We start from the raw sequence: 57,671 nt of genomic DNA, 5'->3' as shown, positions 1-57,671 counted from the left end.
ATGGCACAGGATCCCGTCGGACCGCACCTTTCGGAGCGCGAAATCGAGGTTCTCAGGGAATGGCTACTGAGTGATTCGAAGTCACGCGTTGCTCAAAACCTCTACATCAGCGTGGGAACGGTGGGGACCCACCTGTCGCGGATTCGCGAGAAGTATGCCGACGTTGGAAGGAACGCACCGACGAAATGCGAATTACTCGTGCGAGCGATACAAGATCAGATAGTGACGATCGACGAACTCTGATCGACAGAGTTGCTTTCGACAAAACAGCCAGTGCTTCTGACGAAATTCTGAGGCTCTTCGGCCGTTTCATCGGCGCCGGCTATGTCTGCTATCTGATATTGCTTGCCCCTGCGATTGCAGAAGCCACCACGATGTCTGCGTCGTGGTGGACTCCACTGGCGGTGGTCGCGACTTTCGGTAGTGGGCTGGCGCTGGGAGCATCGACGTTCCACGCCGACACCCGATGGGTGAAACGAACTGCGAGCGCAAATGCGGTTCTCTACGTCGTGGTCATCCTCCTGTGGTGGCCGGCGTGGAATGGTGACCACGTCACAGATTTCACCTTGTGGATTTCCAATTTCCCCGGCGTCGCCAGCCTTGCTGCCGCTGCAGCTTGGCGACCGGCCGCTGCCGTCGTGCACCTTTTCGTAGTGGCAGCACTCGCACAGTTGACCAATCACATAATCCGGACGAGTCCCACGACGCACCTGTTGGTTCCCGACCTCGCCTTCGCCTGGACATTCTGCGCGGTTTTCGTAGCAGCGGCCGTCATGGCCTTGCGAACCGGACGAGTACTGGATGCGACCATCGCCACCACTCATGCCGCTGCCGCCGGCGCCGCCGCGGCCGACGCCAAATCCGTCGAACGCGAGAGATTCGACGCACTCATCCACGACACCGTGATGTCGACTCTGCTCGCTGCTTCGAGAAACGATGCCGATCCCTCGGTCGTCGCTCAGGCGCGAAGGACGGTGGCAAGACTCGACGAACTGCGCTCCGGAACCGACCACGAGACGAGTTTCGACTTCGACGGAATCCTCGCTCAGTTACGTTCAGCCGCTTCGGAAGTGGACGAAAACATCACGTTCGAGACCGCCCTCTCCGACGGGTCTGATCCGAGCGGATACGCACCCGACTCGATTCGTGCGATGGCCGGTGCGATGGCCGAGGCACTGCGCAACAGCGTCAAACACGCCGGAAGCAGTACACGGCGTTCGGTCACGGTCACGGCAACCGCCACCCACCTCGAAGTAGTCGTCACCGACGACGGCGTCGGCTTCGATCCGAGCTCCGTCGAGACGCATCGCCTCGGAATCACTGTCAGCATCCGCGGCAGAATGCGTCAACTCGACGGCGGATCGGCAACCATTCGATCGTCACCCGGCCGCGGCACTTCGGTGACTCTGACGTTGAGCTTGCCCGTAGCGGTGATGACATGACCAGGCCGGACGGACGAGATGTCCGCGATCTTCTCGGCATGCACAGCCGTGCTGCTCGATTCATGGCTGCATGCTTCGCGCTCACCTGCGTGATCTCGGTCGCCTACACATCCTCCGACGTCCGCGCAGTCTGGCCGATGATCTTGGCAATTATCGTGTGCTCGACTGCGGCTTTCACACTCGTACTGAGCAGAGGCGACCCGATGCCGCTGGGGCAGAGCGTTCTGGTGTCTCTGACCGGCGCCGTCACGAGCGGCCTGGTGTTGTCAGTGGTTCCAGTCCCCGTCAACGACATGACTCAACTCTGGATGTTCGGGATGTCGACGGCAGTCTTCACCTTCATGTGCGTTCGTGGGCGTACAGCACTCGCGTGGCTCGGGCTTGGACTCATGGTGTTGGTGACCGCCATCTGGTCCTCCACCACCGGCCAGGGGGCCATGTACGGAGTGTCGTTGACGGTCATCAACGCGGGCCCTGTTCTGATGTCGACCTTCTTCGCATACACCATCCGTCCTCAAGCCAGGGTTATCTACGAACTTCGTGAGCAGTCCACCCAACGAATTGCCTCCGCATCCGCCAGTGCTGCGATTCTCGAGGAACGCGACGCGCAACTCGACAGGCTCGATGTCCTTGCACGCCCGCTCCTCGAACGGGTCGCTTCCGGGGTTCCACTGACAACCACCGAGCGGCAAGAATGCGAACTCCTCGAGGCGCAACTCCGAGATTCGCTGAGGGCGACAGGCTTACAACAAACAGATGTCATCGATGCTGTGCGTGCCGCTCGAAACCGCGGCGTCGAAGTGGTCCTGCTCGACGACCATGGAATGGATGGCGCGAACCCCGACGTGCGCGACCGAATCCACTCGAGCATCGTCCGGGAACTCACCGCGATCACGCGAGGAAAAGTGACCATACGGATCCTTCCACCTCGGCGTACCGCTATGGCCACGATGCTGGTCGACACTGAAGACGTTCGACGAATCGAGTTCGATCACAACGGAATGCAGCTGCTACGGCAGGGGGACCGGGGAGAGCTCGGCACCTCGTCCATGTCCGTCGATTCGACTACAGACAGCGCCGCCGAACCCGAATAGCTTTCGAGGAGAGTGAGATTCACCGGGTCGATCACCAGGAGAAATGAATGATCTTCGAACTTCGTCCAGCGCATGTCGCGCGTGCCCTCGCCGCACTGTGTGCCCTTCCGATTCTGTGGACCTTCGCAGTAGAGGGAATCACCACGACAACGGAATACGACTACAGCACGGGCGAAGTGTCCTCGTCGAGCGACCTGGGCTCTCAGATCGGAAGCGTCGCGATCTGGATCGTCCTCGCGATCGCATTTGCCGCCGGTGCATGGTATCTGGAGAAGCAGCGCATCGGTTGGCCGGCCGCGGCGCACGAGCAGCTGGTCAAACTGCAGCTGGCATCACCCAACCGAGAAGAGTAAAGGTCCCTACCGCTTCCGATCGCCGGCGCGGAGAAGATTACTGGGAACCGTATGGCCCACTATCTCCTCTGCAACGGCAGCGGCACGAATGCTCGCATCCAGGTCGATACCTGTCGCGATGCCCATGTCTTCGAGCATGTAGACCAGTTCCTCCGTCGCGATATTGCCACTGGCACCGGGAGCGAACGGACAACCACCGAGACCTCCGGTGGACGCGTCGAGGTTTCGAACACCGTGCTGCACAGCCGCAAACGCGCACGCAAGACCAGCGCCACGCGTGTTGTGGAAGTGCGCACCCAAGCCGAAGTCACCTACTCTTTCGCCCACAGCGTCGATCAATCGTACGACACGTCCCGGCGTGGCAGTGCCGATGGTATCTGCGATCGAGAACTGATCAGCACCGAACTCCTTGGCCTGCTCCGCAATCCGCAGAACACGATCCGGGTCGGTTGGACCGTCGAACGGACAGTCCCAGGCTGTGGCCACGATGACCTCCACCCGTCCTCCGGCGTCGTGGACGATCCGGACGACCTCTCCGATACGTTCGGTCGCTTGCTCCGTCGTCGACCGAGTGTTGGCCTCGCTGTGGCCATTCGATGCCGACACAACATATTCGACGGTTTTCATTCCTGAGGCGACGGCCCGTTTCGCTCCACCGATTCCGGCGACCAATGCCGAGAACTCGATGCCGGGCCACTGGTGCAGTTCTGCGGCCAACAATTCCGCGTCGGCCAACGCCGGCACAGCGCGCGGTGAGACGAACGACGTCGCCTCGATACGCGAAACACCCGTCGCAGCCAGAGCGTCGACAAGACGAAGTTTCTCGGCCAGCGACACCGGGTCTTCGATCTGCAACCCGTCCCGTGGTCCGACTTCACGAATACTGACTGCTGGAATACCCACGCCAGGTACCGACATGTCAGATCACGCCCTTCATCTTCAGTTCTGCCTGCTCGTCGTCCGAGAGTCCGAGGAGCCCGCCCCACACCGAGGAGTTGTCGTGACCCGGCGCCGACGCTCCCGCGTTGCGCACGGATCCGGGTGTCTCACTGAAGGTAGGCACGACGCCCAGGCCGAGGACGTTTTCACCTATCCGCTCGTCGTAGTGGTCGACGAGCATCCCACGCTCGATCAGCTGCGGGTCCTTGACGACATCTTCAACCGTATTGATCGGCCCGGCAACAACTCCCACTTCGGTGAGGCGTTCCACCAGGCTGGTGGGGTCTTGGAGCGCGACCCAGGCACTGATCAGTTCGTCGAGCTCGTCCTGATGTTTGCCACGCGCAACATGATTGGAGAAGCGGTCGTCATGCGCTAGTTCCGGTCGCCCCATGATGGTGCACAGACGCACGAAGAGCGTGTCCTGATTGGCTGCGATCACCACCCAGTTTCCTTCAGAGGTCTGATAGATGTTGGACGGCGCAATACCCTCCAATCTCGTTCCCGAGGGCTGCCGGATGATCCCGCCCCGATCGTAATCCGGGATCGTGGATTCCTGCACCGCCAGACAGGATTCCGTGAGGGCAACGTCGACCACCTGACCACGGCCGGTCCGCTCTCGTGAGAGCAACGCCGCCAGCACTCCCTGAACGGCGAACATCCCGCCGAGAGAATCTCCGAGCGAAAGGGCAATACGCGGAGGCGCCTGCCCTGGATAACCGTTCAGATGCCGAAATCCGCTGACCGCTTCGGCAACCGAGGCGTAGCCGGCGCTCTTGGCTTGCGGTCCACTCTGCCCGTAGCCGGATACCCTGGCCAACACCAACTTCGGATTGCGCGCACTGAGAACGTCGAATCCCAGGCCCCACTTCTCGAGGGTGCCCGGCCGGAAGTTCTCGACTACCACATCGGCATGTTCGATCAGATTCAGAAACAGGTCTCGTCCCGCGTCGACGCGAAGGTCCAACGTCACACACCGCTTGTTGCGGGCGTGAACCGTCCAGAAGAATCGATGACCGTCCTGCTCGGCCTGACCCCAGGTACGAAGCGGGTCCGGGCGGTCCGCCGATTCGATCTTGATCACGTCGGCGCCCATGTCGCCGAGCAGTTTCCCGGCGAAGGGCCCGGCGATCAAGGTTCCGAGTTCAATCACCCGATATCCGTCCAGGGGCCCGGTGGGCGCACCTTCCGACACAGCTGCCTCCTCTGGGAACTTTTCTCCCCTTGAAGGCTACGTCACCACCCGATATCGCAACATCATGTCGTGGTCTTCGTGATCGAGCATGTGGCAGTGCCAGACGTACCCCTGAAGGTCCCCCATGCCGACTTCTCCGTGTGCCGAGTGATCTGCCATGGAACCTCTCGCGAAAGTTGCATCCGGATCGAAGCCCAACTCGTCGGCCGTCGGAAAGCGCACGATCACGCGGGTAATCGAGTTGGCATCCACGATGACAGTGTCCTTCTCCCCCGTTTCCCACACTTCGGGAGGCCGCAGCGGGGAGGTCACGAATTCCTCGGCCGACGGCGTCCACCGGACTCCCAGGTCAGGTACCGGATACCGCTGCATGAGCGCTGCAGTGTCGATGTTCTGGCGCCCCACAACGCGGAACGCCACCAAGTGCAGATGAATCGGATGCGGTTCTGTGGTGATGTTGATCAAATTCCATTGCTCGATGGTTCCCTGACGCGGCAGTTCGATATCTGAATCAGTGAACCGCAAATTATTGAGCGACATGGTGATCGACGGGTAATCCGAGGGACGCGACAGCTGCATGATCGTGAGATTTCGCACCACATCCGGGGACGCCGGTTCGGCAGCAACGGAATTCAGCTGCTGCGGGATCGAGCCGGTGAATCCCTTTGCGCTGCCCACGTCGAACCGACAGAAGACCGGCATCACCTGCGTGCCGCGTTGCGCCACCGCAAGGGGTACCGGTTCGTCGTTGCGCAATTCCACCGTCGTGCCCGGCTCGAGCATACTGAAGTCGACAAGCAGATCAGCGCGTTCACCCGGACTCAGCCGGACGTGATCCGTCGGCGCAGGAGCGACCAAAAATCCTCCTTCGGAACCGATCACCCAGAACCGCATACGATTTGCGAAGTGCAGATTCCACACCGAATAGGTTGCGGCATTGAGCAGTCGCAATCGGTACAGTCCGCGAGCCACCTCCACTTTCGGCCATACGACGCCGTTCACTACACCCACGTCACCGGGAGTCGCCGGATCCCAGGAACCCTGCGGAGTGAGCCACGTGGAACGGACACTCTGTTGACCGTCGGAGGTGAAGACCTTGTCCTGCAGAATCATCGGAAGCTCGAATTCGCCGGACGGCAAGCCGAGAGAATTCCCGGTGGTGCCTGTATCTGCGTCGTCACGGAGAAAATACATCCCGACCAGCCCGGCGTAGACGTTGAGGCGCGTCATTCCCATGGCGTGATCGTGATACCAAAGATTGCCGGCTGCACGACCATTCGTGTACTCGTGAACCAAACCTTCGCCCGGACGCTGGATCAGCTCCGGATGCCCGTCGAACTTCGGTGCAGTAACTCCTCCGTGCAGGTGAAGCGAGGTGGGGACCTGTGTGCGGTCGAGGTCGCTGACGCCGTGCAGACCCGGATCGACATCCGCGGCAAGCGGATACGCAGAAATGTCATTGGCATATCGGACTGTGACGAGCTGATCGACGTGAGCTTCGATGGTGGGGCCCAGATAATCCATTCCGCCGTAACCCAGCGACGGCGACGACGGTAGGTCCGGATGGAATCGGTGCATCGACGATGCCGCACGAAGCTCCAGGTTTCCACCCGAAATGCCCGGCAGGACAGGAAGGGTCTCCCGAAACGGTTCCAGACGGGGCGACGGAAGTTGGAACGGGCGCAGTGGATCGACATCAGGTGGTCGAGCCGTCGCTGATCCAGCGGACAACGCGCTCAGACCGGCCAGCAGGCCAAGCCCTTGAACAAACGATCGGCGACGGATCTTGTGTGACTCGTCCACTCACGGCCCCCTCACGCTGACGGCATCCGGAGCGGGTTACCCGTGTGCCCGCACGGTCAAACACCGACCACCTTCTCCAACCAAAGCTCGAAAATCGGCGACCTTACCCCACCGCACCGGTCGCCGTACTCGACGACCTCCTCCGTCCCGACGAAACACGTTTGCGGACAACGGATGCACTCTTGCAGCTTTGCGAGAAGCCGAAGATTCGAAAACGCTCTTGACTCGAACGCATGTTCGAGTATAATTTGGGGAGGGGATCGGGGGATTCAATGAGTGTCTTGTTGTCGGACGTGGTGTCTGGTTCTGCGGTGGGGTCCCGTGGACGTCTGTGGCGGTTGACTGCTGCAGAGTTGCGCGCTGCTGCTGTCGAGGCGAGCGCGGAGATTCTGCGCCTGGAAGCCGTTCGAGTGGCGGTGGTGGACGAGTTGTCGTTGCGCCCGGATGATCAGGTGATCGCGAGCCGCGGTGTGGGTGCGTGATTGGCGGGCAACACGATGCTGCAGGTTCGGGACGGGAAGAAGATCGCCGCGTTGGGTGCGGCTTTGCGGCCGTGTCCGGCGGTGGCGGCTCGGTTCGATGGCGGGGATTGCTCGTTCGATCATGCTGTGTTGATCGTGGCGTTCTGTGAGTCACCGCCGAAGGGGATGCCGGAGGAGGCGCTACCGAAGTGCATCGATTTGTTGTTGGCGGCTGCGTCGGGTGTGGAAGCGACGACGACGAAAGTGCGGAACGTGATCGCGACCTTGGAACGGTTGTTCGAATCGGATGAGATCCCGCCCGCCGAGGATGTCGATCTCAACGAGTTGCGGATCGCCTCGACATTGAACGGCCGGGTGGTGGTGCGCGGCGATTTCGACGCCCTCACCGGCGAAATGCTGCTCTCGGCCCTGTCGAATCTGACGATGCCGACCCCGGCACCGGATGGGACGCCGGATGCTCGGTCGGCGGCGAAGCGGACCGCGGACGGGTTCACCGAACTGATCCGCCGCTATCTCGACTGCGCCAAAACAGGCACAGACGGTGGCCAACGCCCGCACGTGAACGTTCACATCAACGCTCGCGATCTGGCGGAGCATCGGGACTGCGCCGCAACACCCTCCATGGCTGATGGTGAAGAGTCTCTGTCGGATCTTGATGTCGGCCACATGCCCTGGCTCGGACCGCTGTCGGTGTCGCAGACCCGACTCCTCGGATGCGACTGCTTCCTCTCCACCGTCCTGCTCGACAGTCACGGCGCGCCCTTGGATGCGCAACCAGGGAAGAGGTTGGTCACCGCCGAACAACGCGTCGCCCTCATCGCCCGAGACAAAGGCTGCGCCTTCCCGGGCTGCACATGCGTACCCGCCTGGACCGATGCGCACCATATCCGGCACTGGGCCAACGGTGGCCCGACGGAGATGAACAACCTGGTCCTGCTGTGCCGTTCACACCACCGACTGATGCACCGAAAATCAGGGTTCGTCGGGAAATGGGAAATCCGAATAGGAGTCGACAACAAACCCTGGTTCATCCCGCCGCCCTCGATCGACCCCGGGCAGCAACCGCGCCCGGCGAACACCACATTCAAAACCTGAGAACGAACCTCAGGCACAACAGAACACGGCCGAGCACCGCATCGAAGGGATCCCCCCGATGCGGTGCCAACAGGCCGTGGCGAACCCGTCAGACGGCCTGCGCAACCTTGGCGGCTCGCGGGAATCGCTCCCGAATCTCCGCTGGCGTGACAACTCTCGGGTCCAGGGGTTGCTCGTCACGCAGGTGGCGCTCCAACACCTTGCCCGTCATCGGCGCAATGACTTTCAGAGCAGTGGTCATGTTCTTCGGTGAACTACCCAACCGGACTGCCGTTCGCACCGCGGGCGCAATTGCTCTGTCCAACAACGCTGGCTGATCGAACCCACCCATCGTTCGCATCCAGCCGGGCAAAGTCGCGATAGTGGCCGGCGCGACCAATCGGCTGAATGTCGCGAACTTCGTCTTCCCCTGCGCTCTCGGTGTTCTCAACAAGTAGTGCATCGCCCGGTTGGCACGCTCGGAGGTACACAATCTGGGCCTGACTTCAGCGAAGTACTCACGTACCTCTTCTCGGGAGCGTGGAACGTCGGAGGTCTTGCATGTCTGTAGTTCGGCAGCGATCACGCATTCTTCCCAGTACCGCTGCTCTTCGACAGCTGAAAGCGGGCCCGGCCCATACATCTCGTAGCACTTGAGCACCGAATGCCAACCCGTCACGTGGATCCAGAGTTGTGACGCCGGATTGTTTGCGCTGTAACGAGTTCCGGTGATCGGTTCAATGCCCGTGGCCTGAGCATGAACTGTCATGAGGTGGTCGGACAAGGCCAATGCCGTCCGCCCGTCGGCAGTGGCGACGGTCAGGAAGTACGCCAAGGTTCGGTCGAGTCGCCCGGCCGGATCGCTGTAAATCCCGCTCATGTCTGCCACTGCGGCAGCCAAGAAGGGGTCGAAGTGCTCGAGCACCACCGACCGCTGGAACCCGATCAGCGCTGTCGGCGCGGCCCAGATCTTCCAACTGGGTGATCCTGGGCCGAAGAAGCCGTAATCCTCACGCGGTCGATTCATCGTCAGTTCAGACATTTCATTCCTCCCCGTTCGTTGACCCTGCACCGTTCATTTCGTAGGCACCAGACAAGGCGACTACTTGCTGCCAGACGTACTCGAATCGCTCCGCCGCGAACGTGGGGCGCCGAATAGATGCGAGTGCCAACCGTTGCTGATCTTCACTGGCGCTGGGTTTTCCGTACAACTCCACCGCTGCAGCACTGAAGTCGCGGACCAGGACATCGAAGATCTGATCCAGCACCCCACCGTTCCGCTGCTCCTCGTCCAATCCCAAGATCTCGGCTTGTTCGAGGATCAACTGGCCGTAGACGACGAGGGTGAAGAGTTCGGTGATCGCAAGGCCGAAGTCCAAGTCGACCTGCTGCGCCGCATCCGGTGCAGCTTCGACTAGAAGGGTCACGAGCGCTTCTGCCTGCTCCACGAACAGTGCAACGTTGGGAACATCCGCAAACTTCGCGTACACCGCTCGCCAGTCGTCGAATCGAACTTTCGACAACCCCCGTGCCGGACCCTGACGGAACAGGAACTCATCGTCGGCTGCGTCGTTGCGCGTCGGAATCGCCGGAAATGACTCGGGGGCAAAGAGGTACGCCGGCATGAACTTGGCGATCAGGGCGAGATTGACGGCGACGGTCCCCTCGAGCTTGGGCAGCCCGTCGACATCCATCTTGGCCACCGCGAGGTAGCTGTCCTTCTCGAAGCCCTTTGCCGCAGCGATGTCGGAGAGCAGTCCGATCACCTTCTGTGCCTCGGTTGTCACCTTCATCTTGGTGACGGGATTGAACAAGAGGTAGCGGCGGTCCTCGGGCGATGCGGTGCGGAAGTAGTCCACCGCACGATCCGAGAAGAGCCTCATCGCCAGCAGGCGCGCGTACGCGTCGACGAATTCACGTCGTACGTGTGGGAACGCCGTGACGGGATTGCCGAACAGGATTCGATTGTGCGCGTGGGTAATCGTCTCGTACAAGGCATGAGTCGACATACCGATTCCGCCGAAGCACAGGTTGAATTTTCCGATGTTCACGGTGTTGAGTGCGGCACTGAATGCTGCCTCGCCGGTATGCAGGATATCCTCTGCCGCAACGGGATAGTCGACGAGTGAGAACTCCGCTACGTACATCTGGGCCGGAACGATGTTCTTCACCACGGTGAATGCCGGATGGTCCGAGTCGGCGTAAAAGAAGACGTACTGATCAGTGCCCTCCACTCCGTCGACACGGCCGAAGACAGAGACCGTGTTGGCGCAGTTGCCATTTCCGATGTAGTACTTCGAACCGCTGGCCAGGTACCCGCCGCTGCCGTTGGACGTCAAGACCATGTCCGTGGAGTAGACGTCCGCGCCATGCTCTTTCTCGGACAGTCCGAATGCCGCAACGCCTCCGGAAGCCAAAGCGGAAGCTGCCCGCGCCCTTGCCGTCTCGTTGTCGCTCTGCCACACCGGCCCGAGACCGAGGATGGTCACCTGCCACGGGTACCAGTAGTTGAGTCCGTAGAAGCCGAGGATCTCGGACAGCGCGGCGATACGACTGGTATCCCAGCGCTTGTCGGAGTCGCCACCACTGTCGCGGGCGGGCGTCAGAAATGTGGCGAACAGGCCTTCCTTTGCCGCGAAGTCGAGGAAGTCGGAGTAGAAGATCTTGTCGTGATAGTCGGCCAGAAGTCGATTCTTTCCACGCGCCTCGAACCAGTCGACGGTCGCGCCCAGCAGTCTCCGCGTGGTCGCGTCGAACTCCGGCCGATCGTACGTGGAGGGATGGAGCAACAGATCATTCGGCACTAAAGAGGTCGACGCTGTCATAGCGGTTGTTCTCCTCGAGATCTCGGCAGAGGCGCCTCACTGAGCACCATTCGAATACAACGCCACCGTAACAATTACAGACGTTGAATACAACGGTTGCGTATTATTCACGAAGAAGTGGCAGGCAGATTAGGGTGAGAGCGGAGGTGATGCACACGATGACCAGGTCACAAGCTGACGCAACGGATACACCGCGGCGCAAGTACGCCCCTCGCATGGCGCCCGAGCAACGTCGCGAGCAGCTCCTCGACGCAGCATTCGAGGTCACCGGCCGCGTTGGCCTGCACAACCTCAGCATGGAATCCGTCGCTGCCGAAGCCGGTGTCGGCAAGCCCGTCCTCTACACGATTTTCGATACCAGGACCGATCTCGTCGCTGCACTGCTGCGCCGCGAGCACGAGCGAGCCATCGCTCAGGTGCTCGAAACCATGCCGACAGATCTGAGCGAACTCGGCCCAGCGGCGTCGTACACCGGGACCGTCGGCGCCTTCGTCGACGCCGTACTGGAGAACCCGACGCGCTGGCGCCTGATTCTGACGTCTGTCGAGAACGCCCCCAGCGAGTATCACGGCTTGTTGAAGCTCTCTCGCGGAGCTGTCTTCGCCCGCGCCGAAGAACTGGCCCGCGCCGGGATTGCCCTCGAGTCGAAGCTCGAAGGCCTTGATCCGGTTCTCCTCGCACACACCATGATGTCGTTCGCCGAAATGCTCGGACGACTGGCCGTCAGTGATCCCGAAACCTATACCCGAGAACGACTTTCCAGTTTTGCCGTGGCTCTCGCACAATCGGTCGGGCGTTAGCGGCCGACTGAAACCTGTCGGTCGGATCTGCTTCAATACACGCATGACATCACCATCGATCGAACCGCTACAGCTTTTCGAAACGTCTCCGGGCAACTGGTCACTGATGCTCACCGACCAGCATTTCGGCAAGGTGGCATCGATATTCGAGCAGGTAGAGGGTTTCGAAGGCTCCGGTTACGACTGGGCGTCGGTCGCCCACGCAGTGGTAGGCCGCGATGCACCGCATCTGGAGGGCCGCTTCGGCACCGATCCCGAAGCGGGCATGTTTGTTGCGTACGGCAGCGACAACGGAGCTCTCGGTGAGCTCGGAGCGCTACTCGCCAAAGCGTATTCGGATGCCGAGTACCTCGGTGGCCTGGTCGCCATTTCCGAACTCGACTAGAGCGCCTGTCGAAACGACACCGGCCCCACACCTAGGTGCGGGGCCGGTACCGAACGAAAGATCTAGCCGACCAACAGCTCGGCAATCTGAATCGTGTTGAGCGCGGCACCCTTACGCAGGTTGTCGCCCGAAACGAAGAGCGCGAGTCCGCGTCCCTCCGGGACACCCGGATCCTGACGGATACGACCGACCAGCGACGCGTTGCCACCGGCAGCGGCCAGCGGCGTCGGAACCTCGACCAGCTCGACGCCCGGAGCGTCGGCGAGGATCTCCTTGGCGCGAGCAACCGAGAGCGGGTTGGCGAACTCTGCGTTGATCGCGAGCGAGTGCCCGGTCACGACGGGAACGCGCACGCAGGTGCCCGAAACCAACAGATCGGGAAGTCCGAGGATCTTGCGGCTCTCGTTGCGGAGCTTCTGATCCTCGTCGGTCTCGCCGCTTCCGTCGTCGACCAGCGAACCTGCGAGAGGCAGGACGTTGAACGCGATGGGGGCGACGTAGTTGTTCGGGGCCGGGAAGTCGACGGCACTGCCGTCGTGAACCAGCTTCTCCGCGTCGCCGACTACGGCGCGCACCTGGCCGAGGAGTTCCTCGACGCCGGCGATGCCGCTACCGGACACGGCCTGGTAGCTGGAGACGATCAGACGCTGCAGACCGGCTTCGTCGTGCAGAACCTTCAGCACCGGCATCGCTGCCATGGTGGTGCAGTTGGGGTTCGCGATAATGCCCTTGACCAGGTTCTTCGTGTCCTGCGGGTTGACCTCGCTGACCACGAGGGGAACCTCGGGATCCTTGCGCCATGCCGAAGAGTTGTCGACAACGGTCGCGCCGGCAGCAGCGAAGCGAGGAGCCTGGGCGCGCGAGAGCGTCGCACCGGCTGAGAACAGGGCGATGTCGATGCCCTTCAGGTCCTCATCCGATGTGGCGGCCGCATCCTCGACGATGATCTCTTCGCCGCGGAAGGGCAGCTTCTTACCGGCGGAGCGTGCAGATGCGAAGAACCGCACCTTGTCCGCGGGGAAGTTCCGCTCTTCGAGCAAAGTGCGCATGACGATGCCGACCTGACCGGTCGCACCGACAACAGCGATAGTCGTCATGAGAAATTACCGTCCCGTTCCAGCGTGTACTACTGCTTCTTCTTCGCCACCGAGCCCGAAAGCGTCGTGGATGACACGTACAGCGTCGTCCAATTCGGTGTCCTTGACCAGCACTGAGATGCGGATCTCAGAGGTCGAGATGAGGTCGATGTTGATGTCTGCCTTGGCCAGCGCCTCGCAGAACGTGGCGGTGACGCCCGGGTGGCTCCGCATTCCGGCGCCGACCAGGGAAACCTTGCCGATGTGGTCGTCGAACAAGATCTGCGTGAAGCCGATGTCTTCCTGACGCTTGGTCAGGATCTCGACGGCGCGGGGGCCGTCGGCCGTCGGAAGCGTGAAGGTGATGTCCGTCTTGTTTGTCTCCACCTTGGAGATGTTCTGCAGCACCATGTCGATGTTGATCTCGGCATCGGAGACTGCGCGGAACACCTTGGCAGCGTGTCCCGGTGTGTCCGGCAATCCGACAACGGTGATCTTGGCTTCGCCGCGATCGTGCGCGACTCCGGTGATCAGGGCCTCTTCCACAGGAATGTCCTCCATCGATCCGGACACGATTGTTCCGGGCTTGGTGGTGTATGACGAACGGACGTGCACAGGCACGTTGTAACGACGGGCGTACTCGACGCACCGGAGCATGAGCACCTTCGCACCACACGCTGCGAGTTCGAGCATTTCCTCGAAGGAAACCGTCTCGAGGCGGTGAGCGTCGGGGACGATGCGCGGATCGGCGGAGAAAACGCCGTCGACGTCGGTGTAGATCTCGCAGACGTCAGCGTTGAGTGCAGCTGCCAACGCCACGGCAGTGGTGTCCGAGCCACCGCGTCCGAGCGTCGTGATGTCCTTGCTGTCCTGGCTGACGCCTTGGAATCCGGCGACCAGAACGATCGAGCCTTCGTCCAGCGCAGTGCGAACACGGCCCGGCGTGACGTCGATGATCTTGGCGTTTCCGTGGCTGCCGGTCGTGATGACTCCGGCTTGTGAGCCCGAGAACGAACGAGCTTCGGCGCCGAGGGAGTGAATTGCCATCGCTACCAAGGAGTTGGAGATGCGCTCACCCGAGGTCAGCAGCATGTCCATTTCACGGGCCGGCGGGGAAGGGCACACCTGCTGAGCCAGATCGAGCAGCTCATCGGTGGTATCGCCCATCGCTGACACCACGACGACGACATCATTGCCGGCCTTCTTGGTCTCGACGATCCGTTCAGCGACTCGTCGGATGCGCTCGGCGGTTGCCACCGAGGATCCGCCGTACTTCTGGACGACGAGAGCCACGCGTTTCTACCTCCAGGTCGAAATTGTTTACAGATACCAGAGGTCGAGCTTACCGAGGTGGTCCTGGGACTTCCCGATGCGTACTGCTGTTCGCCTCAGATCCGCGCGGGATCAGTTGCGAGATCCGCGATCGCATCAACGTCGCAGAACGCGAGCCACCGGCAACGTAACCGACCACCGTGACGGCAACTCCGCAGGCGAGAAGCACGCGGATACTGCTGACCAGCGAAACTGCCAGCGCGTCGTACACCGCGACTGCCGCCTCAGATGACGGTATGTCTGAATTCTGTAAATAGACCCGCCGCACGACGGCCAGCGCCACCAACAGGGCGATCATCGCCACCGCCGTCGCCAGCCCGACCAGGGACAGTGCGCGCATTCTCCTCGGCGCAACTGCGACGGCCGCGATCGCACAGGCCAGCGACACCCACGGCAGCCAGGCCGCTGCCCGGTCGAGAGTGTTCGAGAGGTCCTGGGCCCGCACCAGCTCGTCGGATTGCAGGATCTCGAACTGCGGATCGAACGTCGGAAGACGATCGACGACGGTGAATCCGCGATCGCGGAGGTTCGTCCGCAGTTCTGTCATGATCGGCTCGAGGGACAAGGTGACTGTTCCGCTGTCGTCGGACCGAACGATGCCGTCGGTGGCTCTGCCGGTCACCATCGCAGCAAGTTGCGCGTGCGCCTGACGGTTGGCCGCGGTCCAGAGCGTCGCGAACTGGTCGCTGGAGACCAACGACTGAGCCGCCTCCCGAACAAGTTTCTCGGCTTGTCTCGTCACCACCTGCGGAAACCGGTCCAACCGCTGCGTCAGTTCCTCGGTCAGCCGATCAACGACAGCCGCTTGGACAGCAGGTTCGGAAGCCAACGGGGCAACCGTCTCGACGTAACTGTCGGTGTCGTTCACCTGGGTGTGGACGAACAGCGCGAGCACCGAGCCGGCAGCACCGAGACCAGCGAGAACGATCAGCAGTGAACAGACGATCCAGCGGATCGAGCGCATCACGTGTGCTTGGCGCGCGCCGGTCGAATCTTCGCGGTGATGTGGTGAATGCGGTGATCGTCAGCGGGTATCCGGAAGGTCTCGGTAACCCGAACGGTCATCAGGTTCCGCCCGAACAACCCGGCGTCGAGGAGGTAGTCAGCCGTCAGGTCGTCCCCGTCGACCGTCCACTCCACCTCACGAATGTCGCGGATCACGCGATACTGAGGACCTCCGGAAAGGCTGCGCCGCAAATGATTCCCCGAAAATCCGGTCTTGAGCCCGACCTCGTGGCGTACCGCGTCCGGAGCCAGCGGTACGGAACTGCCATCGTGACTGCGGAGCGCGTCGAGGTACGTGCTCGCCACGGCGATTCGGGGATCCATGGACGACAGTCCACCATTTTCGGGGCCGAAACGGCAGCACAATTCGGCGACAAATTGGACATGAGGGCGAACCCCACCGATTTCTCGCGAAATCCAGGAGTAGAGTGCTGTGCATGCAGCGCGCACTCCTTCTTGGTTGCCGCGACGGGGTCTGATCCAGACTGGCCTCCCGCCGCGGGGTTTTTGTGCGCCGGTCGACCAAGCCTTCCGGACTCATGGTCTTGACCAACAGGTCAACAGGCCGGGTCCACAATCCTGGAGATCACACCCATGTCCCCCGCTGACGCATTCACCACCGGCACTCGCACCATCACCCCGCCCACGAAGCCGGCACCGTCCGACCAGCCTGCGTGGAACACGCAGAAGAACTCGTCGATGCCGACGTTCCGCTACCGCCCGTTCGCCGAAGAGGTCGAGACGGTCACGCTGCCCGACCGCACCTGGCCGGACAAGATCATCGACCGAGCACCCCAGTGGTGTGCCGTTGACCTGCGCGACGGCAACCAGGCGCTGATCGATCCGATGAGCCCGGCGCGCAAGCGTCGTATGTTCGATCTCCTGGTTCGTATGGGCTACAAGGAGATCGAGGTCGGCTTCCCGTCCGCGAGCCAGACGGACTTCGATTTCGTTCGCGAGATCATCGAGGACGGCGCCATCCCGTCCGACGTCACCATCCAGGTGCTGACGCAGTCGCGTCCCGAGCTGATCAAGCGCACGTTCGAGGCCTGTGAAGGTGCCGAGAACGCGATCGTGCACTTCTACAACTCCACCTCGATTCTGCAGCGCCGCGTCGTGTTCCGCGCCGACAAGGACACGATCAAGAAGATCGCCACCGACGCCGCCGAACTGGTCCTCGCCGAGTCGAAGAAGTACCCGGACACGAACTGGCGCTGGGAATACTCGCCCGAGTCCTACACCGGCACCGAGCTCGAGTACGCCAAGGAAGTATGTGACGCCGTCACCGAAACCCTGGGTGCGACGCCGGCCAACCCGGTCATCCTGAACCTGCCCGCCACCGTCGAGATGGCGACACCCAACGTGTATGCCGACTCCATCGAGTGGATGCACCGCAACCTGGCCCGCCGCGATTCGGTCATCCTGTCGCTGCACCCCCACAACGACCGCGGCACGGGTGTCGCTGCAGCCGAGCTGGGCTACCAGGCCGGCGCGGACCGCATCGAAGGCTGCCTGTTCGGCAACGGTGAGCGCACCGGCAACGTCTGCCTGGTCACTCTCGCTCTGAACATGTTCACGCGCGGCGTCGACCCGCAGATCGATTTCTCGAACATCGACGAGATCCGTCGCACGGTCGAGTACTGCAACCAGCTGCCCGTCCACGAGCGTCATCCGTACGGCGGCGACCTGGTCTACACCGCGTTCTCCGGCAGCCACCAGGACGCGATCAACAAGGGCCTCGACGCCATGAAGGTCGACGCCGACAGCCAGAACTCCGACGTCGACGACATTCTCTGGCAGGTCCCCTACCTGCCGATCGACCCGAAGGACGTCGGCCGCAGCTACGAGGCCGTCATCCGTGTGAACTCGCAGTCCGGCAAGGGCGGCGTCGCATACATCATGAAGGCCGATCACGGTCTGGTGCTGCCGCGTCGTCTGCAGGTCGAGTTCTCGCAGTCGGTCCAGAAGATCACCGACGGCGAGGGCGGCGAGGTCTCGCCGAAGGAAATGTGGGATGTCTTCCACGAGGAGTACCTCGCTCCCATCACCCCGCTCGAGCGCATGAAGCAGAAGGTCACCGCGTCCGAGGAGGACGGCGGCACCGATGCGATCACCGCGATCGTCAAGGTGAACGGCAAGGAGCAGGAGATCTCGGGAACCGGCAACGGCCCGCTCGCTGCCTTCGTCGACGCGCTGGGAAGCATCAACTTCGACGTTCGTGTCCTCGACTACTCCGAGCACGCGATGTCCGCCGGTGACGACGCCCAGGCCGCGGCCTACGTCGAGTGCGCCGTGACGGGCCCGGAGGGTCAGAGCACCGTCGTCTGGGGTGTGGGTATCGCCACGTCGATCACGACGGCCTCGCTGCGCGCTGTGGTCTCGGCAGTAAACCGCGCCAGCTGACACTCAGCTCCTGACTCGTGAACAATCCCTGGTCTCACCCGATTTTCGGGTGGGGCCAGGGTCGTTTTCAGAGCACTGAAGATTTTCGGTCGATGTTTTCGATTCGGCATGACATTGGTCCCGAAAGAGTCGGTTAGCGAAGTTAACAAAAAGAATTCACCCATCGAGGATGATGCAGACGCCACGTGCGCGTGAGATAGTCAGCTCAGACAAATCCGACTTGTGAAATGGAGCTCGACAATGGATTCCTTTTGGGACTTCCTCTGGCTGATCATCATCAGCTTCGCGTTCATCGCGTACTTGATCCTGCTCTTCTCGATCATCACCGACCTGTTCCGCGATCACAAGACCTCCGGCTGGGTGAAGGCAATCTGGATCGTCTTCCTGTTCTTCATTCCGCTGCTCACCTCGCTCGTCTACCTGATCGTTCGCAGTGACGGAATGGCACAGCGGTCCCTCGAGGCTGCACAGCAGGTCAAGAACGCACAGGACAGCTACATCCGTGAGGTTGCCGGAAAGTCCCCGGCCGAATCCATCGCAGATGCAAAGGCACTTCTCGACGCCGGCACCATCAGTGAAGAAGAATTCGCAGCACTGAAGGCCAAGGCTCTCGCCTGATACCGGCCCTCACTAAGCGACCCTCACTAAACCGTGAGGATTGCACTACCGAAACGGGAGCGACACTAATCGTGTCGCTCCCGTTTGTGTTCATTCACCAACAGCTGCCCATTCACCGACAGCCGTTCATTCACCAACGGCCCTTCATTCACCAACGGCCCTTCATTCACCGACGGCCTTCATTCACCGACAGCACGCGCGACGTCACGAAAGGCGTCGAGCACGACTCCGATAGCCGGACTGCGGTTGGCGTGTAACCGAGTTGCCAATTCATAAACTCGTGCAGCGCGCACTCCCGCCACCGGTTTCCTCGACACTCCGGGATGCGTGATCGCGTATCGCGGCATCAAAGCCACGCCGTGGCCCGCCGCCACCAGTTCTTCGATGACGCGGAAATCGTTTATCCGATGAGCGACGCGAGGCTGGACGCCGGTTACCGATGCAACCGACAGCAGAACGTCGTCGACCGGAAACCCGCCGCGCACGCTTATCCAGTTCTCGTCGGCCAATTGTTCCAGCCGGACCGAATCCTGCTCGGCGAGTGGATGATCAGGCCGCAGCACCAGATCGATCGGTTCACGCATCAGCGGTTGCACGCTGACCCGGGGAAACGACGTCTCGGCTCCGCGTTCGTCACGGTGGGTGAGGATCACATCGTGATCGGCCAACAGTCCAGGGACGGCGGACGCCGGTTTGTCGACGTCGTAGGCGTCGATGTCCACGTCCGAGTTCTTCAGCGCCGTCAGGACACCGGGCAGCAGGAGCGCCGCGCCGGAGGGAAAGAACGCGACTCGCACCTTTCCCCGCGGCGAGCCTCGGTACGACGCCATCTCGTCCGCCGCCCGGTCTAGCGCCGCCACCACGTCGTCGGCGCGAAGCACCAGCGCTCGACCCGCGTCGGTGAGGCGCAGCGTGCGCCCGTCCGGTTCGAGGAGCGAGACCCCCGCTTCTCGTCCGAGGATCTTGAGTTGTTGCGAGACGGCGGAAGGCGTCATCGAGAGGGCGAGAGCAGTAGCGCCGACGGTTCCTCGGTCGGCGAGCTCGCGGAGGATTCGCAAGCGCGTGGCATCCATACGGTGACGAATATCCATGTAGCAAAACTACATGGATAGTGCATCTATATTCGCTTGTTCTGATGCTTCGTAAGGCTCACGATTAACGCATGACTCCCCGCGACCGTCTCCTCGGCCTGACCGTGATCGTCTTGTGGGGTCTGAACTTCCTGGCCATTCGCGTCGGCCTGGATCATTTCCCGCCGTTCTTCTTCGCAGCGCTGCGGTTTCTGATCATCGCGATTCCGGTGGTCATCTTCGTGCCGCGTCCACAGGTGCCGCTCCGCTGGCTGCTGCTCTACGGATTCGGTTTCGGATTCGGCCAGTTCGTCTTCCTCTTCTGGGCGATGCATTCGGGGATGCCGACGGGCCTTGCATCACTTGTCCTGCAGTCGTCAGCACCGTTCACCGTCCTACTCGGCGCTTTCCTGCTCCGCGAGAAGCTCAGCGTCTGGCAGGTCTCCGGTATCGCCGTCGCCGTTGGCGGGATGTCCTTGATCGGCTGGGACCGCTCGCACCACGCGGCACTGCTGCCCGTCGTCCTCACACTCCTCGGCGGCCTGTCCTGGGCGTTCGGCAATCTCGGCAGCCGCTTGGCTGCGGCAAACACCGTCGGCGAGCCTGCACCGATGCGCTTGATGTTGTGGATGTGTGTCATCCCGCCGTTACCGATGCTCGCTCTGTCAGCCGTGGTCGAAGGCCCCACAGTCGGCTGGCACGCACTCGGCACCGCATTCAGCGCCGACGCCTGGCCGTCGCTGGTCGGGCTGGCCTACATCATTCTGCTCGGCACCATCGCCGGATCCGGGCTCTGGACGATGCTCATGGGCCGCTATCCCGCCGGCATGGTGGCGCCGCTCTCCTTGCTGGTGCCAGTCGTGGGAATCGGCGCGTCCTGGCTGTTCCTGCACGAGGATCCGAGCCCGTTGTCACTGGTCGGGGCGGTCATCGTGATCGCCGGAGCGAGCGCCGCACAGATGAGACGTAAGCCCGCGAACACTGTTTTCTCGGACACACCTGCAGCCTCACCACCGGCGCGACTCGGCGTCTGACGACGCCCTGTGCCAAACTCGGGCCGTGGGAACTGGACTATCGATCACAGCGCGCGGAAAGCTCGCCATGCGAGCTGCCGCAGCAGCATCTTGGGCATCGCAGAAGGCCGGTCGCGGCAAGGGTTCGATGATCGGCGGGCTGATCGCCCTCAAGATCGACCCGACGCTCATGACTCAGCTCGGACGCGGCAAGCGCACCGTCGTGGTCACCGGCACCAACGGCAAGTCGACGACCACACGTATGACCGCCGCAGCGCTCGCGACACTCGGTGACGTCGCCACGCAGGCCGACGGCGCCAACATGGATGCCGGGATCGTGGCCGCCCTGGCCGCGCGTACCGATGCGACGCTGGCGGCACTCGAGGTCGACGAACTGCACGTCCCCCACGTAGCCGACGCCGTGAACCCGGAAGTGATCGTGCTGCTCAACCTCAGCCGCGATCAGCTCGACCGGGTCGGCGAGATCAACATGATCGAGCGGAAGCTGCGCGCCTGCGTCAATGCTCATCCAAATGCGGTGATCGTCGCCAACTGCGACGACGTACTGGTCACCTCCGTGGCATACGACGCCACCAACGTCGTGTGGGTTGCTGCCGGCGGCGGTTGGGCCGGCGATTCCGTCAGCTGCCCGCGCACCGGCGAACCCATCGTGTGGGAGGGAAAGCACTGGCGCAGTACCGGTTCCGACTTCGCGCGGCCCGAGCCGACCTGGTGGCTCGACGACGACAATCTCTACGGCCCCGACGGCCTGAAGATTCCGATGACGTTGACCCTCCCCGGAAAAGCCAACCGCGGCAACGCAGCTCAGGCCGTAGCGGCTGCAGCGGCTTTGGGTGCAGATCCGGTCGGGGCAGTTGCTGCCGCGTCGACGGTTCAAGAAGTCGCGGGTCGATACAGCACCGTCGAGGTCGGACCGCACTCCGTTCACATGCTGCTCGCGAAGAATCCCGCCGGCTGGCAGGAAGCGCTGTCGATGATCGATCCCACGGTGGACGGTCTGGTCATCGCGGTGAACGGTCAGGTGCCGGACGGCGAGGACCTCTCCTGGCTGTGGGACGTGAAGTTCGAGCACTTCGAAGGTGTCAAGGTAGTGGCCGCCGGTGAACGCGGAACAGATCTGGCAGTTCGCCTCACGTACGCGGGCGTCGAGCACACTCTCGACCCGGACCCGTTGCGCGCCATCGCTTCCTGCCCTCCCGGACGTGTGGAGGTACTGGCGAACTACACAGCCTTCCGTGACCTCAACACTGCCATCGCGAAGGAGTCTCGCAATGTCTGACTCGACAGTTCACATCGGTCTGGTACTCCCCGACGTCATGGGCACCTACGGCGACGGCGGCAATGCCCTGATCCTGCGTCAGCGTCTGCGGATGCGCGGCTACGACGCCGAAATCGTGGACATCACCCTCAGCGATCCGGTCCCCGATTCGCTCGACGTGTACACGTTGGGTGGCGCCGAGGATTCCGCTCAGCGCCTCGCCACGCGTCACCTCGCGAAATACCCTGGTCTGCAACGCGCCGCCGAGCGTGGCGCACCGGTTCTGGCGATCTGCGCTGCCATTCAGGTGCTCGGCAACTGGTACGAAACCTCCAGCGGCGAACGCGTCGACGGTGTCTCGATGCTCGACGTCACAACCTCGCCGCAGGAGAAGCGTTCCATCGGCGAAGTCATCACGAAGCCGCTGATCGACGGACTCACCGCGCCCCTCTCAGGTTTCGAGAATCACCGCGGCGGAACAACTCTGGGTAGCTCAGCCTCTGGATTCGCACGTGTCACCCATGGTGTCGGAAACGGCGTCGGCGACGGATTCGAAGGCGTCGTGCAGGGTTCGGTGATCGGGACGTACATGCACGGACCCGCTCTGGCTCGCAACCCCGAACTCGCGGACCTCCTGCTCATGCGCGCCTTGGGTGTGAACGAGCTTGAACCCCTGCATCTGCCCGAGGTCGACAAGCTCCGCAAGGAGCGACTCGCGATTCGCTGAGCCGGTGTCGTCCGTTCGGACGACTGTTGGCCGGCCACGTCAGCTCGTAGCCTCGTTCCATGCGTCTTCGTGTGGCGATCTGTATTGCGGCGACTGCGATCATTGCCGTCGGGTGTTCGACGCAGGGCAGTGGCGGGCCCGAAGAAGCAGGCGGGACCCAGCAGGTAAGTGTCACTGCTGATCCAGCTTCAGAAGTGAGCGCAACGGCGCCTACCGTCATCGTGCTGGATGCCTCGGGGTCGATGAAGCAGGACGACGCTCCCGGTCCTCGAATCGATGCCGCCAAGAACGCGATTCACACTCTCGTCAGTGGCCTCCCAGACGATGCTGCGCTCGGTCTGATCGCGTACGACACCGCCACGGGTAGCAGCGACGCCGAGAAGGTCGCGGGTTGCCGCGACATCAAGACCGTCGTGCCACTCGGACCACTCGATCGAAATGCATTCGCAGCGGGAATCGACGGGTTGTCCGCGTCGGGATACACGCCGATCATGGCTGCGCTTCAACAAGCCGCCGCCGCACTCCCCGCCGATGGTGAGCGCACGATCATCCTCGTCTCCGACGGGGAGGACACCTGCTCGACCGAACCTCCGTGTGAGTCCACCGAAGCGATGCCCCACGATCCTGACCTGACCATCCACACCATCGGATTCAAGCTCGACGCCGCTGCGTCCGCCCAGCTGAAGTGCATCGCCGACGCAACCGGGGGCATGGCGATCGACGCTGCCAACGCGGCGCAACTCACCGCACGGCTGGCGGTTGCCTCGGATCCCGAATCCGCACGGGAGCGACTCTCCACCAGCGGCTTCCGCAACCTTCGGATCGGCATGACGGAGGAGGAAACGCGGAAAGCCGCCGGCGACCTTGCGCCGGTATCGAAGACCGGAACAGTGGTCGTCCAGTGGCAGGACTGCGAATTGACCTTCACCGACGGCGTTCTCGTCGAAATCGCGCCCCGGACCGGCGCTGCCACACTGGACGGACTGACCGTCGGCCAGAAGATGCAGCGTGCCGCCGAACTTTACGGTCCCTTCACTGCCACAACCAATTCCGACGGGGAATCGGTCGCAGTCTTTCCGGCCGACACCGAAGCGGGAACCGGCTATCGCATCACCTTCACACCCGAAGGCAAGAAGGCGGATGAGGGAACGATCACCCGCATAGTCCTCTGCCGATGCTTGCCTGCGACTGCGGGATCATCGGCAGGCGGTACCCCGACCGAGATCGTGAATCTTGTTGCCGTCGACGGTTCCGGCAAACCCAAATCCGGTTGGAGCGTCCAAACGCCGGCCATGAAGATCAGCGAGTGCTACGCAGCATCACAGTCGGCTGTCACGCCGGGAGTCATCACCTGCGGAAGCACCGCAGACGGGGCGGACGCGTGTTGGCCCGGTCCGGAGCCCGATTCGATTCTCTGCCTGCAATTTCCCTGGGGAACAGAACTGATCACCGCTCGGGGTGTCGACGGCGTCGAGGCCTATCCGCCGCCCGCCGACCCGACTCCCTTCGGGCTCGAACTCGAGAACGGTCTTCTCTGCCGCGTCCGACACGGCGGTTCGTGGCCATCTACCGAATCCGACCCCCGTCTGGCGGGCGCCTACTCCTGCCGAGGGCAAGGGGCGGATACCCCCATCGTGTGGGCCGAAAACACCTATCCGATCGATCGTTCCGAAGATCGGTGGACCGTGCTGGTCGGACCGTCGAAGGGACCACTGGAAACCGTCGCCGTCACCAAGGCGATATTCCTTGCCGCCGAATGAGCGCTCAGACGGTTTCGGATTTGCCCTCGGTCAGAATCAGTTCCACGGCCAACAGCGCGGCGCAGGCCAGTCCCGCGACCAGTTCGGGCACCGCGGTGTAGGTACCACCGAGCACGACGACTATCGCGACCGAGAACGGCACGAGGGTGCGTACCGAGGAGTCGTGTAGTCGAATGTGGATGAACCACAAGGCGGCAAGGATGACCGCGACCGGAACGGTGACGGCAGCACCCGTCACCAACGCGCTGCCGTCACCGTGATGAGTCCAGAAGTCGACGCGCGAGGCCAACCCCGCACCGATGGCGGCAGCGGCGGCGAAGATGAAGTAGTGACCGAACCCCCAGACGAAGGGTGAGACGTTGTCACCGCCGATCACTTCGCCTGCATTGCGTTGGAAGTACAACCACCACAGGCTGAAGACAATCAGAATGCCGCCGATCACGACGTAGGTGACCTGCGCTGCCGGATGCTCACCGTCCACGGCGTCCTGAATCGCGATGGTGGTCGAAAGGATCGTCTCGCCCAGAACGATGATGAAGAACAACGAGTACCGCTCCGCGATGTGATGCGGGTGCCACGGCGTCATGCCCGGCTTCTCCGACCAGATCGGTACCGCGAATTCGCACAGAACCAACACCAGGAACGTCGGGACGTAAACGGCGGACGGCACGAAGTAGAAACCGATCCAACCGATCTGGACCAACACGATTCCGAGAGCGTATCGACGCGCCGTGAGCGCATGCTCGGGGTCGTTCCGCGAGACCCTGAGCCATTGGATGACCAGTGCTATTCGCATGATGACGTAGCCGACGATGATCAGCAGGGCGTCGTCGTTGAAGAAGCGGACGATGCCGGCTGCAAGGACCAGCGATCCGAGGATCTGGAATATGGTCAGCAGCCTGGCGATTCCGTCGTCGTTGTCGTACGCCGAGGTGAACCACGTGAAATTCAGCCACGTCCACCAGATCGCGAAGAAAGCCATCGCGAAGTGCCCGACGCCCGAAGCCGCATGCCCTTCGCTGATCGCGTGGTGCAGACCGGTGGCCGCTTGAGCGACCGCCACGACGAAGCAGAGGTCGGTGAGCAGTTCGAGCGGCGTCGCCACCCGGTGCGGCTCGTGCGGGTCCCGCGGAACCAACGGCCTGATGAACGAACTAGTGCGATTCACGAAGGGCAGAGTAGCGCGATGATTGCCGACGCGCTGCCCGTGACTGGAACCTGTCGTCTCAGATATTCACGCCGACGCCCCGATCTGGGCTCGGATCTCCAACTGATCGGCGAGTTCGGCGCCTATCGCCCCCGCGCTCCCCAAAGTGAAGGCGATCTGCCGTCCCCACAGGAAATAGCGGTGAATCGGATAGTCGACATCCGCGCCGATTCCGCCGTGCATGTGCTGGGTCGCGTGCACCACGCGCAAACCGCCGCGCGACGCCCACCATTTGGCGACCAGCGCAGCCGCTTCCGCTTCACTCTCGACTCCGCTGTCCATCAGCCAGGCAGCGCGGTGGGTGGTCAATCTTGTGCTCTCGGTGTCGAGGTACGCGTCGGCGGCCCGGACGGCAACTGCCTGGTTGGTCGAGAGTGGACGTCCGAATTGCACTCGCTCGGAGGTGTATTTCGCCGTCATCGCCAGCGCTTCCTCGCAGACGCCGGTAGCCAGGGCCGCCAGAGCGACCCGCGCACGTCGTAACGTCCAGTCTCGAACCACCGCGCCGTCCGCGGGAAGTGCGTCAGCTGCAGTAACCGCAACCCCGTCGAACTGCACAGCGCTGTTGCTCTCGCGGTTCGTCACCGCAAGCGGTGTACGCACCAGCGCGTCCCGGTCCGTCGGCACGATCATCACGGTGACACTGCCGTCCGGCATCGTCACCGGAACCACCAGTGCGGCAGCGAACTCGGCGGCCGGTACGGAGTCGACGTGGCCCGACAGAACCCAGCCGTCAGGAGCCGGCTCGGCGCGAACTGCCGTCTCGGCGTTGTAGCCGGTGTCGAAGGCGCCGGTGACGATCACCGAGCCGTCGAGCAGTCCCGGAAGCCACGACGCTTTCTGCTCCTTACTGCCGAACTCGGCAATCGGCAGCGCTGCCGTCGAAATCACCGACCAGAGCGGCACCTGGGCGACCCGGCGGCCCTGTTGTTCGAGCACCGCTGCCAGGCCTAGCATTCCGAGTCCCGCTCCCCCGACCTCCTCTGGCAGAGGAATTCCCAGAACGTCGGAATCGGCGAGGAGCTTCCACAGTTCGGCGTCGAAACCGCCGGCGCCCTCCACTTCCCGCAGTCGGTCCACTCCGGACTTCGCCGAGAAGATCGATTCACTCAGATCCCGCACGGCGGACAAGTTGTCGTCGAATTCGAATTCCATGTCAGCTCTTTTCGTTCTGTGCAGCGGGCCGGCGACGCGCAGCAAGCGCCATGCCCAGACATTTTGCGGCGACAATTTCACGCATCACTTCGTTGGTTCCACCGCCGAAGGTGTTGTTCTGTGCGCGTCGACCCAGGTTCTCGACCCGCCCTTCCAGTACCGCTCCGGGTGTGCCGGGGCGCAGTAAGCCCTTGGCGCCCAGCACTTCCTGCAGCATGCCGTACGCACTAACGACGGCTTCGGTACCGAAGATCTTGGCCGCGGCCGAATCCCCGCCGCCCAAGGTGTTGGCGGCGACGTCCGCCACCAGTCGTAGGTTCATCAGGTCGGCAGCACTGAGCAGCGCGTAGACTTCCGCCAATTTCTCACGTACCCAGCCGATGTCGTAGACGTGGCCGTCACCGGCGGGTTCGGTCTTTGCCCATTCGACCACCTCGGCAAAGAGCTCGTTGGCTATACCACCGCGTGCCGCCAGGGCAACACGTTCGTGGTTGAGCTGGTTGGTGATGAGCTTCCACCCTTGATTGAGCTCACCGACGACATTGGTGATCGGCACCCGAACATCTTCGTAATAGGTTGCCGAAGTGCTGATTCCGCCCACGGTGTGAATTTCGGTGACCGAGAACCCCGGCGAATTGGTCGGCACCAGGACCACGGAAATGCCCTGATGCGTAGGCGCGTCGGGATCGGTGCGAACGGCAAGCCAGACCCAGTCGGCAAACACACCGGCGCTGGTGAAGATCTTGTTGCCGTTGATGACAAGCTCGTCACCCTCGATGCGGGCGCGTGTTTCGAGGGCCGCGAGATCGGTGCCCGCATTGGGTTCGGTGTAGCCGATGGCAAAGATCAACTCGCCCGCCAGGATCGGACGCAGGAAGAAGTCCTTCTGAGCTTGCGTCCCGTGCTTGATCAGAGCGGGTCCGACGGTGTTCAGCGTGACCAGCGACAGCGGCGCATTGGCGCGAATCACCTCGTCGTAGAACACGTACAGAGCTTCGGGGTTCTCGCCCCGACCGCCGAATTCCTCCGGCCACCCCAAGCCCAGCCAACCGTCTTTACCCATTCGGCGCAGAATGCGATCGAAGACGGGGCCGCCTTCGGTCTGATCCACGAGAGCACGGCGGTCTTCGTCGTTGATGATCTCCGCGAAGTACGCCCGCAATTCCTTGCGCAGAGTCTTCGACTCCTCCGACAAATCCAAGTACATGGTGAAACTCCTAAGATCTACGAACGCGGCAGGCCGAGTACGCGCTGCGCGATGACGTTGAGTTGAATTTCGACGGTTCCGCCGCCGAACAGAATCGAGGGAAGTCCGATGTGGTCTATCGCGTAATTCGCCGACGGGTCGACAACGGCGGCACGAGGTCCGAGCAGTCGCAACAGATCCCGCGAGCCCTCACGCTGCGCCAGGGCGTTGTACACCTTCGACACGCTGATCTCGGCGCCCGGTTCCTGACCCGCCAGTCGCGCCGACACCCCGCGTAGATTCATCGCGGACAGTGCCAACTCACGAGAGATACTGCGGCCGAGGCCCTCCACTGTGTCTTCGCGAGGGCAGTCGTGGCTCGCGTCGGCGATAACCTGACGGAACAGCCGACTCGAACCGTGGTGCAGCGTGCTGCCCATACTCAGGCGTTCGTTGGACAGCGTTGTCGCAGCAAGCTTCCACCCTTGCCCCGGCTCCGCCACCAGGCAGTCGTCCGGGACGAAGACGTCGTCGAGGAATACCTCGTTGAACTCCGACTTACCGGTGGCTTGTTTCAGCGGACGTACGTCGATACCTTTCGAGGTCATGTCGACCAGGAAGTACGACAGCCCACGATGTTTCGGAGCGTCGGCGTCGGAACGCGCCAGGCATACTCCCCAATCGGCCTCGTGCGCGCCCGAGTTCCACACTTTCTGACCCGACAGGACCCAGCCACCGTCGACCTTGCGCGCTTTCGTGCTCAGACCGGCCAGGTCTGATCCCGCGCCCGGCTCACTGAACAGCTGGCACCAGATGATGTCGGCGCGCAGCGAAGGCTCGACGAACCTGTCCTGCTGCTCGGCGTTGCCGTGTTCGAGAATCGTGGGCAGCACCCATTCCCCGATCACCGTGGACGGTTGAGCCCAACCTCGCATCGCGAATTCGTGTGCGATGACGGCCTGTTCTCTCGGTCCTGCTCCCAGCCCGTACGGCGCCCGATAGTGCGGGGCTACCAGTTTGGCGTCGGCAAATCGGGCGCGTCGAGCGCTCCCCTTGGCCGGCGCCCAACTGGCGCTGGTGGTTCCGTCGTCGGGCAGCAGCGCAACCTCGTCCAGAACCCTGCGAACCTGCTCTCGTAGTTCAGGCAGCATGTCCGGGTCTACAAAGGAGAAATCCCGTTCCGAATCGGCGGACCGGTCTCCCAACGTGTGTGCCCACTTCACCTCGGAACCCGCCACCGCAGCGATACTGATTGCCCGGCGCCAGTACAGATGCGCGTCATGCTCCCAAGTGAATCCGATTCCGCCGAGCAACGTGACACATTCGAGGGCGTTCTCGATGCCGACGGGCAAAGCGGCCAACGCAGCTTGAGCCGAGACAAGTCTCTGCTGATCCTCGCCGTGCTCTTCGGACCGAGCTGCGTCCCACGCTGCGGCACAGGCAATCTCGGAGCGGACCAGCATCATGGCCGCCTTGTGCTGAACTGCCTGGAAGCTTCCGACCGGACGGCCGAACTGCTGCCGGGACTTCACGTAGTCGACCGCGGTGCGTAGCGCCCACCCGGCGATACCGCTCGCCTCCGCAGCCAACACCGTGTTGACGATCAGTTCGACTCGGTGCGCCTGGAGACCCTCGACGATCAGCCCAGCGTCGACCTTGTGATCGGTCAACGTCAGCGTCCCGATCGAGCGTGTCAGATCCACTCCGTCTTCGACCTCCACCGCAGCGGAAGACGACTGCTCGAGCCGGAACCACAACTCGCCGTCTTCGCTGTTCGCTTGCACGAGAACGACATCGGCTCCGGGTAGACCTAGAGCCGGGTCGGCAGAACCGCTCACGGTCCACCCTGCATCGCTGCGAGCCGCGCGCAATCCCACGCCGGTGCAGACTGCTCCGGTTGCGCCGGTGGCCAATTCGATCAGCATTGATTCCGCAGCCGGGCCGGCAGCTTTCGCGAGGATCCCACTGGCGATGACCGTCGGAACGTACGGTCCCGGGTAAAGCGCATCACCCAATTGCTCGACTACCACCGCCAGTTCGGCAAGCCCTGCCCCGTCACCGCCGTACTGCTCCGGCAGGTGCACTGCGTGCAGTCCCTGACGGACCAATCCATCCCACGAGTCCGGCCGATCACCGGCGGCGTACCGCTTGACGTTGCTCCGCGTGTCGGCGATTCCACCGAAGCGGTTCGCGAATGCGGCTACCGCTTCCGCCAGGTCACGGTGATCTTCGAGCAGGGGCAGTGCCATGGCAGGTTCCTCAATCTTCGGTTCTTGTCAGATGCGTTCGAGAATCAGGCAGGTGGTTGCGGCGGACGCGCAGATCGCGATCAGCGCGATGGACTTGTCCCGGCGCTCCAGTTCGTCGATGGCATTGGCCAACAGTCTGATTCCGGTTGCACCGGCCGGGTGGCCCAGCGCGATTGCACCACCGTTGACGTTCAGCAATTCGGGATCGACGCCGTGAACCTGCGCGAACGACATCGGTACCGAAGCAAATGCCTCGTTGACCTCGAACAGATCGATGTCGTCGATCGTCAGACCGGTGCGGCCGAGCACGATGTTTGCCGCGTCCACGGGACCGTCGAGCATGTACTCGATGTCTCCGCCGATGACGCACTGCGCCAATATCTTTGCCCGCGGCCGCACCCCGAACATCCTGGCTCGATCCTCGGACATCAGCAGAGCGGCACTCGCACCGTCCGAGACCTGCGAAGACGTTCCAGCGGTGTGCAATCCGCCCTCTTGAACGGTCCGCAGTTTCGCGAGTCCTTCGAGACTCGATTCGCGCAGACCCTGATCCCGATGAACCGGAGCGTCAGAGCCCGGAGCGACCACATCGATGATGTGCGAGTCGAAGCGTCCTGCCTCCCATGCTGCTGCGGCTCGCTGCTGCGAGCGCAGCCCGAAGGAGTCGAGATCCTCGCGGCTGAAACCGCGCTTGACAGCAATCCGATCGGCTGCGGTGTACTGGTCGACGGTATCGAGTGACCACGACTCCGGACGTGGTGTTCCGAGGCCGGTACCCACCTTGTAGGTGAGTGGTGCCCGCGACATCAGTTCCACACCGCACGCCACACCCACGTCGACTGCACCGATGGCAATCTGCCCGGCAATCAACTGCACCGATTGCTGCGCGGTTCCGCACTGCGCGTCGATCGTGGTGCAGCCCGCTTTCAACGGAAGGCCCGCATGCATCCAGGACGTACGCACGATGTTTCCGAACTGCTCACCGAGAGGCGTCACACAGCCGCCGATGACCTGGTCGACCGCGTCAGGATCCACGCCCACCCGATCCAGCACGCCTTTCTGCGCATAACCCAACAGTTCCGCCGCGTGGACTCCGGACAGCCAACCCTCACGCTTGCCGAACGGCGTTCGTGCTGCGTCCACGATGACGGGCTTCATGCCAACTCCTCGGTTCGTAATGCCGGGTTCTCCGGTAATGCCGTTCCGTCCAGACCACGCACGGTAAGGGACCACTCGTCGATCAGGTCCAAGCTGACGCTCGAGAGCGCGGTGAACTCGGTGTCGCAATCACACAGCGCTGTGACCGCTTCCACCATTTCTTCCATAGATTCGACCTGATCCGGCCGGATAGTCTCACCGACCAGGACCCTGGCGCCCTCACTGAGCACCGCTGCCCGCGGTTGAACCGTGTTGACGCGAACCCCCTGGCCGTAAAGCTCCACGCCCATGCCGTTGCTCATCCTGTTGAGCGCTGCTTTGGACGCGCCGTACACGGTCATGGCAGTTCCCGGTTCGACCCACGTGAACGGCGGGCCATGCCACGGTTTGACGGTGCCACTGGACACGTTCACGATCCAGCCGTATCCGTTTGCCACCATCCCCGGCACCACGGCTTGCATCAGATCGAGCGGTGCATGGACATTTGCCTCGAACATCAACCGTCGCCGCCGCAGTGGGTAATCCGAGAGCGGCTGATAGATCGCCGCTGCCGCGTTGTTCACCAGGATGTCTATAGTCCCGCCAAGCTTCTCGATCGCCAGCGGCACAACGGTGTCGCGCTGCTGCTCGTCCGTCAGATCTGCGACAACTATCTCGACTTTGGTTCCGTACTTGGCAATTCGAGCCGCAGTCTCTTCGAGACTGCCGGGCAGGGTTGCATGCGTGCCGAGCGTCCGAGCCACGAGGGCGACGTCGGCACCCTCGGCTGCCAGTCGCTCCGCGACGCCCGCACCGATTCCGCGACTGGAACCGGTGACAAGCGCTCGGCGGCCGTCAAAGCGCCTCGTCATGCTATTTGAACTTCGAGGCGAAGCGATTGATGCTCTCCGCAATCCGTGCAACTTCGTCTTCACGCAGGCCGTGACTCATGCCGAGTGTCATTCCTCGGGCGAAAACCGCGTCGGCTTCCGGCAATCCTTCGGCCGGCTGACGGAACTCGATGTTGTTCATCATCGGGTGACGAGTGACGTTGCCGCTCCACACAGTTCGTGTGTCGATACCGTCGGCCTCGATGGCTTCCTGCAGGTCGCTGCGCGTGAAGGGGGCGTTCTCCTTGATCATCACCGGGTAACACAGCCACGCCGTGTCGAGACCGTCGAGTTCTACCGGCGTCGTGAAGAATTCGGGGTGGGCGCCGTATGCCGTCGTGAAGGCCGCAAATGTGGCCTTACGCGTCTTGTAGTTCTGTTCCAGCTTGTCGAGCTGCACGACGCCGTAAGCTGCGCCGAGTTCGGAGGGCTCGAAGTTCCACGACATGAGCTCGAAGATGAAGTCGTTGTCGTAGTCGACGCCGTCGAGTTCTTCACGGAAGACTCGGCCGGACTTGGTACTGCCGAACAGGTTCGGCTCGCTACGACGGCCCCAGCGGCGAAGCAGCAAAGCCTTGTCACGGCTGGCTTCGTCGTCGACGCACACCATTCCACCGGTTCCCGCGCACGTGATGATGTGTGCCATCGAGAAACTGGTGACGACGATGTCCGCCCGAGACCCGGTGGGAGTACCGCGGAGCGTGGCGCCGATCGCGTCACACGAATCCTCGATCACCTTGAGTCCATGGCGATCAGCGATATCACGAATGACGTCCCAGTCCGGGCAGTTGCCGGCGAGGTTCGGCATCAGGATGGCACCGGTCTTCTCGGTGACCATTGCCTCGATCTTGGTGACGTCGACGTTGAACGTGTTGGGTTCCACGTCCACGAACACCGGCACCAGACCGGCACGCACGATCGGTGCGATATCGGTGGAGAACGTCAACGGCGACGTGATGATCTCGCTTCCCGCAGGCAGTCCAAGCAGCTCGACTGCCAAGTACAAACCCGAGGATCCCGAGTTGCACATGACGCCGAACTTCTTGCCGGCCAAGGCCGCGATACGTTCTTCCATCTCGAAGACGTTCTTGCCGATGCGCAATCCTTGATGCCCGCTGCGCAAGACGTCGACAACAGCCTGTATTTCTTCCTCGCCGTGGGTGGCCCTGGCGTAGGTGATCCGCTCGCTCATCTTGTTCCTGCTTTCTCGAATAGGCGGCAGATTCAGCGATCTGCCGAGAGGACGAGCGCACTGTGCGGGACGGGAGAGCCGCCGGTCACGAGCACGTTGTCCAGAGTTTTGGTGGGTTGATTGGTGGAGGTGCCGCGGATCAGGCGTACACCTTCGGCAATGCCGTTGACGCCGTGGATGTATCCCTCACCGAGTTGGCCACCGTGGGTGTTGATCGGCAGGCGACCGTCCAGCTCGAGATTCCCGTCGGCGATGAAGTCTTTTGCCTCACCTCGACCGCAGAATCCGTACTCCTCGAGTTGAAGCAGAACCATCGGAGTGAAGGCGTCGTAGAGAATTGCGGCATCGATGTCGTCCGGGCCGATACCGGCCTGGTCCCACAGTTGGCGCGCCACGAGTTCGACTTCCGGCATGCTGTCGATGTCTTCGCGGTAGTAGCTGCTCATCGAAATCTGTTGTGGACCTACACCTTGCGCAGCACCGCTGATGATCGCAGGTTTGTGCGGCAGGTCGCGGGCGCGCTCCGCGCTGACGATGACCAGCGCCTGTCCACCGTCACTTTCCTGGCAGCAGTCGAGCAGACGGATGGGGTCAGCGATCATGCGCGAGTTCTGATGGTCCTCGATAGTGATCGGGCGTTCGTAGAACCAGGCCTTGGGATTGTTCGCCGCATGCTTGCGTGAGAGGACCGAGATCTGGCCGAAGTCGGCGCTGGTTGCCCCGTACTTGTGCATGTACAGCTTGGCGAGGAAGGCTTCCTGCTGCGCCGGGGTCAGAAGCCCGTACGGGTTGATCCAGTTCCGATACTCCTGGTCCGTCGACGCGTTGTACGCAAAAGGTGGCGGGCCGGCGCCGAATCGGTGACCTGATCTTTCGTTGAAGGCACGGTAGACGACCACAACGTCGGCAACTCCGCTGGAGACGGCAAGCGCTGCTTGTTGAACCGGTGCGCAGGCACCGCCGCCGCCGTGTGGAATTCGACTGAAGAACGTCAATTCCGGGATCCCGAGGGCGCGTGCGACCGCAATCTCAGGATTGTTCTCCATGGTGAACAGCGCAAATCCGTTCACCTCTTCTGCCTCGATGTGCGCGTCGTCGAGTGCGGCGATCACAGATTCGCACGCCAACTGCCATTCGCTGCGGCCGGAGTTCTTGGAGAACTCGGTGGCGCCGATTCCGGCGATGGCTGCTTGCCTCGAAAATCCTCGTGTCATGCGATTACCCTTTCCACCGGTTCGAGAGTCACGTCGGCCGTCACGTGTGTTCCACGGGCGTTTTTCCCGAGAACCGTCACGGTGAGCGCCCGGCCGTCTGTGGCGGTGACCTCGCCGGTGAATGTCATGGTGTCTCCGGGAAAGTTCGGAACACCAAGCCGTAGTGATGTTTTGACGATCCGTGATGCCGGGCCGGACCAGTCGGTGATGTAGCGGTCGATGAGCCCGTTGGTGGTGTTGATGCTCATGAAGATGTCGGGAGTTCCGCGATCCTGTGCCTTGCCCGGATCGTGATGCACGTCCTCGAAATCCTGAGAAGAGATCGCAGTGGCGACGATCAGCGTTCGATCCAACGGCAATTCGAGGCTGGGGAGGGCCGAACCCACTTCGCAGTCAATCAGTTTCGTCATTGCACCGAACCCCGTCGCCTCAGTTGCGGCAGCATCTCGCCGTGAGCGTGCTCGGAGAAGGTCACTTCGAGTTCCATGCCGAAGTCGAGTTCCTCGTGATCGATCCCCGCGATGTCGGCAACCAGACGCGTGCCTTCTTCGAGATCGACGAGTCCCACGGCGAGTGGGTACTCGAAAGCAGGATCCTTCGGGTGATGGATGATCGTGAAGCTGTGCAACGTGCATCGCCGCGTGGATTCGACTGTGTCCCAACTGAACGAGCGGCATTCCGGGCACGCGGGTGCGGGTGGGTGGCGCAGCGTCTTGCAATCCGCACACCGTTGGATCTCGAGGCGGCCCTCTTTGGCCGCGGAGAAGAAGAAATCGTTGTCGTCGGTGACGGTCAGTCTCGGAACAGCGGTGTTGCGGGAGCCAGTCTCGCTCATGCGATTACCTCCTGGACTTCGAGTTGAGTATCTGTCTGGGCATCTGGTTTGAACCTGAGCAATCGAAAACGCTCTTCGACCAGCGTCTTTCCGCCCTGGTCGACGTACTTCTTGAACAGAGTGATGAAGCACCCGTGACCGAGAGCCGTCTGTTTGAACGGCGAGATCGCTTCGATGGTGAAATGCGCGGTGACGTGGTCACCGGGGCTCAGCTCCGCGAAATACTCCTGCTCGACGTTGGTCGCGACAACGGAGGTGTATCCGGCCTCGTCCAACAACGCCAGCAGTCGTGAATACGCGAAGTCCTCGGAGGCTCCGTCGGCACGAAGTTGCTGGACCTGCCGATAACGTCGGTAACCCGCCATCACCCAGGTCGAAATCATGGCGGGCGGACAGACGACGTCTCGACGGCCGGTACTGCGGGCGGCCTCTGCGTCGACGTAGATCGGGTTGCGGTCGTCGTGCGCCTCGACCCAGTTGCGGATCATCGCCTCGTTGACGGCGTAGCGGGCGACGCGGGGTGGTTCGGCCTCTGCGCCGATGAAATTCGGAAACTGCGTCTGCAGGCTCTGCACTGAAATCCTCCGTGAACGAAAGTTGAGCAAGCGCTTGATTTTGAAGCTAGCATAGGAATCCGGAAGTGGAAACACGCGATCTCACCGACGAATTGGTTCGAGCCGGAGCTATCGGGCAGGATTGCGCTACGTTCGACGCCGGCAGCCCGGCACCCCCGAAACCCTGCCCTGAGCAGGACCGACAACCAGTGGAGATTTCAGTGGCATCACCAGATCGTCGGGAGAAGATCCTGGAGAGCTCAGCCGAGCTGTTTGCCAGGAAGGGTGTCGCCACCACGACCGTTCGCGAGATCGGCGACGCCGCCGGTGTGTTCTCGGGCAGCCTCTACCACTACTTCAAGTCGAAGAATGCGATAGTTGCCGAGCTCATGCGCGGCTTCATCACCGACATTCAGCTCCGCTTCGATCAGGTGGAGAAGACGGCAAACGACCCCGAGGAAGTCCTGCGCGGCTTGATCCGCGAGACGCTGGTCGTCATCGAACTACACCCGCACCCGACGGCGATCTACCAGAACGATCGGGCTTATCTTCGCGACAACGATCTCCTGCAATCCGTCGACGGGCCTTCCCGCCAAGTCCGCGAGCATTGGATGAAAGCGATTGCCGAAGGCGTCGATCAGGGAATCTTCCGCAAAGACGTGGCACCGGAAATTTTCTATCGATCGGTACGAGACACCTTGTGGTCGACAACGCATTGGCCGGATCGCCAGAAGTACACCACCGACGAGTTCGCGGATCTGATGATCACGCTCTTCCTCTCGGGATTCAGGGTCGCCTGACCAGATCCGGCAAATCCAGATGTTTCGGGGTTCGTCCCTGCGGCAACAGGATCGACACCGCGAACACGACCACCGCGCAGCCCGCGCACACCAGGTAGGCGACGGAGAATCCGGTCCACGACGTGGAGTGTTCCGAACCGCTGATCACGAATGCAGCGAGAATGGTTGCCACCGTCGCACTGCAGATCGTGCTTCCGGACGTCCGCAGAAGTGAGTTCACCCCGTTGGCAGCCGCCAGTCGCTGACGAGGTACGGCAACCAGAATCAGCAGCGAGAGCGTGCTGTACACGATGGCAGTCCCGACCGCTGTGATACCCAGTGCTGCAACCACTCCCCACAGTGGCTTACCGGCAACGGCGTGAATCCCGTACCCGCCGGCGAGGAACACGGCGCCGGTCAACATCGCGGTCCGTGAACCGAAGCGGTCGGTGATACGCACCGCAACCGGTGAGAACAGCACCATCGCGATACTCGCCGGAATCTGGCAGAGCGCTGCCGCGATGATCGACAGGCCGTACCCGGCACCCGGCCCCTTCATCCCCTGCAGCAGTTGTGTCGTGATCAGCGTGTTCCCGAAAAACGCGAACCCGACCAGCAGAGCCGCCAGATGCGGGATCAACACCGCACGTTTCACGAGAGCACGGACGTCGACCAGCGGATTGACGTTGCGCCGCTGTTGAATTACCCAGAGCGCGAACAGCACCGCCGACGCGGCCAGCATGGAGATCACCGCTCCACTGGTCCACCCCCAACTCGACCCCTGAGTGATCGGCACAAGCAGAGCAATCATCGCGGCGCTCAGACCAACCGCCCCGACGCCGTCGAATCTTCCCGACGGATTCGGCTCGGACTCTCGAATGAACAGCACCGCAGCAAGAGTCACGGACAGCCCGATGGCGGTGGTTACCCAGAACAGGACGTGCCAATTCGAGTACTGCGCGATCATCGCAGAAAACGGTATGCCCAAAGCGGTTCCGACGCCGAGCGTCGAACTCATCATGGCCACTGCGCCGTTGACCTTGTTCCGTGGCAATTCGTCTCGCAGCATGGAGATTCCGATGGGGATGACTGCCGACCCGGCCCCCTGCAACGCTCTCGCGAAGATGAGTACAGCGATGTCCGACGACAGCGCACACAACATCGAGCCGAGAGTCATCATCGAGAAAGCAACCAGAAGCATCTTCTTCTTGCCGAACATGTCGGCGAGTCGACCGAAGATGGGAGTGACGACAGCGCCGACCAGCAGCGTGACGGTCACCAGCCAGGACACGGCCGTGCGTCCAGCGCCGGTGAAGTGCGGCAACTCCGGCAGCAGTGGAACGATGACCGTCTGCAGAACAGCCTGGAACACTGCGGCGGCGACAACGATGGGGAACAGGAAGCGGGAGCGCGGCTGCGCGAGTCCCGCGTCGGAGGTGGTGACTGCAGGCGTGCCCGGCGGACGGTCGAGCGTCGTCACCCCACACCGCCTGTTCTCACTAGGTAAATATCCGTTCACCTACATTAGGTGAACGGATATTTACCTAGCAAGAATTGTGACGCCGCTCACCCGTCGAGCAGCTTTTGCACCAGCGGTGCGTACAGCGCAACCACCTCGTCCTGGGTGCCGGTGGCATGGCCGGCCATCATCCGTCGGCGCATGATCGCCACTCCGACCACCATCGACATCGCCAGTTCCGCGCGCAATCTCGTGTCGGGGCCGGACAGGCGAGCGGCGAGGGTGTCAATCATCTGCGTCGAATAGTTCTCGCGCAGCTTGCGGTTGCTCTCTTCACTGACGCCGCTCATGAACAACAAGCTCATGGACAGCGGCTTGTACGACTCCAGCGGCTTGGTGAACAGCGAGACCATGCGCTCGCCGAGCGAGTCGTTCGGGGCGTCGAAGACCGTGACCGCCGCTGCCCGGAAGTCGACCAACTCGTCGTACAACTGCTCTTTGGAACCGAAGTACTTGATGATCAGCGGTGCGCTGACGCCTGCGTCTTCGGCGATGTCCTTGAGCGTGATTTCGCGGTAGGGCCGAGTCGCGAATGCTTTCCCGGCCGACGCGATGATCTGCGCACGCGTCTGCTCGGACGTACGACGCACCTGCTGACCTTGCTCCGTGCCGCTCATCAGGCGTTCCGCGACAATTCACGACGGCCGGACAATGCGCGACCCAGCGTCAACTCGTCTGCGAATTCGAGATCGCCACCCATCGGAAGACCCGAAGCCAACCGAGACACCGTGAGCCCCGGAATGTCTCGCATCATGCGAACGAGATAGGTAGCTGTCGCCTCACCCTCGGTGTTGGGGTCGGTGGCGATGATGACCTCGGACACGTCGACGCCGTCCTCCTGATTTGCGATGCGAGCCAACAACTCCCGGATACGCAACTGGTCAGGCCCGATCCCCGAGAGCGGATTGAGCGCACCGCCGAGCACGTGATAACGACCCTTGAACTCACGGGTGCGCTCGACGGCCTGAACGTCCTTCGGTTCCTCCACGACGCAGATCACCGTGCGATCGCGACGTGCGTCGGCGCAGATGCGGCACCTCTCCTGATCGGAGACAGTTCCGCACACCGTGCAGAACTGAACGCCGTCACGGATGCGCTGCAATGCATTTTTCAAACGGTCGATCTCGGGAGGCTCCACGGAGAGCAGGTGAAAAGCGATGCGTTGAGCGCTCTTCGGCCCGACTCCGGGAAGCTTCCCGAGTTCGTCGATCAGATCCTGAACCGGACCTTCGTACACGCGTTCTCGTTTCTAGAAGCCGGGGAGACCGGGAAGGCCTCCGCCGAGTCCGCCGGCCAACGGGCCGAGCTTCTCAGCAGCGACTTCCTGTGCCTTGCGCGAAGCGTCCTCGATCGCGCCGATCACCAGATCCTGCAGCGTCTCGACATCTTCGGGGTCGACGACCTTGGGATCGATCTGCAGACCGACAACCTCGCCGGTGCCCTTGACCGTGGCGACAACCAGTCCGCCACCGGCCTGACCGGTCACTTCGGCCTGAGCCATTTCCTGCTGCGCCGCCATCAATTGCTGCTGCATCTGCTGAGCCTGAGCCAACAGAGCAGACATGTCGGGTGCTCCACCTGGTTGCACGAGCGGTCCTTTCTACAGAGTTATCCCCACCAGCGTAGTCGGTGCGCGCTACCGTGAGCGGGTGCGCCGGAACCAGTCAGACACCGTAAAACCGTCAAGAGGGTCAAACATGGCATCACGTGTGTTCCGCTCCACTGCCCTGATCGCCATGGTCGGGGCCGGGCTTCTGAGCGCTGCGTGCACGATTCCGACCGAGACTGCCGAGGCCACGACTTCGGTCGAGGTGTCTCCGCTGAGCACTGTCGCCGCTGACGTCCCCGCTGCGCTCACCGGCAAGGTCGTCTTCCTCGATCCCGGGCACAGCGGGGCGAACGACGACAGCATCAACACCCAGGTCCCCACGGGCCGCGGCGGCACCAAGAACTGCCAGACCACCGGCACCAACACCGATGCCGGGTTCCCCGAGCACACCTTCAACTGGGAAGTCGCGAGCCTGGTCAAGAGCGAACTCGAAGGCCAAGGCGCCACAGTGGTCCTGAGTCGACCGGACGACATCAGCGTCGGATCTTGCGTCGACGCACGCGCCGAAGCTGCCAATTCCTCCGGCGCCGACGTAGTGGTGAGCATTCACGCGGACGGCGCAGCAGCCGGAGCCGAGGGCTTCCACGTCTGCTACTCCGCGCCCCCGCTGAACGCGGTGCAGGCCGGCCCGTCCGTCACCTTTGCCGAAACCATGCGCGACTCACTCGTCACAGCCGGACTCACCCCGTCGACCTACATCGGTGACGACGGGCTGGCACCACGCGCCGATCTGACGGGACTCAATCTGTCGCAGCGGCCGTCGATTCTGGTCGAACTCGGCAACATGCGAAATGCCGACGAGGCAGCGCGCATGACGAGCCCGGACGGTCAGCAGGAATATGCGTCCGCCGTCACCAGCGGAGTCACCGCCTTCCTCACAACCCCCTGACCTGTCTTCTGTGGAGAAATTCCACTTGTCCACAGGTATGTCGGCACCGCCGAGGTAGCCCGCTCACCTGGATACGGTTCTGCCATGGGGCCGATACTTCAGGTAGATTTCGCTGCTCTGCAGCAACTTTCAGCTGATCTGTCTCGAATTGCGGATCAGATCTCGGGGATCGATTCCGCCGGACCGATTTTCGAAGCCGCGGCTGCCCTGAATTCGTCCGCTGTCACGGCTGTGTCGACTGGGAATGCCGGCGTCATCGCCGACGCGTACCGGCACCTGGCTACGCAGTTGGGACTCATGGCGTCGGGAACCGCTGCCGCAGCACGTCTGTACGACGCTGCCGAGGGCGAAGTGGTGTCCGAACTGCGCGGAGCCTACTGATGCAGCCCACCGTCTCTCAGCTTCGAACGTGGTCACCGGAGAAATTGCGCACAAGCGCTTCGGAACTGATCGACATCGACCGGCAGATCGAAGTTCTCGGCAATGACGCCGGACGCAGCATCGACGCCGTCCGCGAATTCTGGCAGGGACAAGCGTCGAGCGCAGCCGCAGTGCAGTGGTCTGGCATCTCGCTTTCCTCGTCGCGGCTGTCGGTTGCGGTTCGCGTAGTTGCGGATCTGTATGGCGGAGCGGCCAATACGATCGGTGCGGCGCGAAAATCAGTTCTGGACCTGGTCGAGGAGGCGACTCTCGAACACGGCTTGACGGTGTCAGACAGTGGAGCGGTATCGGCACCTGAGACGAAGCAGCCGTGGAATCTGGCCGACGCCATGCAAGATTCCGAAAACGCCACGGCTGCACAGGTTTTTCAGCAGAAGATCTCCACTGCATTGACGGCACTCGACGACGAAGACAACCGGGCCGCGACTGCTCTGCGTGCGGCATTCCGAGAGATCGGATCACTCCTTGGCAATCAGCCTGATCGCCTCGACCGCACTGTCGTCGACATCCTCGACGGGAGGTCGACACTCCCCGGGACACCCACGGAGCTACACCGACTCTGGGAATTGCTCACGCCCAACGAGAAAGACGCGTTGGCGAGGTGGGATCCGTCCATCGGTAGCCGCGACGGCCTTCCCGCTCTCGACCGGGACTACTACAACCGGCGGTACCTCTCTGCGCTCGAGCAGTTGCCGGATCGAACGGTAGCTGCCGGATACACGGCCGTGCGCGGCGAACTTCGACCGGACACGTTCCTTCTCTCGGTCACGGATGGGCATGCCGTCGTGGCAGTCGGTAATCCCGATGCCGCCGGCAACGTCGCAACACTGGTCCCCGGAACCGGCTCCGGGCTGTCGGGCGTCGGCGGAGACCTGCAACGAACCAAGGCCATGTACGACGCGGCGGTCAGGGCGGCGCCAACGGAAGCCACATCAGTGATCCTGTGGTCCGGATACGACGCTCCCCCAGGCATCCCCGACGCAGCATCGGATCGGTACGCCAACTCCGCAGCGCCGAGGCTCGACGGCTTCCAGGACGGGTTACGAACCTCGCATGACGGTCCGCCTTCGCACAACGTGGTGATCGGTCATTCCTACGGCAGCACCGTGATCGGTGCTGCGACTACCCGTGGCGCTTCTCTCGACGTCGACGAACTGGTTTTTGTCGCAAGCCCCGGCGTCGATGCCGAGCGCGTGAACGAACTGAGCCTGGACGGCGTCGACTCCGCCGAGATGGCTCACCATGTTCATTCGACGACGGCCTTCTGGGATCCGGTCCAATTGATCCCCAAGATCCTCGGAGTCCACGGGTTCGACCCGTCGGATCCGGAATTCGGCGCGCAGGTATTCGCCGGATCCCCCGGGGAGCCTGGGTTCGGAGTTCACAGCGATTACTGGGAAAGCGGAAACCCCGCACTCACCGAATTCGGACGGATCATTACCGGCCCATGAAAGAAGGCGCCGTACCGGTGAAGGTACGACGCCATCTCGGTGATGCAGGATCGGTTAGACGAGTTCGCGCTTGAGGTTGTCCAGGACCTGGGCCTGGATGCGCTGCAGACCCTTCGGAGCGAACGTGCGCTCGAAGAAGCCGCCGATACCGGTGGCACCCTGCCACTGGGTGAGCGTCGTCACCGTCGTTCCGGTGCCGTTGGGGGCAACGGTCCAGGTGGTGACGAGGCTGGAGTTCGCGTCCTTCTCGGTGATGACGTTGCCGTCGACCGTCACTGTCGCCTTGACGTCGCGCGAGCGCTTTTCCGTCGCCTTGAGCGTCCACTGCGCGACGGTTCCGTCACCCTGGCCACCTTCGACGACCTTGTAGTCGAGGTACTGCTCGGACAGGATTCGCGGGCGAACCGTCTCGTAGTCCGAGAGCGCCGCGAGCACCTTGTCGGGTGCTGCTGTGACGACTGTCGAACTCATTGCATTGACCTGACCCATATGCCCTACGTCTCCTTGCTCGACCAACGCGGCTCGATACCGCGAATGACTACCCGAATCCGCACCTCGAACTGCGCAGATATTCCTTTCCATACTGCCTGCTGCGCCCGGGTATCTCGACCATCTACCCATTCCGTGTGAGCTGGTTCACCACTCGGAGCATTTACCGAGTTCGATTGCAACAACTCGATCAAATTCGGGCATTAATACCCCTCCGGATAGCTTGCACACGCAACTACCGATAGCGTCAGGGTGTGACTCTCTCGTTCAATGGGGTAGTTCAGAAGTTAGATCGAATCCGGACAAAGCAAGGCCCGGGTTCCGATGCTGCGCGTGAAATGGGGTTCGAGCAGCACAGAGAAGGCGTCGAACGCCTACTCGCGTCATACCGCGCCATTCCCGCCGATGCTTCTGTACGCCTGGCAAAGAAGACATCCAATCTGTTCCGCGCTCGCGCCAAGACGTCGGCCCCCGGCCTCGACGTCAGCGGTCTGGCAGGTGTCATCGCCGTCGATGCGCAGGCGCGCACAGCCGACGTCGCCGGCATGTGCACGTACGAGGACCTCGTCGACGCGACGCTGCCCTACGGGCTGGCGCCCCTGGTCGTGCCTCAACTCAAGACCATCACCCTGGGCGGTGCGGTGACCGGCCTGGGCATCGAGTCCACCTCGTTCCGTAACGGCCTGCCGCACGAGTCGGTACTCGAAATCGACGTACTGACCGGAAGCGGCGAGATCATCACCGCAACACCGGACGGCGAACACGCCGAACTGTTCTTCGGTTTCCCCAATTCCTACGGCACCCTTGGCTATTCGACGCGATTGAAGATCGCACTCGAACCCGTCAAGAAGTACGTCGCCTTGCGCCACGTGCGCTTCGATTCGTTGAAGAAACTCGAAGAAACGATGGATCGCATCGTCACCGAGCGCGAGTACGACGGGATCGCCGTCGACTATCTCGACGGGGTGGTCTTCACCGATTCCGAGAGCTACCTCACACTCGGCGTGCAAACCGACGAGGAAGGCCCAGTCAGCGATTACACCGACCAGGACATCTTCTACCGGTCGATCCAGCATTCGTCACTCACCCAGCCCAAGACGGATCGCTTGACCATTCGCGACTACCTGTGGCGCTGGGACACCGACTGGTTCTGGTGCTCACGAGCTTTCGGTGCACAGAACCCGAAGATCCGGCGCTTCTGGCCCAAGCAGTACCTGCGCAGCAGCTTCTACTGGAAGCTGATCGCCCTCGACCACAAGTACGACATCGGAGATCGCCTCGAAAAGCGCAAGGGCAAGCCCCCGCGCGAACGCGTCGTCCAGGACGTCGAGGTACCCATCGAACGAACCGCGGACTTCGTCTCGTGGTTCCTCGAGGAAATCCCGATCGAACCACTGTGGTTGTGCCCGTTGCGTCTTCGCGAGCCAAGCCCTGCCGCCGCTTCTGCATCACGGCCGTGGCCCCTCTACCCCCTCGAACCCAAGCGCACCTACGTCAACATCGGCTTCTGGTCTTCGGTGCCGATCGTTCCCGGTGAGCGCGAGGGGGCAGCAAATCGACTGATCGAAGAAAAGGTCAGCGATTTCGACGGACACAAATCGCTCTACTCCGACTCCTACTACTCGAAGGAAGACTTCGAGGAGCTGTACTACGGCGGCGACCGGTACATCGGACTCAAGGAACGCTACGACCCGAAATCCCGTTTATTGGATCTATTCTCTAAGGCGGTGCAACGTAAATGACCACGTTCAAAGACTCCAAAAGCCAGGACAAGCTCTCTATTGCCGAGATTCTCGAGACGCTTTCCGACGGCATGCTGCCGCTTCGATTCACCGCGTACGACGGCAGCACCGCCGGCCCCGAAGATGCCGACTACGGACTGCACCTCAAGTCGACTCGCGGAACCACTTATCTCGCAACGGCGCCCGGCGATCTCGGCATGGCCCGCGCGTACGTCTCCGGCGATCTCGAAGCCGAGGGTGTTCACCCCGGTGATCCGTACGAGATCCTGCGCATCATGGGTGACGAACTCCACCTCAAGCGCCCGTCGGCACTGACACTCGCCAGCATCACCCGCTCACTTGGCTGGGATCTGTTGCGGCCCATCGCCCCGCCGCCCCAGGAACACCTTCCTCGCTGGCGTCGCGTCGCAGAAGGACTGCGTCACTCCAAGACTCGTGACGCCGAAGTCATCCATCACCATTACGACGTCTCCAACACCTTCTACGAGTACGTCCTCGGCCCGTCCATGACGTACACCTGTGCCGCTTACGACAATGCGGAACAGACGCTCGAAGAAGCCCAGGAGAACAAGTACCGCCTGGTGTTCGAGAAGCTCGGACTCCAGAAGGGTGATCGACTTCTCGACATCGGCTGCGGCTGGGGCTCGATGGTCCGCTACGCGGCCAGGCGCGGCGTCAAGGTGATCGGCGTGACTCTCTCTCGCGAGCAAGCGGATTGGGCACAGAAGGCCATCGAGGACGAGGGCCTCGCCGATCTCGCCCAGGTCCGTTTCTCCGACTACCGCGACGTGGCCGAGACCGGATTCGACGCAGTGTCCTCCATCGGCCTGACCGAGCACATCGGCGTCGGAAACTACCCGGCGTACTTCGAGTTCCTCAAGGGCAAGCTGCGTGAGGGTGGGCGTCTGCTCAACCACTGCATCACCCGTCCGGACAACCGAAGCAGCGCCAAGGCAGGCGGATTCATCGACCGGTACGTCTTCCCCGACGGGGAGCTCACCGGTTCGGGTCGCATCATCTCCGAGATCCAGAACGTCGGCCTCGAGGTGCGTCACGAAGAGAACCTTCGCGAGCATTACGCACTGACGCTCGCCGGATGGTGCCAGAATCTCGTCGACAACTGGGACGCCTGCGTCGCCGAGGTCGGCGAAGGAACCGCCCGCGTCTGGGGCCTGTACATGGCCGGCTCACGACTCGGGTTCGAGCGCAATGTCGTTCAGCTGCACCAGGTTCTGGCCGTCAAGCTCGGCCCCAAGGGTGAGGCGCATGTGCCGCTTCGCCCGTGGTGGAAGGCCTAGGGGCAAAGCCCCTGTGCGCCTTTTTGGTAGTCGGCACTACCAAAAAGGCGCACAGGTGCCGCAGGCACCCGACTGCGTCCTCACCCAACCTCCCCGCCGCAAGACCGTCTCCACCTCGTGCGCAACCTGGCACGGGGTCTTCACCACCTCGTCGAATCCGTAGACCAACCGCGGACGACCTGCCAGCTCTGCCGCATTGTCACGGCGGCGATCACGAAATGCCACCTCGGCCATGGAATGCGCCCACCGACCGTCGAGACGCACGATCAGCGGCACACCGAATTCGCTGTAGTCGCAATCCTCGTACAGCGTGCGGCCGTCGACGCGGACCGGAGACTGGCGTCTGGCCGACGGCAACCCGTGCGCCTGCTCCACGTCGACCGCATAGTGGTATTCGAGCGTTGACTGCACCCCGTCTGCCAGGAGGCGTACCGCATCGGAAAGCGCACCCTTGAATCGATGTGGTGTTCGTTCGTCAATCCGACGACGCACATCGTTCAACGGAATTCGCGCATTTGTCACTGTGGTGATGAGTGAAACGTAGGCGCTTCGCGCTGTGGATTCGGCGGTCGCAAGATCAATCGCGGTATCCGCCCGCGACGTTCGAGGTATGACTGACGGCACGCCGATGTATCGGTGGGCTCGGGATCGGTGGACGACTACCCCGGGGTGAACCACGCCACCCACTCTGACAAGTGCACCCGACGTTCGCGCTGGAACTCGGCGGATTGTCGCGGACTGACAGCGAGCCGACTTGCCGTAGGGCACGGTGACATGGACTGGCTTGTCTGCGTCGATGCGACGCATTCCCCATTCCTCAGCTGCAGTGTCGTGGCTCAGAATCGCTTGCGGGCCACCATAAAGCCAAGCGGCGTTCAAGATCATTTCTCTGGTGAGCGGGCCAGCGGTCACTGCATACACGCCTTGTAGAACGCGCTGCCATTCGCCGCGGTCCAGAAAGTTCCGCAGCATCCCTCGGTTGTATCCGAATGACGAGAGTTGCTGTTGCCGTACCAGACCGGATTGCGCATCGAGAATCCGGAGAAACTCGCTTCCACCATGAGACGTAGTCATGGCACCAAGCGTCAGGCCGAACTCCGACAGGACTGACGCGAAATTCGCTGTCGGAGTTCGTCTGTGGATAACTCACAGGCTGGGGATGAACCCCTGTGCGCCTTTTTGGTAGCCGTAACTACCAAAAAGGCGCACGGGGGCTATGCCCCTAGCGAAGCCGGCGGGGTGAACCGCGGGCCGTACTGCGCAGCGAGTTCCTTTGCGCGAGCGACGAAGCCGGCCGTGCCGCCCTCGTAACCGACGATGAACTGGTGAACGCCACCGGTCCAGGCCGGGAATCCGATACCCATGATGGAGCCGATGTTGGCGTCCGCCGTGGTGATCAGGACGTTCTCGTCGAAGCACTTCTGCGTCTCGATCGCCTCGATGAACAGCATGCGGTCGATGAGGTCCTGGATCGGAGCATCGGAGGTTCCGGAGTTGAAGTTCTCGCGGAGTCCGGACCACAGGCCGGTGCGCTTGCCCTCGGCGTAATCGTAGAAGCCGGCTCCACCGAGCTTGCCCTTACGATCGAACTTCTCGACGAGGGTGTTGATGACCTCGCCGGCCGGATCTGCCGGCAGTTCCTTGCCCTCGGCCTTGGCGGCGTCGGCAGATTCCTTGCGGATCTTCTGCATGAGGGTGAGGTTGAGCTCATCCGAAAGCTGAAGCGGCGCAGCCGGGTAACCGGCCTGCATACCGGCCTGCTCGATGGTGGCGGGCTCGACACCCTCGGCGAGCATGCCGATGGCCTCGTTGATGAAGGTTCCGATGACACGCGAGGTGAAGAAGCCACGCGAGTCGTTGACCACGATCGGCGTCTTGCGGATCGCCTGGACGTAGTCGAACACGCGAGCCAGAGTCTCGTCGGAGGTCTTCTCACCGCGGATGATCTCCACCAGCGGCATCTTGTCGACGGGCGAGAAGAAGTGGATGCCGATGAAGTCTTCCTGACGCTTCACGCCGGTGGCGAGACCCGTGATGGGCAGCGTCGAGGTGTTCGAGCCCAGCAGCGCCTTGGGATCGACGATGTCCTCGATCTCCTGGAACACCTTGTGCTTGAGTTCCTGGCTCTCGAAGACTGCTTCGATGACGAAGTCGACGCCGGCGAAATCTGCCGGGTCAGCCGTCGGGGTGATCTTGGCGAGGAGTGCGTCGGACTTCTCCTGCGTGGTCTTGCCGCGCGAGAGCGCCTTGGCCTCAATGCCTTCGGCGTACGCCTTGCCCTTGTTGGCAGCCTCGATGCTGACGTCCTTGAGGACGACGTCGAAGCCGGCCTTCGCGGAGACGTACGCGATGCCCGCGCCCATCATGCCTGCGCCGAGGACGCCGACCTTCTTGATGGTGGACTTCTCGATGCCTGCCGGACGTGAACCGCCGCCGTTGATCGACTGCAGGTCGAAGAAGAACGCCTGGATCATGTTCTTCGCGACGCGGCCGGTCACCAGCGAGGTGAAGTAGCGAGCCTCGATGAGCAGCGCGTTGTCGATGTCGACCTGCGAACCCTCGACGGCTGCGGCCATGATGGCGCGCGGAGCCGGCATCGGAGCGCCCTTGAGCTGCTTACGCAGGTTCGCGGGGAACGCCGGAAGGTTGGCAGCGAATGCCGGCGTGGACGGAGTTCCGCCAGGGATCTTGTAGCCCTTGACATCCCACGGCTGAACGCCGCCTTCGGGGTTGGCCTTGATCCATGCCTTCGCAGCCGGAACCAGTTCTTCTACCGAGCCGACGACCTCGTCGATGAGGCCGACTTCCTTGGCCTGAACGGGTCCACGCTGCTGCCCCTGGAGCAGGACGCCCATGAGCGCGTTCTGCAGGCCGAGCATCCGCACGGTGCGCACGACGCCGCCGCCGCCGGGCAGCAGGCCGAGGGTGACCTCGGGCAGGCCGATCTTGACGCCCTTGACGTCTGCCGCGATGCGGTGGTGGGTCGCGAGAGCGATCTCGAGGCCGCCGCCGAGTGCCGCGCCGTTGATGGCGGCGACGACCGGCTTGCCGAGAGTTTCGAGACGACGCAGGTCTGCCTTGATCTCGACGCTGTGGTTGTAGATCTCCTCGGCCTGCTCGGGGCCGACCTTGATCATGTTCTTGAGGTCGCCACCGGCGAAGAAGGTCTTCTTGCCGGAAGTGATGACGGCACCGGTGATGGAGTCCTTCTCGGCGACCAGACGGTCGACGGTGGCCTTCATCGACGCGATGTACGCGTCGTTCATGGTGTTTGCGCCCTGGTTGGGATCGTTGATGGTGAGCACGACGATGCCGTCGGCGTCCTGGTCCCAGTTGATGATGTTCTGATCAGTCACTTTGCTTGACTCCTGGTAAGCCTCGTTGGAAGGACGGACGCCGCGTCAGACGCGCTCGATGATGGTGGCAACGCCCATACCGCCGCCGATGCACAGGGTGATGAGGGCGCGCTTGCCGCCACGACGCTCGAGCTCGTCGACCATCGTTCCGGTGATCATCGCGCCGGTTGCACCGAGGGGGTGGCCCATGGCGATCGCGCCGCCGTTGACGTTGAGCTTCTCGTCCGGGATGTTCAGGTCCTTCTGGAACTTCAGGACGACGGAAGCGAATGCCTCGTTGATCTCGAAGAGGTCGATGTCGTCGACCGTCAGGCCGGCAGCTGCCAGAACCTTCTTCGACGCCGGCGTCGGGCCGGTGAGCATGATGGTGGAGTCGGCGCCGCTGGTGGCGGTGGCGACGACGCGAGCGCGCGGCGTCAGACCCATGTCCTTGCCGGCCTGCTCGCTACCGACGAGCACGAGGGCAGCGCCGTCGACGATTCCCGAGCTGTTACCGCCGTGGTGAACGTGGTTGATCTTCTCGACCCAGTGGTACTTCTGCAGCGACACGGCGTCGAATCCGCCGATTTCACCGATCACACCGAACGCGGGAGCCAAGCCGGCGAGGTTCTCTGCCGTGGTGCCCGGACGCATGTGCTCGTCGTTGTCGAGGATGGTGATGCCGTTGATGTCCTTGACCGGCACTACCGACTTGGCGAAGTATCCGCCGGTCCACGCCTTGGCGGCGAGGTCCTGCGAGCGCACGGCGTATGCGTCGACGTCGTCACGCGAGAAGCCCTCGATGGTGGCGATGAGGTCTGCGCCGACGCCCTGCGGCACGAAGTAGTTGTCGTAGTTGGTGGCGGGGTCGAGTGCCCACGGTCCACCGTCGGATCCCATCGGAACGCGGGACATCGACTCGACGCCACCGGCGATCACCAGTTCGTCCCAGCCGGACCGAACCTTCTGAGCAGCCATGTTCACGGCCTCGAGGCCGGAAGCGCAGAAACGGTTGAGCTGAACGCCGCCGACGGTGTCGGGCAGTCCCGCATCGTTGACTGCAACGCGGGCGATGTCCATTCCCTGATCGCCAACGGGGGTGACGACGCCCAGGATGAGGTCGGAGATCCGGTCCTCGTCGAGGTCGGGAAAGCGCACGCGCAGTTCCTGGATCAGACCCGTGACCAGCGAGATCGGCTTGACCGAGTGCAACGACCCGGTCTTCTTGCCGCGGCCTCGCGGGGTACGGATGGCTTCATAAATGAATGCCTCTGTGGTCACTGTGAGGTGTTCCTTCCGTGTAATTCGTCGAACCGGTCTGCAGATCGTCCGCGCCGCCTTCGGTGGTGGCGCATGGCCGAGGTACAGACCTCAGCCCTTTCACTGTAGAACGTGTTCCAAATTCATGGGAAGGACCGAAGCGATCCTGCTAGGTGACCGAGGTGATCAGGTGCGCGAACGCCTGCCCGCTTCGGTTCATTTCGGGTGCGCCCCCGGAAGCACTCACGGCACGATGCGATACGGCAACATCATGTCGTGATCTTCGTGATCGAGTAGATGGCAATGCCACACGTATCCCTGGAGTCGACCAGAATCAGCCATATCGTGGCGCCCACCGCCCGTCATCCCACTACCCGTCATCACACCGCTCGGAAGACGATCGAACATCGCGTCGGGATCGAAACCCAGCTCATCCGCGGTGGGGAATCGCACGATGATCCGGGTGACGGTGCCGCCGTCCACCCTGACGGTGTCCTTCATCCCCGCTTCCCACGGCGCCGGCGCGATCATCGGCCCCGCCTCGAACCCGTCGGGCGACGGAGTCCACTTGTTGCCGATCACCGGCTGCGGATGGCGGATCAAGTACTCCAGCGTCCGCATCGGTGTTCTGCCGAGAATCCGGAAATTCACCAAGTGCAGGTGTATCGGATGCGGGTCCGGCGTGGTGTTGACGATGTTCCACTGCTCGACGGTGCCTTGCCGCGGCCTCTCGACCTCCGTGGTGCTGAACGTCAGGTTGTTCAACGTCATCTGAGCCGGTGGATTCCGCAGTTCCAGTTGCTGGCTCACCGTCACCGTGCGAATTACCGTCGGCTGCTCCAACGGGGCGAGAACGTCACGTTGCCGGCGCCCACCGCGCAGTTGCGACGGAACACCACCGGTGAATCCGCGCCTGGCGTCACCGCGGAACCGGCAGAACAGCGGCATAGTCACTTCACCGATGACAGCGGCGGGTAGCGGGGGCGCCTCGTCGTTGCGAAGCTCCACCGTCGAACCCTCCGACAGTCCGGTGAAATCGACGAGGAGGTCGTACCGCTCCCCCGGTGCGCAGCGGAAGGCATTGACCGCGACGGGCGCGTCGAGCATTCCGGCGTCGTTGCCGATGACCCAGAACGTCATCATGTTCGAGAAGTGAAGATTCCACACACTTGCCGACGCCGCATTGACGATGCGGAAGCGGTAAAGGCCCCGAGCCACGGACAGTTCCGGCCACACCTTGCCGTTGACCAAGCCGACGTCGCCCACCGCGCCGCCTTCCCACGATCCTTCCGGGATCAAGATGGTGGATCGGCCGTTCTGGGCGCCTGTCGGCGTGAAGATCTTCTCCTGCAGGATCAACGGGATCTCGAATTCCTCGGCCGGCAACCCCAATGGATTTCCCAGTTCGCCGGTGTCGAATTCATCCCTGATCAGATAGTTGCCGATCAGACCGGCGTAGACGTTGAGCCGGGTGATGCCCATCGCGTGATCGTGATACCAGAGGTGGGCGGCTTCCTGACCGTGCAAAAAGTGATGCATCGCAGCCTGTCCCGGCATCACCAGCAGTTCCGGGTGGCCGTCGCTCTCAGGTGAAGTGACTCCCCCGTGCAAGTGCAACGACGTCGGCGGGTTAGCGCGAAAGTCTGCCTGCATTCCGTGCAGCGTCATATCCATGTCCGCTGCCAACGGATGTCCGGTCGGATCGTTCTCGAACGTCAACATGATCGGCTCGCCGGAATGCGCCTCGACGGTAGGGCCCAGATAACCGCCACCGATCTCTCCGCTGCGGTACGACAGTGCTGGGGACGAGGGAAAATCCCGATGAAAGGCATGTTGCCCCACTTGCGCTGTCAGTGTGATCTCGTTTCCGGAAAGCGTTGACAACGAATGTAGTTCGTCACAGAACGGCTCGAACTCCGGCGAATGAAAAATCAACGGAGACTCGATATCCACACTCCCCGCCGGAGCAGCACCTGCCTTTGCACCCAAAGCAACAGCCGCCGTGCCGACTACCGACCCTTTCAGAACCGATCTTCTGGAAACCCCGATACCCATACATTCCCCTCCCCATCGAAACGGGTTGCGTTCTCCCGCAAGGAAAACGCAACCCGTCTCTCCACTTCGATCTCGGAAAATCCCCCGCCTACTTTCCGTCGATCGCCTCCAGCACCGAATCGATCAGCGACTGTGGAAGTTTCGACGGCGGAGAGATTTCCAGTTCTCCCGGAGCGCCCGGCATCGTCCAGACAGTTCTGTGCCGAGCGATCGCGAGCTTCTCCCGTGATCCGTCCTCATTGACCTTGAAGTACTCGAACTCGAGGTCGATCCCCCTCTCGTAGAGGGCAGAAAGGGACATCGTGACCAGGACGTCGTCGAACGGCATGACCTCGCGCAGATGCTCAACCCTGGTGTGCACACAACGAAGTTCCCCGAGAGCGCCTCTGGCCGCCATGGCCTCACGCTGAGAACGGACCAGGAACTTGTCCCGAACCCTCGACTGCCAGATGTAATAGTTGCCGAAGTAGATGTTGCCCACGACGTTTCCGTCCTGCAACGTCGTCGAGAACACCTCGGATTCGAGCAGGTACGGATTGCGCGGCACCATCGGAGCCGAGCGGATCACGGAACCACGATCGACGTTCTTCGGTTCGGTGGGAACAGCGATGTTCTTCGTCCCCGTCGGAATCGTCATCGGCTCGATGAAATCGTGGAAGTACTGCGGCATCGGCCGTGCCGCCACCACACCGTGGGAGAGGATTTCCACCCACGTCGTCTGCATCGCACTCCACCCGATGTGAGTGCGCGTCTCGCCGTCGACCCGGGACCATTCGACATGCAGATTGGTGGTTGCCCGATCCGGACCGGTGAGTTCGGTGATCCAGATCGTCCCCTCGACAATGTCGTCGGTGTACAGGTTCGCATCGATGAACACCTCGGAGTTGTTGGTCACCATGCCCCAACGACCCGTCGCCATGTCCTCCACGATCTGCTTCGAGATCGGTCCGGTTCCCCTCTCTCGCAAAGCGCCCAACCACAGCGCGAAGCTCGCGAACCCCACTGATCCACCGACGTTGCACGCGTCCCGGAACCCGACGGGGAACCGGATCGACACCGCCGGATAGCCGCTCCGGGCCACCACATGCACGTCGGAGCCGTAGGCCATCGGATCGAACTGCGCGAGAGACTTCGCTGACAACGGTCCGGAGTCGAACTGCGGTGCCGGGTCCTGCGCCGGTTCCTCCGCATCCTCCTCATGAGTCACAAACGCGAGAATCCGCTCCTCGTTGTCCGTCAACAGAGCTGGAAAAGTCAGAACCACCACGCTTCCGTCTGCGCCGCCGCGGAAGGTCACTGCGTCGTCCTCCCTGGCGCCCATCGCCAGAGAAACCGACATCTGCCCCGTGGCCTTTCGGATCGCCTCGGCCGCCGCCCACAGCCTGGTTCCCGCACGATCGAGTGATTCGCCGCCTGCGATCAACTCGTCGAGCAGCGGAATCCGCGCCGAACCCAGAAGCGCCTTCCACTGCACGGCGGTTCGGGAGCGAATCGGTTCGATGTCACACCCCTGAGGCCAGTCGCCGGCCGAACCGAGTGACTTGCTGCCGTCGTGCGAGAGCGAGACATCCACAGAGGGCGGAATATCACCGACGACGACGGGCTTTCCGGTTTCCTGCCATTCGATGGCAAAGGCATTACTCATTTGATCACCACATCCTCATCGAGATGAATGTTCACGGCCGCCTCGGCGATCGGTTTCTCCTGCTCGTGGCGTTCCGACTTGGTCAACTCGTGAATCCCCGGGGTATGCGCGACCACAACCCGCGGGCTCTTCACTCCCAACGCCCGGCTGTGTTGCGCGAGCTTGTCGAGAATGATCTGTGCGTCGCGCGCAGTCGGATCCGCGATTTCCTCAGCCGTAGGACGGCTTTCGTCGTGGGAGAGAATCTGGGAGCGATATCCCTCGAGCTGCATCACCACTCGTCCGTCCTTCACCACCGCCACGTCGGCTTGCATGTGGGTCTCTGTCTGCACCTTGTCGTAGGCGTACGCGGTGAACGAACGAGCCTCGAATCGTCCGTCGTACATGTCGATTCGCGCAATGTTGACCGGAAGGCAGATCTCCCGCGGTACCATGATCTGACCCGATTGGAGCAGGGAGTCGAGGAAGTAGGGATCACCGAGGAGGTGCTGCTTACGGTCGGCTCGCGAAATAGCGCTGAAGAGAATGTGCTCGGAATCGAGGCTCGAGATCTCTTCGAGTCGGCGGAAATCGCCCTCCTGGAACAGCAACCACGAGTAGAGATCGTCCAACGGATCGATGTCGAGCACCGGTCGCGGCAACTCCTTCTCGAACTCCGGCAGTGTTTCGTCCAGCCCGAAGATGAAGTCGGCCGAGAAATGGGGCCGTCCGTACCCGGTCCGTTCGGTGCCGATCGTGACATGCACCCGCGTTCCTGCAGCATCACGATCCTGCTCCACGACGCTTGCCTTGATCTCGACTCTGGTGCCCTCGACCGTGTCGACGACGATCGGTCGATCCAGCTTGATGTCGTCGATGCGGACGCGGCCCAGAGTCACGCGTCCGGTGACATAGGCCGCCGCCTGCGACATCGCCTCGAGCCCGAACACCGTCGGAAGCAGCGCCGATCCCTTCCAGACATGATCGAGGACAAAGGGATCCGCCGAGGTGGACAACGTCGTCCGGGTCACCAGTTCTACCTGCGGCTCGAATGTCACCACTTGGTCGATGTAGCGCGACACCGCCGGCAGAGCCGGTGCTGCCGGCGCCCAGGTGTCGAGACCGCCGAGTCGGCTGGTCACGACGATACGACTCGCCTCGGGTCCGCTGTCGACCAGGCGAAGGAAATGATCCACTCCCGCAGCCGTGGAAATCGGCATGACACCCATCTTCGCGAGGTGGTTGACACTGCCCATGCGGGCGCCCATGCCGGTCTCCCCCCACACGCTGTACGCGAGCGAGAACGTCCGAGTCTTCGGGTGCCCGGCGGCATACCGCACCACCATTTCGTCGAGAAGCTCGTTTCCGTATGCATACCAACTGTTTCCGGGCATACCTGTGAATCCGATGATGGAAGAGAAGCCCACGAACAGCTTCAGGTCACGATCAGCGAGCGCTTCGACGAAGTTGGCTGCGCCCAGGACTTTAGGTGCAACCTCCTTGAAAGCCGCATCGCTGTCGACTCTCTCGAACCGCCGCGGAACATTCGCCCCCGCACCGTGGACAAACCCGGTGATCGGCCCAACCTCGACCTCGATCTGGGCGACGACGCCGGCCACCGCCGCAGCATCCGTGACGTTGCAGCGATAGTAGTGAGCGCTCAAACCGGCAGACGTGAAGTCCGCAAGAGTGGAAGCGATTTCGTCACCCGCTTGTCGCTGAGAGCTTCCGATCAGCACTAGTTCGGCGCCTGTCTTTCGGCCGAGAGCCAGAGCGCATTGCGCCATGATGCCTTTCGCGCCACCGGTCACGACCACTACATCCGAACTCCCCAACCCGCTCTCGCGGACGGTGTAGTCGCTCGAGGCGAGAACCCGCGGTTGCAGTGCCGTGCGTCCCATCTCGGTGTCGTAAGTCGCGAACACATAGGGTGCAACCGAATCCAACTCGGAGACGACGGTGGTTGCCACCACCGCGTCCGCAGTCGAGCCGTCGAATCCTATGACGCGGACATCCAGTTCGGGGCGCTCGTGATGCACCGAAGCGGCAAAAGCCGCCGCACTCGGTACCGGCGCCGGATTGCCCAACTCGACATCGGTGAACTGAATCACTGCCAATGTGGTTCGTGCGCCTCCGCTTTGCTGTGCCGGAACCATCTTGTGCATGTGTTCGATCCCACTGCGCAAGCCGATTTCGGTGACGGAATCATCGGTCACGCGCGGCATTACGGCAACCACGTGCTGCGCATTCGCAGGAGCGCCGTCGGAGAATGTGCGAATGTCGACCTGAGCACCACGCCCTCGTAGTTCGGATTCCAACCTTCCGACCAAACCGGCGTCGTCACCGATGACGACAAACGTCGTGTCCGTGAGGTCTCGGACTCCGTGCAACGCTGTCTCGCTCCGAACCTTTTCCAGGGTGTAATCGCGAACCCAGGTGAAGCTGTCGGCTGATAGACCCTTTGCCTTCACCGGCAGCGCCCGCGCAACCGGCTGCTGCTGCCCCGACTTCTCTTTCGCGGATCGATCGAGCACTTCGATCAGTTCACCCAGGCTGACGTTGACGAGTTCCGCCGGATCCAGATCACCCTGAACACCCAATCGCGTTGCCACAGTTGCTATCGCATCGGCAGCCTTGATCGAGTCCATGTTCAGGTCGTCGAGCAGGTGGAGATCCACATCGAGAGACTCCACCGGAAATCCGGTGTCCTCCGCGATTACCTCGAGCAGTATTCGCGACACGTCCGACTGCACCGAACTCGCTGCTGGAACGGCAGAACCGGAATTCGGTGATGCCGCAAGGATCAGCGATGCTGCTTCTCCGATGGTGGCGTTGGCCAACTCGGCAGGGTCGAGGTCGACAACCTCGAACTGATGCGCAACCTTC

At 62.3% G+C, this 57,671-nt stretch carries 50 protein-coding genes and 1 pseudogene (2 of these 51 only partly in view); 19 read left to right on the top strand and 32 right to left on the bottom strand.

Translation table 11 applies throughout. The features are described from left to right. From PCS43_RS13370 to PCS43_RS13355, 4 genes are all read left to right on the top strand, one after another. Positions 1 to 243, top strand: the 3' portion of a protein-coding gene (locus PCS43_RS13370) for a response regulator transcription factor (RefSeq protein WP_370333094.1). Its footprint begins 24 nt before the window's first position; the window shows 243 of its 267 coding nt (coding positions 25-267); the start codon falls outside the window, past its left edge; the stop codon is at positions 241 to 243. A 131-nt stretch (positions 244 to 374) separates the two neighbouring features. Continuing rightward, positions 375 to 1,442 carry a sensor histidine kinase gene (locus tag PCS43_RS13365; RefSeq protein ID WP_209911075.1) on the top strand — a complete coding sequence of 356 codons (1,068 nt, stop codon included), beginning with the start codon at positions 375 to 377 and terminating at the stop codon, positions 1,440 to 1,442. Then, entirely contained in the window at positions 1,439 to 2,536 is a 1,098-nt protein-coding gene (locus PCS43_RS13360) for a hypothetical protein (protein ID WP_064111989.1), read from the top strand. Before PCS43_RS13365 ends, PCS43_RS13360 begins: the two co-directional genes overlap by 4 nt. A gap of 47 nt (positions 2,537 to 2,583) precedes the next feature. Then, a complete protein-coding gene (locus PCS43_RS13355) occupies positions 2,584 to 2,889 on the top strand; it encodes a hypothetical protein (RefSeq protein ID WP_007732306.1) in 306 nt (101 codons plus the stop codon). A 6-nt stretch (positions 2,890 to 2,895) separates the two neighbouring features. Here PCS43_RS13355 and PCS43_RS13350 read toward each other — a convergent pair whose 3' ends face one another. From PCS43_RS13350 to PCS43_RS13340, 3 genes are read right to left on the bottom strand one after another with little or no spacing between them, the layout of a single operon-like run. Next, positions 2,896 to 3,792, bottom strand: a complete 897-nt coding sequence (locus tag PCS43_RS13350) for a hydroxymethylglutaryl-CoA lyase (protein WP_374192587.1) — start codon at positions 3,790 to 3,792, stop codon at positions 2,896 to 2,898. Positions 3,793 to 3,808: 16 nt separating this feature from the next. Then, a complete protein-coding gene (locus PCS43_RS13345) occupies positions 3,809 to 5,023 on the bottom strand; it encodes a CaiB/BaiF CoA transferase family protein (RefSeq protein ID WP_209911069.1) in 1,215 nt (404 codons plus the stop codon). A 36-nt stretch (positions 5,024 to 5,059) separates the two neighbouring features. Next, entirely contained in the window at positions 5,060 to 6,826 is a 1,767-nt protein-coding gene (locus PCS43_RS13340; protein ID WP_209911067.1) for a multicopper oxidase family protein, read from the bottom strand. 272 nt (positions 6,827 to 7,098) lie between these two features. Between PCS43_RS13340 and PCS43_RS13335 the strand changes: the two are divergent. Beyond that, positions 7,099 to 8,403: pseudogene (locus PCS43_RS13335) on the top strand (DUF222 domain-containing protein). 88 nt (positions 8,404 to 8,491) lie between these two features. Here the strand turns inward: PCS43_RS13335 and PCS43_RS13330 are convergent. Together PCS43_RS13330 and PCS43_RS13325 are read right to left on the bottom strand one after the other, a co-directional pair. Further along, positions 8,492 to 9,424, bottom strand: a complete 933-nt coding sequence (locus PCS43_RS13330) for an oxygenase MpaB family protein (RefSeq protein WP_007731493.1) — start codon at positions 9,422 to 9,424, stop codon at positions 8,492 to 8,494. A gap of 1 nt (position 9,425) precedes the next feature. Continuing rightward, the gene (locus PCS43_RS13325; protein ID WP_209911063.1) at positions 9,426 to 11,207 is read right to left on the bottom strand and encodes an acyl-CoA dehydrogenase; all 1,782 of its coding nucleotides are present in this window, start codon (positions 11,205 to 11,207) and stop codon (positions 9,426 to 9,428) included. Between the two features lie 149 nt (positions 11,208 to 11,356). Between PCS43_RS13325 and PCS43_RS13320 the strand changes: the two genes are divergently transcribed. Continuing rightward, complete coding sequence (locus tag PCS43_RS13320) at positions 11,357 to 12,007, top strand: TetR/AcrR family transcriptional regulator (RefSeq protein ID WP_007731498.1); 651 nt, start codon at positions 11,357 to 11,359, stop codon at positions 12,005 to 12,007. 43 nt (positions 12,008 to 12,050) lie between these two features. Beyond that, positions 12,051 to 12,392 carry an Imm51 family immunity protein gene (locus PCS43_RS13315; RefSeq protein ID WP_003943507.1) on the top strand — a complete coding sequence of 114 codons (342 nt, stop codon included), beginning with the start codon at positions 12,051 to 12,053 and terminating at the stop codon, positions 12,390 to 12,392. A gap of 62 nt (positions 12,393 to 12,454) precedes the next feature. Here the strand turns inward: PCS43_RS13315 and PCS43_RS13310 are convergent, their stop codons facing one another. From PCS43_RS13310 to PCS43_RS13295, 4 genes are read right to left on the bottom strand one after another with little or no spacing between them, the layout of a single operon-like run. After that, the gene (locus PCS43_RS13310) at positions 12,455 to 13,489 is read right to left on the bottom strand and encodes an aspartate-semialdehyde dehydrogenase (RefSeq protein WP_042447794.1); all 1,035 of its coding nucleotides are present in this window, start codon (positions 13,487 to 13,489) and stop codon (positions 12,455 to 12,457) included. Between the two features lie 6 nt (positions 13,490 to 13,495). Beyond that, on the bottom strand, positions 13,496 to 14,761 hold the full coding sequence (locus PCS43_RS13305; protein WP_003943494.1) for an aspartate kinase: 1,266 nt from the start codon (positions 14,759 to 14,761) through the stop codon (positions 13,496 to 13,498). A gap of 49 nt (positions 14,762 to 14,810) precedes the next feature. Continuing rightward, the gene (locus tag PCS43_RS13300; protein ID WP_007731502.1) at positions 14,811 to 15,764 is read right to left on the bottom strand and encodes a hypothetical protein; all 954 of its coding nucleotides are present in this window, start codon (positions 15,762 to 15,764) and stop codon (positions 14,811 to 14,813) included. Beyond that, positions 15,764 to 16,129 carry a hypothetical protein gene (locus PCS43_RS13295; RefSeq protein ID WP_003943492.1) on the bottom strand — a complete coding sequence of 122 codons (366 nt, stop codon included), beginning with the start codon at positions 16,127 to 16,129 and terminating at the stop codon, positions 15,764 to 15,766. Before PCS43_RS13295 ends, PCS43_RS13300 begins: the two co-directional genes overlap by 1 nt. A 270-nt stretch (positions 16,130 to 16,399) precedes the next feature. Here PCS43_RS13295 and leuA point away from each other — a divergent pair, with 270 nt between their 5' ends. Both leuA and PCS43_RS13285 read left to right on the top strand, forming a co-directional pair. Next, positions 16,400 to 18,208 (top strand): 2-isopropylmalate synthase, encoded by a 1,809-nt coding sequence (leuA, locus tag PCS43_RS13290; RefSeq protein WP_003943488.1) that lies wholly within the window; start codon positions 16,400 to 16,402, stop codon positions 18,206 to 18,208. Positions 18,209 to 18,448: 240 nt separating this feature from the next. Beyond that, positions 18,449 to 18,826, top strand: coding sequence for an SHOCT domain-containing protein (locus PCS43_RS13285; protein ID WP_003943489.1), 378 nt, complete (start codon positions 18,449 to 18,451; stop codon positions 18,824 to 18,826). 179 nt (positions 18,827 to 19,005) lie between these two features. Here the strand turns inward: PCS43_RS13285 and PCS43_RS13280 are convergent, their stop codons facing one another. Beyond that, positions 19,006 to 19,899 carry a LysR family transcriptional regulator gene (locus tag PCS43_RS13280; protein ID WP_003943476.1) on the bottom strand — a complete coding sequence of 298 codons (894 nt, stop codon included), beginning with the start codon at positions 19,897 to 19,899 and terminating at the stop codon, positions 19,006 to 19,008. An 89-nt stretch (positions 19,900 to 19,988) separates the two neighbouring features. Here PCS43_RS13280 and PCS43_RS13275 point away from each other — a divergent pair, with 89 nt between their 5' ends. Genes PCS43_RS13275 through PCS43_RS13260 form a run of 4 tightly spaced genes read left to right on the top strand, consistent with a single transcriptional unit; the run spans position 19,989 to position 24,675 of the window. Continuing rightward, on the top strand, positions 19,989 to 20,930 hold the full coding sequence (locus PCS43_RS13275) for an EamA family transporter (RefSeq protein WP_003943484.1): 942 nt from the start codon (positions 19,989 to 19,991) through the stop codon (positions 20,928 to 20,930). Between the two features lie 25 nt (positions 20,931 to 20,955). Then, positions 20,956 to 22,209, top strand: coding sequence for a Mur ligase family protein (locus PCS43_RS13270; RefSeq protein ID WP_003943457.1), 1,254 nt, complete (start codon positions 20,956 to 20,958; stop codon positions 22,207 to 22,209). Next, positions 22,202 to 22,915: a type 1 glutamine amidotransferase gene (locus tag PCS43_RS13265; RefSeq protein WP_209911059.1), complete on the top strand. Its 714-nt coding sequence runs from the start codon at positions 22,202 to 22,204 to the stop codon at positions 22,913 to 22,915. Before PCS43_RS13270 ends, PCS43_RS13265 begins: the two co-directional genes overlap by 8 nt. Positions 22,916 to 22,974: 59 nt before the next feature. Further along, a complete protein-coding gene (locus PCS43_RS13260) occupies positions 22,975 to 24,675 on the top strand; it encodes a vWA domain-containing protein (protein ID WP_209911056.1) in 1,701 nt (566 codons plus the stop codon). Positions 24,676 to 24,679: 4 nt separating this feature from the next. Here PCS43_RS13260 and PCS43_RS13255 read toward each other — a convergent pair whose 3' ends face one another. From PCS43_RS13255 to PCS43_RS13205, 11 genes are all read right to left on the bottom strand, one after another. After that, entirely contained in the window at positions 24,680 to 25,843 is a 1,164-nt protein-coding gene (locus PCS43_RS13255; protein WP_047271595.1) for a low temperature requirement protein A, read from the bottom strand. A gap of 66 nt (positions 25,844 to 25,909) precedes the next feature. Continuing rightward, positions 25,910 to 27,037: an acyl-CoA dehydrogenase family protein gene (locus tag PCS43_RS13250; RefSeq protein ID WP_064443018.1), complete on the bottom strand. Its 1,128-nt coding sequence runs from the start codon at positions 27,035 to 27,037 to the stop codon at positions 25,910 to 25,912. A 1-nt stretch (position 27,038) separates the two neighbouring features. Then, positions 27,039 to 28,244, bottom strand: a complete 1,206-nt coding sequence (locus tag PCS43_RS13245; protein ID WP_058038230.1) for an acyl-CoA dehydrogenase family protein — start codon at positions 28,242 to 28,244, stop codon at positions 27,039 to 27,041. A gap of 17 nt (positions 28,245 to 28,261) precedes the next feature. Continuing rightward, entirely contained in the window at positions 28,262 to 30,472 is a 2,211-nt protein-coding gene (locus PCS43_RS13240) for an acyl-CoA dehydrogenase (RefSeq protein WP_209911053.1), read from the bottom strand. A gap of 27 nt (positions 30,473 to 30,499) precedes the next feature. After that, positions 30,500 to 31,630: a steroid 3-ketoacyl-CoA thiolase gene (locus tag PCS43_RS13235; protein WP_064443016.1), complete on the bottom strand. Its 1,131-nt coding sequence runs from the start codon at positions 31,628 to 31,630 to the stop codon at positions 30,500 to 30,502. Beyond that, positions 31,627 to 32,481, bottom strand: coding sequence for an SDR family NAD(P)-dependent oxidoreductase (locus PCS43_RS13230; protein ID WP_209911050.1), 855 nt, complete (start codon positions 32,479 to 32,481; stop codon positions 31,627 to 31,629). Before PCS43_RS13230 ends, PCS43_RS13235 begins: the two co-directional genes overlap by 4 nt. A 1-nt stretch (position 32,482) precedes the next feature. Further along, positions 32,483 to 33,691, bottom strand: a complete 1,209-nt coding sequence (locus PCS43_RS13225) for a DegT/DnrJ/EryC1/StrS family aminotransferase (RefSeq protein ID WP_209911044.1) — start codon at positions 33,689 to 33,691, stop codon at positions 32,483 to 32,485. 32 nt (positions 33,692 to 33,723) lie between these two features. Then, positions 33,724 to 34,905 (bottom strand): lipid-transfer protein, encoded by a 1,182-nt coding sequence (locus PCS43_RS13220; protein ID WP_047888076.1) that lies wholly within the window; start codon positions 34,903 to 34,905, stop codon positions 33,724 to 33,726. Next, complete coding sequence (locus PCS43_RS13215) at positions 34,902 to 35,315, bottom strand: acyl dehydratase (RefSeq protein ID WP_204855036.1); 414 nt, start codon at positions 35,313 to 35,315, stop codon at positions 34,902 to 34,904. The genes PCS43_RS13220 and PCS43_RS13215 overlap by 4 nt, the downstream gene beginning before the upstream one ends. Then, positions 35,312 to 35,740: a Zn-ribbon domain-containing OB-fold protein gene (locus PCS43_RS13210; protein ID WP_204855037.1), complete on the bottom strand. Its 429-nt coding sequence runs from the start codon at positions 35,738 to 35,740 to the stop codon at positions 35,312 to 35,314. The genes PCS43_RS13215 and PCS43_RS13210 overlap by 4 nt, the downstream gene beginning before the upstream one ends. Continuing rightward, positions 35,737 to 36,315, bottom strand: a complete 579-nt coding sequence (locus PCS43_RS13205; protein ID WP_209911042.1) for an FAS1-like dehydratase domain-containing protein — start codon at positions 36,313 to 36,315, stop codon at positions 35,737 to 35,739. The genes PCS43_RS13210 and PCS43_RS13205 overlap by 4 nt, the downstream gene beginning before the upstream one ends. Before the next feature lie 65 nt (positions 36,316 to 36,380). Between PCS43_RS13205 and PCS43_RS13200 the strand changes: the two genes are divergently transcribed. Continuing rightward, positions 36,381 to 37,094 carry a TetR/AcrR family transcriptional regulator gene (locus tag PCS43_RS13200; protein WP_175280092.1) on the top strand — a complete coding sequence of 238 codons (714 nt, stop codon included), beginning with the start codon at positions 36,381 to 36,383 and terminating at the stop codon, positions 37,092 to 37,094. Here the strand turns inward: PCS43_RS13200 and PCS43_RS13195 are convergent. The 4 genes from PCS43_RS13195 to PCS43_RS13180 form a co-directional block, all read right to left on the bottom strand. Continuing rightward, the gene (locus PCS43_RS13195) at positions 37,081 to 38,553 is read right to left on the bottom strand and encodes an MFS transporter (protein ID WP_054188607.1); all 1,473 of its coding nucleotides are present in this window, start codon (positions 38,551 to 38,553) and stop codon (positions 37,081 to 37,083) included. The two genes, PCS43_RS13200 and PCS43_RS13195, sit on opposite strands and share 14 nt — an antisense overlap. Before the next feature lie 86 nt (positions 38,554 to 38,639). After that, a complete protein-coding gene (locus PCS43_RS13190) occupies positions 38,640 to 39,209 on the bottom strand; it encodes a TetR/AcrR family transcriptional regulator (RefSeq protein WP_099696768.1) in 570 nt (189 codons plus the stop codon). Further along, a complete protein-coding gene (recR, locus tag PCS43_RS13185) occupies positions 39,209 to 39,829 on the bottom strand; it encodes a recombination mediator RecR (protein ID WP_007731539.1) in 621 nt (206 codons plus the stop codon). Before recR ends, PCS43_RS13190 begins: the two co-directional genes overlap by 1 nt. 12 nt (positions 39,830 to 39,841) lie before the next feature. Further along, positions 39,842 to 40,180 carry a YbaB/EbfC family nucleoid-associated protein gene (locus PCS43_RS13180; RefSeq protein ID WP_003943929.1) on the bottom strand — a complete coding sequence of 113 codons (339 nt, stop codon included), beginning with the start codon at positions 40,178 to 40,180 and terminating at the stop codon, positions 39,842 to 39,844. 109 nt (positions 40,181 to 40,289) lie between these two features. Between PCS43_RS13180 and PCS43_RS13175 the strand changes: the two genes are divergently transcribed. From PCS43_RS13175 to PCS43_RS13165, 3 genes are all read left to right on the top strand, one after another. After that, positions 40,290 to 41,090 (top strand): Rv3717 family N-acetylmuramoyl-L-alanine amidase, encoded by an 801-nt coding sequence (locus PCS43_RS13175; RefSeq protein WP_007731541.1) that lies wholly within the window; start codon positions 40,290 to 40,292, stop codon positions 41,088 to 41,090. Positions 41,091 to 41,174: 84 nt separating this feature from the next. Then, entirely contained in the window at positions 41,175 to 41,471 is a 297-nt protein-coding gene (locus PCS43_RS13170; protein WP_007731542.1) for a hypothetical protein, read from the top strand. Continuing rightward, positions 41,471 to 42,982 (top strand): alpha/beta hydrolase, encoded by a 1,512-nt coding sequence (locus tag PCS43_RS13165; protein WP_007731543.1) that lies wholly within the window; start codon positions 41,471 to 41,473, stop codon positions 42,980 to 42,982. Before PCS43_RS13170 ends, PCS43_RS13165 begins: the two co-directional genes overlap by 1 nt. Before the next feature lie 54 nt (positions 42,983 to 43,036). Here the strand turns inward: PCS43_RS13165 and PCS43_RS13160 are convergent, their stop codons facing one another. Beyond that, on the bottom strand, positions 43,037 to 43,471 hold the full coding sequence (locus PCS43_RS13160) for an SRPBCC family protein (RefSeq protein WP_007731546.1): 435 nt from the start codon (positions 43,469 to 43,471) through the stop codon (positions 43,037 to 43,039). Between the two features lie 338 nt (positions 43,472 to 43,809). Between PCS43_RS13160 and PCS43_RS13155 the strand changes: the two genes are divergently transcribed. Together PCS43_RS13155 and PCS43_RS13150 are read left to right on the top strand one after the other, a co-directional pair. Continuing rightward, on the top strand, positions 43,810 to 45,213 hold the full coding sequence (locus tag PCS43_RS13155) for an FAD-binding oxidoreductase (protein ID WP_007731548.1): 1,404 nt from the start codon (positions 43,810 to 43,812) through the stop codon (positions 45,211 to 45,213). Beyond that, on the top strand, positions 45,210 to 46,511 hold the full coding sequence (locus PCS43_RS13150; RefSeq protein WP_003943932.1) for a class I SAM-dependent methyltransferase: 1,302 nt from the start codon (positions 45,210 to 45,212) through the stop codon (positions 46,509 to 46,511). The genes PCS43_RS13155 and PCS43_RS13150 overlap by 4 nt, the downstream gene beginning before the upstream one ends. A 36-nt stretch (positions 46,512 to 46,547) precedes the next feature. Here PCS43_RS13150 and PCS43_RS13145 read toward each other — a convergent pair whose 3' ends face one another. The 6 genes from PCS43_RS13145 to PCS43_RS13120 form a co-directional block, all read right to left on the bottom strand. After that, the gene (locus PCS43_RS13145; protein ID WP_047271575.1) at positions 46,548 to 47,585 is read right to left on the bottom strand and encodes a type IV toxin-antitoxin system AbiEi family antitoxin domain-containing protein; all 1,038 of its coding nucleotides are present in this window, start codon (positions 47,583 to 47,585) and stop codon (positions 46,548 to 46,550) included. 140 nt (positions 47,586 to 47,725) lie between these two features. After that, positions 47,726 to 49,867, bottom strand: a complete 2,142-nt coding sequence (locus PCS43_RS13140) for a 3-hydroxyacyl-CoA dehydrogenase NAD-binding domain-containing protein (protein WP_003943799.1) — start codon at positions 49,865 to 49,867, stop codon at positions 47,726 to 47,728. A gap of 45 nt (positions 49,868 to 49,912) precedes the next feature. Next, positions 49,913 to 51,127: an acetyl-CoA C-acetyltransferase gene (locus tag PCS43_RS13135; RefSeq protein WP_007731553.1), complete on the bottom strand. Its 1,215-nt coding sequence runs from the start codon at positions 51,125 to 51,127 to the stop codon at positions 49,913 to 49,915. 222 nt (positions 51,128 to 51,349) lie between these two features. Next, complete coding sequence (locus tag PCS43_RS13130) at positions 51,350 to 53,161, bottom strand: multicopper oxidase family protein (RefSeq protein ID WP_209911039.1); 1,812 nt, start codon at positions 53,159 to 53,161, stop codon at positions 51,350 to 51,352. A gap of 88 nt (positions 53,162 to 53,249) precedes the next feature. Next, a complete protein-coding gene (locus tag PCS43_RS13125) occupies positions 53,250 to 54,806 on the bottom strand; it encodes a hypothetical protein (RefSeq protein WP_209911036.1) in 1,557 nt (518 codons plus the stop codon). Continuing rightward, positions 54,803 to 57,671 carry the 3' portion of a type I polyketide synthase gene (locus tag PCS43_RS13120; protein WP_209911034.1) on the bottom strand. The gene runs 3,242 nt beyond the window's last position, so the window shows 2,869 of its 6,111 coding nt (coding positions 3,243-6,111); the start codon falls outside the window, past its right edge; it ends in the stop codon at positions 54,803 to 54,805. Before PCS43_RS13120 ends, PCS43_RS13125 begins: the two co-directional genes overlap by 4 nt.

The sequence above is a fragment of the Rhodococcus sp. C-2 genome (assembly GCF_027854095.1).
Classification (GTDB): Bacteria; Actinomycetota; Actinomycetes; order Mycobacteriales; family Mycobacteriaceae; genus Rhodococcus_F; species Rhodococcus_F qingshengii.
Note: the sequence above shows the minus strand (reverse complement) of the source record. Positions and strands in the feature narration are given on the sequence as shown.

Excerpts from the sequence above, each read along its gene's own strand:
- PCS43_RS13145 (WP_047271575.1), bottom strand. The coding sequence starts at position 47,585 with ATGACTACGTCTCATGGTGGAAGCGAGTTTCTCCGGATTCTCGATGCG.
- PCS43_RS13300 (WP_007731502.1), bottom strand. The coding sequence starts at position 15,764 with ATGCGCTCGATCCGCTGGATCGTCTGTTCACTGCTGATCGTTCTCGCT.
- PCS43_RS13365 (WP_209911075.1), top strand. The coding sequence starts at position 375 with ATGTCTGCGTCGTGGTGGACTCCACTGGCGGTGGTCGCGACTTTCGGT.
- PCS43_RS13265 (WP_209911059.1), top strand. The coding sequence starts at position 22,202 with ATGTCTGACTCGACAGTTCACATCGGTCTGGTACTCCCCGACGTCATG.
- PCS43_RS13260 (WP_209911056.1), top strand. The coding sequence starts at position 22,975 with ATGCGTCTTCGTGTGGCGATCTGTATTGCGGCGACTGCGATCATTGCC.
- PCS43_RS13275 (WP_003943484.1), top strand. The coding sequence starts at position 19,989 with ATGACTCCCCGCGACCGTCTCCTCGGCCTGACCGTGATCGTCTTGTGG.
- PCS43_RS13160 (WP_007731546.1), bottom strand. The coding sequence starts at position 43,471 with ATGGGTCAGGTCAATGCAATGAGTTCGACAGTCGTCACAGCAGCACCC.
- PCS43_RS13320 (WP_007731498.1), top strand. The coding sequence starts at position 11,357 with ATGCACACGATGACCAGGTCACAAGCTGACGCAACGGATACACCGCGG.
- PCS43_RS13360 (WP_064111989.1), top strand. The coding sequence starts at position 1,439 with ATGACCAGGCCGGACGGACGAGATGTCCGCGATCTTCTCGGCATGCAC.
- PCS43_RS13355 (WP_007732306.1), top strand. The coding sequence starts at position 2,584 with ATGATCTTCGAACTTCGTCCAGCGCATGTCGCGCGTGCCCTCGCCGCA.
- PCS43_RS13225 (WP_209911044.1), bottom strand. The coding sequence starts at position 33,691 with ATGAGCGAGCGGATCACCTACGCCAGGGCCACCCACGGCGAGGAAGAA.
- PCS43_RS13210 (WP_204855037.1), bottom strand. The coding sequence starts at position 35,740 with ATGAGCGAGACTGGCTCCCGCAACACCGCTGTTCCGAGACTGACCGTC.
- PCS43_RS13295 (WP_003943492.1), bottom strand. The coding sequence starts at position 16,129 with ATGGATCCCCGAATCGCCGTGGCGAGCACGTACCTCGACGCGCTCCGC.
- PCS43_RS13215 (WP_204855036.1), bottom strand. The coding sequence starts at position 35,315 with ATGACGAAACTGATTGACTGCGAAGTGGGTTCGGCCCTCCCCAGCCTC.
- PCS43_RS13150 (WP_003943932.1), top strand. The coding sequence starts at position 45,210 with ATGACCACGTTCAAAGACTCCAAAAGCCAGGACAAGCTCTCTATTGCC.
- PCS43_RS13130 (WP_209911039.1), bottom strand. The coding sequence starts at position 53,161 with ATGGGTATCGGGGTTTCCAGAAGATCGGTTCTGAAAGGGTCGGTAGTC.
- PCS43_RS13250 (WP_064443018.1), bottom strand. The coding sequence starts at position 27,037 with ATGGAATTCGAATTCGACGACAACTTGTCCGCCGTGCGGGATCTGAGT.
- PCS43_RS13165 (WP_007731543.1), top strand. The coding sequence starts at position 41,471 with ATGCAGCCCACCGTCTCTCAGCTTCGAACGTGGTCACCGGAGAAATTG.
- PCS43_RS13190 (WP_099696768.1), bottom strand. The coding sequence starts at position 39,209 with ATGAGCGGCACGGAGCAAGGTCAGCAGGTGCGTCGTACGTCCGAGCAG.
- PCS43_RS13155 (WP_007731548.1), top strand. The coding sequence starts at position 43,810 with ATGGGGTTCGAGCAGCACAGAGAAGGCGTCGAACGCCTACTCGCGTCA.
- PCS43_RS13220 (WP_047888076.1), bottom strand. The coding sequence starts at position 34,905 with ATGACACGAGGATTTTCGAGGCAAGCAGCCATCGCCGGAATCGGCGCC.
- PCS43_RS13310 (WP_042447794.1), bottom strand. The coding sequence starts at position 13,489 with ATGACGACTATCGCTGTTGTCGGTGCGACCGGTCAGGTCGGCATCGTC.
- PCS43_RS13285 (WP_003943489.1), top strand. The coding sequence starts at position 18,449 with ATGGATTCCTTTTGGGACTTCCTCTGGCTGATCATCATCAGCTTCGCG.
- PCS43_RS13325 (WP_209911063.1), bottom strand. The coding sequence starts at position 11,207 with ATGACAGCGTCGACCTCTTTAGTGCCGAATGATCTGTTGCTCCATCCC.
- PCS43_RS13125 (WP_209911036.1), bottom strand. The coding sequence starts at position 54,806 with ATGAGTAATGCCTTTGCCATCGAATGGCAGGAAACCGGAAAGCCCGTC.
- PCS43_RS13330 (WP_007731493.1), bottom strand. The coding sequence starts at position 9,424 with ATGTCTGAACTGACGATGAATCGACCGCGTGAGGATTACGGCTTCTTC.
- PCS43_RS13230 (WP_209911050.1), bottom strand. The coding sequence starts at position 32,481 with ATGACGAGGCGCTTTGACGGCCGCCGAGCGCTTGTCACCGGTTCCAGT.
- PCS43_RS13240 (WP_209911053.1), bottom strand. The coding sequence starts at position 30,472 with ATGGCACTGCCCCTGCTCGAAGATCACCGTGACCTGGCGGAAGCGGTA.
- PCS43_RS13315 (WP_003943507.1), top strand. The coding sequence starts at position 12,051 with ATGACATCACCATCGATCGAACCGCTACAGCTTTTCGAAACGTCTCCG.
- PCS43_RS13175 (WP_007731541.1), top strand. The coding sequence starts at position 40,290 with ATGGCATCACGTGTGTTCCGCTCCACTGCCCTGATCGCCATGGTCGGG.
- PCS43_RS13170 (WP_007731542.1), top strand. The coding sequence starts at position 41,175 with ATGGGGCCGATACTTCAGGTAGATTTCGCTGCTCTGCAGCAACTTTCA.
- leuA (WP_003943488.1), top strand. The coding sequence starts at position 16,400 with ATGTCCCCCGCTGACGCATTCACCACCGGCACTCGCACCATCACCCCG.
- PCS43_RS13245 (WP_058038230.1), bottom strand. The coding sequence starts at position 28,244 with ATGTACTTGGATTTGTCGGAGGAGTCGAAGACTCTGCGCAAGGAATTG.
- PCS43_RS13280 (WP_003943476.1), bottom strand. The coding sequence starts at position 19,899 with ATGGATGCCACGCGCTTGCGAATCCTCCGCGAGCTCGCCGACCGAGGA.
- PCS43_RS13235 (WP_064443016.1), bottom strand. The coding sequence starts at position 31,630 with ATGAAGCCCGTCATCGTGGACGCAGCACGAACGCCGTTCGGCAAGCGT.